At 47.4% G+C, this 57,671-nt stretch carries 48 protein-coding genes (2 of these 48 running past the window's edge); 8 read left to right on the top strand and 40 right to left on the bottom strand.

Annotated elements, in window-relative coordinates; all coding sequences use genetic code 11:
* The 8 genes from DXC51_RS10835 to DXC51_RS10800 form a co-directional block, all read right to left on the bottom strand.
* Positions 1 to 182, bottom strand: partial view of a DUF3502 domain-containing protein gene (locus DXC51_RS10835; protein ID WP_021635380.1) — the start only. It extends 1,477 nt beyond the left edge of the window; 182 of the gene's 1,659 nt are visible here — the first part of the coding sequence; its start codon is at positions 180 to 182; its stop codon lies off the left edge, out of view.
* Between the two features lie 76 nt (positions 183 to 258).
* Positions 259 to 1,179 (bottom strand): carbohydrate ABC transporter permease, encoded by a 921-nt coding sequence (locus DXC51_RS10830; RefSeq protein WP_044915847.1) that lies wholly within the window; start codon positions 1,177 to 1,179, stop codon positions 259 to 261.
* A gap of 18 nt (positions 1,180 to 1,197) precedes the next feature.
* A complete protein-coding gene (locus DXC51_RS10825; RefSeq protein ID WP_021635382.1) occupies positions 1,198 to 2,160 on the bottom strand; it encodes an ABC transporter permease in 963 nt (320 codons plus the stop codon).
* A 505-nt stretch (positions 2,161 to 2,665) separates the two neighbouring features.
* A complete protein-coding gene (locus DXC51_RS10820) occupies positions 2,666 to 3,820 on the bottom strand; it encodes a glycoside hydrolase family 88 protein (RefSeq protein ID WP_021635384.1) in 1,155 nt (384 codons plus the stop codon).
* Between the two features lie 74 nt (positions 3,821 to 3,894).
* Positions 3,895 to 5,988 carry a beta-galactosidase gene (locus DXC51_RS10815; protein WP_117544528.1) on the bottom strand — a complete coding sequence of 698 codons (2,094 nt, stop codon included), beginning with the start codon at positions 5,986 to 5,988 and terminating at the stop codon, positions 3,895 to 3,897.
* A 375-nt stretch (positions 5,989 to 6,363) separates the two neighbouring features.
* Positions 6,364 to 7,563, bottom strand: coding sequence for an MFS transporter (locus DXC51_RS10810; protein ID WP_181970081.1), 1,200 nt, complete (start codon positions 7,561 to 7,563; stop codon positions 6,364 to 6,366).
* A 155-nt stretch (positions 7,564 to 7,718) separates the two neighbouring features.
* Positions 7,719 to 9,524 carry an ABC transporter ATP-binding protein gene (locus DXC51_RS10805; protein ID WP_181970080.1) on the bottom strand — a complete coding sequence of 602 codons (1,806 nt, stop codon included), beginning with the start codon at positions 9,522 to 9,524 and terminating at the stop codon, positions 7,719 to 7,721.
* Positions 9,514 to 11,397: an ABC transporter ATP-binding protein gene (locus tag DXC51_RS10800; protein WP_117544525.1), complete on the bottom strand. Its 1,884-nt coding sequence runs from the start codon at positions 11,395 to 11,397 to the stop codon at positions 9,514 to 9,516. The genes DXC51_RS10805 and DXC51_RS10800 overlap by 11 nt, the downstream gene beginning before the upstream one ends.
* Before the next feature lie 171 nt (positions 11,398 to 11,568).
* Between DXC51_RS10800 and DXC51_RS10795 the strand changes: the two genes are divergently transcribed.
* The 4 genes from DXC51_RS10795 (at position 11,569) to DXC51_RS10780 (ending at position 14,316) form a co-directional block, all read left to right on the top strand.
* The gene (locus DXC51_RS10795; protein ID WP_117544524.1) at positions 11,569 to 12,327 is read left to right on the top strand and encodes a LytR/AlgR family response regulator transcription factor; all 759 of its coding nucleotides are present in this window, start codon (positions 11,569 to 11,571) and stop codon (positions 12,325 to 12,327) included.
* A gap of 41 nt (positions 12,328 to 12,368) precedes the next feature.
* On the top strand, positions 12,369 to 13,085 hold the full coding sequence (locus tag DXC51_RS10790; RefSeq protein ID WP_117544523.1) for a sensor histidine kinase: 717 nt from the start codon (positions 12,369 to 12,371) through the stop codon (positions 13,083 to 13,085).
* A gap of 88 nt (positions 13,086 to 13,173) precedes the next feature.
* The gene (locus DXC51_RS10785; protein WP_117544522.1) at positions 13,174 to 13,707 is read left to right on the top strand and encodes a GNAT family N-acetyltransferase; all 534 of its coding nucleotides are present in this window, start codon (positions 13,174 to 13,176) and stop codon (positions 13,705 to 13,707) included.
* Positions 13,708 to 14,316, top strand: coding sequence for a CPBP family intramembrane glutamic endopeptidase (locus DXC51_RS10780; RefSeq protein ID WP_117544521.1), 609 nt, complete (start codon positions 13,708 to 13,710; stop codon positions 14,314 to 14,316).
* A 74-nt stretch (positions 14,317 to 14,390) separates the two neighbouring features.
* Here the strand turns inward: DXC51_RS10780 and DXC51_RS10775 are convergent, their stop codons facing one another.
* From DXC51_RS10775 to DXC51_RS10675, 22 genes are all read right to left on the bottom strand, one after another.
* Entirely contained in the window at positions 14,391 to 15,338 is a 948-nt protein-coding gene (locus DXC51_RS10775; protein ID WP_243003177.1) for a hypothetical protein, read from the bottom strand.
* A gap of 109 nt (positions 15,339 to 15,447) precedes the next feature.
* Positions 15,448 to 16,305 carry a helix-turn-helix domain-containing protein gene (locus DXC51_RS10770; protein ID WP_117544520.1) on the bottom strand — a complete coding sequence of 286 codons (858 nt, stop codon included), beginning with the start codon at positions 16,303 to 16,305 and terminating at the stop codon, positions 15,448 to 15,450.
* Between the two features lie 35 nt (positions 16,306 to 16,340).
* Positions 16,341 to 16,766 (bottom strand): GNAT family N-acetyltransferase, encoded by a 426-nt coding sequence (locus DXC51_RS10765; protein WP_117544519.1) that lies wholly within the window; start codon positions 16,764 to 16,766, stop codon positions 16,341 to 16,343.
* Between the two features lie 221 nt (positions 16,767 to 16,987).
* On the bottom strand, positions 16,988 to 17,461 hold the full coding sequence (locus DXC51_RS10760) for a MerR family transcriptional regulator (protein WP_117544518.1): 474 nt from the start codon (positions 17,459 to 17,461) through the stop codon (positions 16,988 to 16,990).
* A gap of 14 nt (positions 17,462 to 17,475) precedes the next feature.
* Positions 17,476 to 18,444, bottom strand: coding sequence for an ABC transporter transmembrane domain-containing protein (locus DXC51_RS10755; protein WP_117544517.1), 969 nt, complete (start codon positions 18,442 to 18,444; stop codon positions 17,476 to 17,478).
* Positions 18,425 to 19,081, bottom strand: a complete 657-nt coding sequence (locus DXC51_RS10750) for an ATP-binding cassette domain-containing protein (protein ID WP_181970079.1) — start codon at positions 19,079 to 19,081, stop codon at positions 18,425 to 18,427. The genes DXC51_RS10755 and DXC51_RS10750 overlap by 20 nt, the downstream gene beginning before the upstream one ends.
* Positions 19,082 to 19,101: 20 nt before the next feature.
* On the bottom strand, positions 19,102 to 20,058 hold the full coding sequence (locus DXC51_RS10745; protein WP_117544515.1) for an ABC transporter transmembrane domain-containing protein: 957 nt from the start codon (positions 20,056 to 20,058) through the stop codon (positions 19,102 to 19,104).
* Positions 20,059 to 20,203: 145 nt separating this feature from the next.
* The gene (locus DXC51_RS10740; RefSeq protein ID WP_117544514.1) at positions 20,204 to 24,073 is read right to left on the bottom strand and encodes a LysM peptidoglycan-binding domain-containing protein; all 3,870 of its coding nucleotides are present in this window, start codon (positions 24,071 to 24,073) and stop codon (positions 20,204 to 20,206) included.
* Positions 24,074 to 24,102: 29 nt separating this feature from the next.
* On the bottom strand, positions 24,103 to 27,009 hold the full coding sequence (locus tag DXC51_RS10735; RefSeq protein WP_117544513.1) for a serine/threonine protein kinase: 2,907 nt from the start codon (positions 27,007 to 27,009) through the stop codon (positions 24,103 to 24,105).
* A 29-nt stretch (positions 27,010 to 27,038) separates the two neighbouring features.
* Positions 27,039 to 27,209, bottom strand: coding sequence for a hypothetical protein (locus DXC51_RS29505; protein WP_181970078.1), 171 nt, complete (start codon positions 27,207 to 27,209; stop codon positions 27,039 to 27,041).
* 60 nt (positions 27,210 to 27,269) lie between these two features.
* On the bottom strand, positions 27,270 to 28,046 hold the full coding sequence (locus tag DXC51_RS10730) for a PP2C family protein-serine/threonine phosphatase (protein ID WP_117544512.1): 777 nt from the start codon (positions 28,044 to 28,046) through the stop codon (positions 27,270 to 27,272).
* A gap of 48 nt (positions 28,047 to 28,094) precedes the next feature.
* Positions 28,095 to 29,501: a DUF6382 domain-containing protein gene (locus DXC51_RS10725; protein ID WP_117544511.1), complete on the bottom strand. Its 1,407-nt coding sequence runs from the start codon at positions 29,499 to 29,501 to the stop codon at positions 28,095 to 28,097.
* Between the two features lie 13 nt (positions 29,502 to 29,514).
* On the bottom strand, positions 29,515 to 30,810 hold the full coding sequence (locus tag DXC51_RS10720; RefSeq protein ID WP_117544510.1) for a WG repeat-containing protein: 1,296 nt from the start codon (positions 30,808 to 30,810) through the stop codon (positions 29,515 to 29,517).
* A gap of 53 nt (positions 30,811 to 30,863) precedes the next feature.
* Positions 30,864 to 31,505, bottom strand: a complete 642-nt coding sequence (locus DXC51_RS10715; RefSeq protein WP_117544509.1) for a prepilin peptidase — start codon at positions 31,503 to 31,505, stop codon at positions 30,864 to 30,866.
* Positions 31,499 to 32,170: a TadE/TadG family type IV pilus assembly protein gene (locus DXC51_RS10710; protein WP_117544508.1), complete on the bottom strand. Its 672-nt coding sequence runs from the start codon at positions 32,168 to 32,170 to the stop codon at positions 31,499 to 31,501. The genes DXC51_RS10715 and DXC51_RS10710 overlap by 7 nt, the downstream gene beginning before the upstream one ends.
* 2 nt (positions 32,171 to 32,172) lie before the next feature.
* Entirely contained in the window at positions 32,173 to 34,779 is a 2,607-nt protein-coding gene (locus tag DXC51_RS10705) for a DUF5702 domain-containing protein (protein WP_117544507.1), read from the bottom strand.
* 13 nt (positions 34,780 to 34,792) lie between these two features.
* The gene (locus tag DXC51_RS10700) at positions 34,793 to 35,485 is read right to left on the bottom strand and encodes a TadE/TadG family type IV pilus assembly protein (RefSeq protein WP_117544506.1); all 693 of its coding nucleotides are present in this window, start codon (positions 35,483 to 35,485) and stop codon (positions 34,793 to 34,795) included.
* A 64-nt stretch (positions 35,486 to 35,549) separates the two neighbouring features.
* A complete protein-coding gene (locus DXC51_RS10695; RefSeq protein ID WP_117544505.1) occupies positions 35,550 to 35,771 on the bottom strand; it encodes a Flp1 family type IVb pilin in 222 nt (73 codons plus the stop codon).
* Positions 35,772 to 35,797: 26 nt separating this feature from the next.
* Positions 35,798 to 36,664: a type II secretion system F family protein gene (locus tag DXC51_RS10690; RefSeq protein WP_147332358.1), complete on the bottom strand. Its 867-nt coding sequence runs from the start codon at positions 36,662 to 36,664 to the stop codon at positions 35,798 to 35,800.
* 13 nt (positions 36,665 to 36,677) lie between these two features.
* On the bottom strand, positions 36,678 to 37,484 hold the full coding sequence (locus DXC51_RS10685; RefSeq protein ID WP_117544503.1) for a type II secretion system F family protein: 807 nt from the start codon (positions 37,482 to 37,484) through the stop codon (positions 36,678 to 36,680).
* Positions 37,485 to 37,495: 11 nt separating this feature from the next.
* On the bottom strand, positions 37,496 to 38,722 hold the full coding sequence (locus DXC51_RS10680) for a TadA family conjugal transfer-associated ATPase (RefSeq protein WP_117544502.1): 1,227 nt from the start codon (positions 38,720 to 38,722) through the stop codon (positions 37,496 to 37,498).
* Positions 38,723 to 38,769: 47 nt separating this feature from the next.
* Positions 38,770 to 39,822 carry a P-loop NTPase family protein gene (locus tag DXC51_RS10675; protein WP_117544501.1) on the bottom strand — a complete coding sequence of 351 codons (1,053 nt, stop codon included), beginning with the start codon at positions 39,820 to 39,822 and terminating at the stop codon, positions 38,770 to 38,772.
* A 262-nt stretch (positions 39,823 to 40,084) separates the two neighbouring features.
* Between DXC51_RS10675 and DXC51_RS10670 the strand changes: the two genes are divergently transcribed.
* Entirely contained in the window at positions 40,085 to 40,441 is a 357-nt protein-coding gene (locus tag DXC51_RS10670; RefSeq protein ID WP_117544500.1) for a helix-turn-helix domain-containing protein, read from the top strand.
* Between the two features lie 141 nt (positions 40,442 to 40,582).
* Here the strand turns inward: DXC51_RS10670 and DXC51_RS10665 are convergent, their stop codons facing one another.
* The 6 genes from DXC51_RS10665 to DXC51_RS10635 form a co-directional block, all read right to left on the bottom strand.
* Positions 40,583 to 42,376 carry a S8 family peptidase gene (locus DXC51_RS10665; protein WP_117544499.1) on the bottom strand — a complete coding sequence of 598 codons (1,794 nt, stop codon included), beginning with the start codon at positions 42,374 to 42,376 and terminating at the stop codon, positions 40,583 to 40,585.
* 136 nt (positions 42,377 to 42,512) lie between these two features.
* Positions 42,513 to 43,154 (bottom strand): type I phosphoribosyltransferase, encoded by a 642-nt coding sequence (locus DXC51_RS10660; protein WP_021635404.1) that lies wholly within the window; start codon positions 43,152 to 43,154, stop codon positions 42,513 to 42,515.
* A gap of 393 nt (positions 43,155 to 43,547) precedes the next feature.
* Positions 43,548 to 45,473, bottom strand: coding sequence for a hypothetical protein (locus DXC51_RS10655; protein ID WP_117544498.1), 1,926 nt, complete (start codon positions 45,471 to 45,473; stop codon positions 43,548 to 43,550).
* 574 nt (positions 45,474 to 46,047) lie between these two features.
* Positions 46,048 to 46,890, bottom strand: coding sequence for a carbohydrate ABC transporter permease (locus DXC51_RS10645; RefSeq protein ID WP_117544599.1), 843 nt, complete (start codon positions 46,888 to 46,890; stop codon positions 46,048 to 46,050).
* Positions 46,891 to 46,949: 59 nt separating this feature from the next.
* Complete coding sequence (locus tag DXC51_RS10640; RefSeq protein WP_117544496.1) at positions 46,950 to 47,810, bottom strand: carbohydrate ABC transporter permease; 861 nt, start codon at positions 47,808 to 47,810, stop codon at positions 46,950 to 46,952.
* Positions 47,811 to 47,822: 12 nt separating this feature from the next.
* Positions 47,823 to 50,162 carry an extracellular solute-binding protein gene (locus tag DXC51_RS10635; protein WP_117544495.1) on the bottom strand — a complete coding sequence of 780 codons (2,340 nt, stop codon included), beginning with the start codon at positions 50,160 to 50,162 and terminating at the stop codon, positions 47,823 to 47,825.
* Between the two features lie 710 nt (positions 50,163 to 50,872).
* Here DXC51_RS10635 and DXC51_RS10630 point away from each other — a divergent pair.
* Positions 50,873 to 51,544, top strand: a complete 672-nt coding sequence (locus DXC51_RS10630; protein ID WP_021637427.1) for a response regulator transcription factor — start codon at positions 50,873 to 50,875, stop codon at positions 51,542 to 51,544.
* Positions 51,545 to 51,591: 47 nt separating this feature from the next.
* Positions 51,592 to 52,932: a sensor histidine kinase gene (locus DXC51_RS10625; protein ID WP_117544494.1), complete on the top strand. Its 1,341-nt coding sequence runs from the start codon at positions 51,592 to 51,594 to the stop codon at positions 52,930 to 52,932.
* A gap of 68 nt (positions 52,933 to 53,000) precedes the next feature.
* On the opposite strand, the gene DXC51_RS10620 is transcribed toward DXC51_RS10625, so the two are convergent.
* The 3 genes from DXC51_RS10620 to DXC51_RS10610 form a co-directional block, all read right to left on the bottom strand.
* Positions 53,001 to 54,371 (bottom strand): M18 family aminopeptidase, encoded by a 1,371-nt coding sequence (locus DXC51_RS10620; RefSeq protein WP_117544493.1) that lies wholly within the window; start codon positions 54,369 to 54,371, stop codon positions 53,001 to 53,003.
* A gap of 164 nt (positions 54,372 to 54,535) precedes the next feature.
* Positions 54,536 to 54,910, bottom strand: coding sequence for a hypothetical protein (locus DXC51_RS10615; RefSeq protein WP_117544492.1), 375 nt, complete (start codon positions 54,908 to 54,910; stop codon positions 54,536 to 54,538).
* A gap of 264 nt (positions 54,911 to 55,174) precedes the next feature.
* Positions 55,175 to 56,338 (bottom strand): PD-(D/E)XK nuclease family transposase, encoded by a 1,164-nt coding sequence (locus tag DXC51_RS10610; protein ID WP_117544491.1) that lies wholly within the window; start codon positions 56,336 to 56,338, stop codon positions 55,175 to 55,177.
* A gap of 310 nt (positions 56,339 to 56,648) precedes the next feature.
* Here DXC51_RS10610 and DXC51_RS29500 point away from each other — a divergent pair, with 310 nt between their 5' ends.
* The gene (locus tag DXC51_RS29500) at positions 56,649 to 56,822 is read left to right on the top strand and encodes a hypothetical protein (RefSeq protein WP_181970077.1); all 174 of its coding nucleotides are present in this window, start codon (positions 56,649 to 56,651) and stop codon (positions 56,820 to 56,822) included.
* Positions 56,823 to 57,034: 212 nt separating this feature from the next.
* Here DXC51_RS29500 and DXC51_RS10605 read toward each other — a convergent pair whose 3' ends face one another.
* Positions 57,035 to 57,671 carry the 3' end of an AAA family ATPase gene (locus tag DXC51_RS10605; RefSeq protein ID WP_117544490.1) on the bottom strand. 1,967 nt of this gene lie beyond the right edge of the window, so 637 of the gene's 2,604 nt are visible here — the last part of the coding sequence; its start codon lies off the right edge, out of view — the gene reads right to left on this strand; the stop codon is at positions 57,035 to 57,037.

Genomic DNA, 57,671 nt, shown 5'->3' with positions numbered 1-57,671 from the left:
TCCACCTCTGCATCTGCCGCTTCGCTTCCTCCTTCTGACGCTTCTGTAGAAGCTGCCGGAGTGGTTGTGCTGCCGCTGCTGCTTCCGGTTTCTGTGCTGCCGCTGCTTCCGCACGCTGCAAGAGACATTGTCATGACACCGGTTAACAGGAGTGCCATCATTTTTTTACTGAGTCTGCTCATGCTTACATCCTCCCTTAAAATTTAAATAATTTTTATATGTGAATTCCTTCTGTGTGGAATTGTCACCTTGGATAAATCAGCCCTTTACTGCACCTACGGTAATACCGCCGATAAAATACTTCTGAACGAACGGATACAGGAAAATAATAGGTCCGCAGGATACCATTGCAGTTGCCATTTTCAGTGTTTCGGACGGAAGATCCGTCAGGGTTACATAGGTTCCGGCCACAGAATTCTTCAGACTCTGTACTTTATTTACAACTTCGTAAAGATTGTACTGCAGTGGCTTATAGGTTACCTTGGAGCTTAAGAACAGTGAAGACTGATACCACTCGTTCCAGTAGCCCAATGCCAGGAACAGACCAATGGTTGCCAACGCCGGCTTCAACATAGGAAGAATCAGGGAAACGAAGATTCTCATATCGCCTGCGCCGTCTATCTTGCCGGATTCGGTGATTTCGTGAGGGATTGCCTTAACAAAGTTCTTCATCAGGATAATCAGCCAGGGTGACATCAGCAGAGGAAGAAATACTGCCAGATAGCTGTCCTTCAGATGATAAAACTGTGTCATTACCAGGTAATAGGGTGCAAGTCCCGCCTGGAAAAGGCTTGTAAAATAAATGTAGAAAGAAATAGCATTCCTGTAAGGGAAATCCTTTCTCTGCAGCGCATAGCCCGTCATGGCAATGATGCTTAAGCCAACGGCCGTACCGCATACCGTCATTAAAATTGTTACGATATAAGATCCGCCGATTGTTCCGGCTTTTAAAATAAGTTCATAAGCATAGGTGGTAAATTCCTTGGGAATTAACTGCACCCCTTCCACACGCACAATCGCTTCTGAGGTAAATGAAGTTCCCAGAATAATCAAAAAGGGAAAAACACAGGCAATTGCATAGATGGTAACTAATATGTATCCTAACGTACGAATAATCTTATCGGAAATATCCAATTTAATTTTCGTCCCGTTCATTGATTTCGTGTTCGTGTTTGACATTCTAATTCTCCTCCCGTATTAGAATAATGAATAATCCGGTTCAATTTTCTTAACCACAAAGTTACAAAGCATAACCAGTGCAAATCCTATGATCGACTGATAAAAACCAACTGCGGATGCGGTAGAGAAATTAAAGTCGGTAATTGTCGCACGATATACGTAAGTTTCAATAATGTCGGTGGTCGGATAAAGGATGGAGTTCTGTCCGATTATGTTGTAGAACAAACCGAAGTTGCCTCTTACAATGCCGCCCAGTGCAAACAGGAGAAGGATTACGATAGTAGGACGTAAACCAGGGATAATTATGTAGCGGATTTTCTGGAAGGCATTTGCTCCATCTACCCTGGCCGCCTCAATGATTTCAGCATCGATGCCCATGATTGCGGCGAAGTATACTACCGAGTTATATCCTGTGTTCTGCCACAGATTTACCAGTACAATGAGGAACGGCCAAACTTTAGGATTGGAGTAGGGTCCCCATTTCTCCATGCCCAGGCTGCTCAGTACAGAGTTCACAAAACCGTAGTCGTAGTTGAGCATGTTGTAAACGAGCAGACCTACAAGAACCTGAGAAATAAAGTAAGGCAGGAACATCATTGTCTGGGAAACCTTCTTAAACCATTTGCTCCTCATTTCATTCAACAGGATAGCAAGGAAAACTGCTACCAGGTTGCCCAGGATAATGAATGCCAGATTATAAAGAACCGTATTTCTGGTTAATTCAAATAATTTACCCGATGTCTGCAGGAACTTGAAATTGTCCAGTCCAACAAAAGGACTACCAAAAATACCTCCACGATAATTGTAATTAACAAAGGCAACATAGATACCCGGCAGCGGAATGTAGTTAAATGCCAGAAAGAATAAAATTGCCGGAAGACACATCAGAATTAAGACTCTGTAACGTATGATATTCTGCCATACAGTTCTCTTCTTTCCTACCGCCTTAACTGCGGCTGCATTTTTTTTAGATTTTTTCACTCTTTTTCCCTCCTGTTGCTCCTAAAATACTGCCCAAAAATCGGAGCCTATTATTTTGAAACCCATTTCATAACTAGATTATATGCAACTTTTTCCCGCGCGTCAACACTTTTCACACAAAAAAAAAAAAAAAAAGCACTATTTTTGTGCATTCAGTATAATTTTCTATTTTTATCATTGTTTTACGCAACCTATTTTTGTGTATTTTTTATTATCGTTTTTTATTTAAGTTTAATATTAATCTATATACAGTTCATATTTAGAAACCGCTTTCACCGATTTAGCTACAAATATAATTATTTATTACACCAGGTTATCAACGACATATTAAATGAAATCATTTGAATACAATACAAAAAACCGGCATTCCAAAATTTGAATTGCCGGTTTTTCTCTATCATTTTGAGTTCTTTCTATTTTTTTATGTAATGTTCTTTATACTTTTACAAACTACATTTTTTAAGTTTAGCATTTACAAACCTATGCTCTTATAAACCTATTTTCTTTACCAGTACTGCTCCCAGTCCTTCGCCAGCCTGGTCAGAGCCTCCATGTAGAAATAGTCTCCCCAGGAATTGCATTCATCCACGCCGCAGTGATTGCAGGTATTGTAGGGTGAATGATTGGAGTAGGTGCTGTGAAGCACCAGGCCGTTGGAGCTTTCATGATCCTTCACGGCATAATTGTCATATATCGACTTCATAATCTCAGATGCCTTCCGGCTGTAAAAAGCGGCATCCTCCTCAGGCAGGTATTTAGCCATTTCCAGCATACCGCAGGCTGCAATAACAGCTGCCGAGGAATCCCTGGGCTGATCGGAGCCGTCCGTAAATTCAAAATCCCAGTAAGGCACCAGATCCTCCGGCAGATGTGACAGGAAGTACTCCGTCACGGTGCGGAAGGCATCAATATATTTCTCTTCTTTGGTATAACGGTAACCCAGCGCCGTTCCGTATACGCCCCAGGCCTGTCCCCTCGCCCATGCGGAGCCGTCGCGGTAGCCCTGGCAGGTAGCGCCATGATCCGGTTCCCCGGTTTCCATATTGAAGAAGAAGGTATGCCAGGTAGAGCCATCCTCACGGATTACATTGGCAAGGGCGGTATGGATATGCTTCTCGGCAATGTCCCTGTATTTGCTGTCCCCTGTTTCCTCCGACGCCCAGTAAAGAAGGGGCAGGTTCAGCAGGCAGTCGATGATCAGACGGTAGTTTTCAGGCGCGTTCATGGCTCCCCAGGCCTGAATGAATTCCCCTTTTTCATGGAAACGGCTGATGAGCTGGTCTGCCGCCTTGACCGCCGCTTCTTTTCCCAGTTCATTTCCCGTCAGCTTCCAGGCCGCCACGCAGGAGGGTGTATAAAGGAAGCCCATGTCGTGATGATCCACACAAATCTTGTTATCAATGCGGTGAAGGAAGTCCTTCACCTGAACCTCCGCTGCCTCGCGGAATGCCTCATTCCCCGTATGCTCATAGGCAAGCCAGATTTCACCTGTCCAGAAGCCGTCAGTCCAGTCGTTATTTTCAACCGGTTCATAAAAATTGTCCACACTGTAGGCATTCTGGAATTTATCCGTAAACTCCGGCAGATATTTCAGGATCTGTGCTGCTGAAAAGTCCAGCGCCTGCTTAACCTCTTCTTTGCTTATTTCCTGATATTCCATATTCTGCTCCCTTCTGCGCTGAAAGCGCCCGTTAAAATACTGTTACATTTTTACGCCCGGAGCTGGCAGGCCCCTTAATAATGTATCGGTTCGATATCCTCAGGAACCCTGTCCCACGCAGCCTGTTCTCCGGCAGCCACCCGGTACATTCCTTCGTGGCATTCCCGCATGGCCTGTGTCATATCCGCATATTCCTGCATGCATACGTCTACCAGGCCGATCTGATAGTTTTCCCCGTCAAAACGGCCCAGGCAGCTCTGATCGTTGAGCTGGAAATAATGGGCTCCCAGGAAATACGGATTTGTCAGTCCCTGCTCCACATAATATCTGTAAGCGCAGCCTCTCTCCTTCTGTGTGGTAACACCGCGGATACCATGGGCTGTCAGCCCTTTATCCAGCGCCCCCTGATGGAATTCTCCCACCATAACCGGCTTATCCAGCCAGCCTGACACCTGCTCCACAGGCTCCAGCGGGGTAATCTGATAGCTGTTGATGGAAAACACGTCAAAATTCTCCGAACCGCATAGCAGGCTTTTATCCGTAATATATGCATAACGCATTCCCAGATTAAGATGGTTCTTGTCCACCTTGCGAAGCTCCCTTGCCGGAATCTCCACATATCTGGTTATCATCTCTTCAGAAAATGCCTGCAGATCCGCTGCCGCCCGTTCTGAGAGCGAAGCCGCCTTATAGATTCCCTTTTTCAGTTTCTCAAAGCTGTCCAGTTCCAGCCCCCATGCCTCATTAAAGGCGGAAACCTCCCCATAACGGCGCTCCAAACGTTCCACAAAAACATCCTTGCTCACTGTCTGCGCCGGATTGGCCAGCATTTCCTCCGCGATATTCAATCCGTAAACGAAAGCCCAGGCAGGCTCATTTCTCATAAAATATCCGATCAGATACGGATCCTGTGCAAAGGCCTCCAGCCCTTTCGCATATCTGACCGCCGATTCCTCATAGGCAGGTGAAAAGACATCCGGGAAATCCCGGAAAATAGCTTCCGGCGTATGCGGGAACCCCTCTTCGCAGAAAGCATCCATAGGGATTACATAAGGCATGCGTGCAAAACGGATAAACTCTCTGTTGGACCAGTTTCCAATGGTATTGACACCCCAGGAAAGCAGATAATGCTTTACAATCTTCATCCAGCTTTCCTTCCAGCCCTCACCGAAGGCCGCCTTCAGATTCTCCGTTCCGAAATTTAAGAAATCCTTTTTATCATGGGACATGGCAATCGTTCCAGGCCTGTATTCTGCGATTTCTTTGCAGCCCTTTGCAGCCTGTTCCCCAATGAAATCCCGCACCGGCCCCACCCGGGTTTCCACACCGGGATTAATACAGTCCAGTCCTGAAGAGAGGAAAGCATTTCCTTGCGGATCTACCAGCCAGAATCTGCCGTTTTCCCTTTCCGTATGGAACCATCCCGTCTTTTGGAAGGTCTTTCCCTTCCAGCCGCCGAATTCGTCCCAGTCCGGGAACGGGAAATGATCCCCACTGGTTTCCGCCTCCTCCAGCAATGCCCGAAGCCGCCTTGTACATTCCTCCCGGCCGGACAGCTTTCCCTCCCAGTCCTTCTGCGTCCACTGCCCCAGCTCGTCAATCAGCTGCTTCTTCTGCAGGCTGCAGTCAGGAAAGGCATCTGTGAAAAAGCATTTATCCGCAGCGAAATGGAAGGCCTCAAAGCCGGGCGCCGTCTGCAGCCGGATCTGTCCGATATCGCACAGCCTTACCGGCTTCCCGAAAATGCTCATCTTCAGGCGCCCCGGCGTACGCTCCGGAAATATCACCTGGCTGTCCAGTATCCGGAAATCAAAGGGCACCATCGTTTCCACCTGAGGAAGCAGCCCGAAAATAATGCGCATCTGAGGCTCCTGAGCCGGCGGTTGATGCCCTTCTTCCGCCGGATTCTCATAAAAAGAAAGCTGGAAGCACATGGAATGCTCTTCACATACCTCCGGCTTCAGGCAGAGATACGCAAAGTCCTCCAGCCGGACAGACCTGTCCTCCGCTCTGGAATACAACAGATAATCAAGCCCCTCCTCCGGACAGGTAAAACAGGCTCTTCCATCCTCCTGCCAGTTCATGCTTCCCCTGTACAGCCTGGACTGGTTCCATTCCAGTGTATGCCGGATTTCCCCTTCTCCGGCGTTCCTGCTGTCATAATTCATGATTTGACCCCCTTATCAGAGTTTAAAGTGAAATCGGTTTCACCCTCATTATAAAAGCAGGAAAACAGGATGTCAAATAGTAACTGTGAAGTTACTGTTCACTCAGTACTGTGCATTTACTGCACAGTACGTAAGAAAGTGATTCAAGAGTACATAAATCCCATCGCCGCAGGCGATTTTTAATGGATTTATGCAGTTACTGGTCACGGAGTGAACAGTAACACTGTGAAGAGAAGATACTAATCGAATAACAGCTGCAAAGCTAGTATTCAAAGATACTGAACCGCCAGGTTACAGGGCGGCCGCAGGCGGATCCGCGGCAGGAAGCCCGGCACCTGTGCCACTTTTTCCTTATTTCCTTATATCCTTATTTTCTTATTTCCGTTTCTGCAGTGCAGCACGCAGAGAGGGGAACAGTACCGGCGCTGCCGCCAGGAACGCCATAATTATGTAAGATGCGGTAAGTATATACATACACTGATCAATCGTATATATCTCCGCCACCCTTCCCAGCACATTGCTCCCCAGGGAATCCCCCAGGCTTCCGCATACGGAAAGCAGCGCCAGCTCAAGACCCTTTTGTTCCTTCCTGATATATCCGATTCTCTCCTTGGGCAGTCCTACGAAGGTACAGGAAATGGACACGCTGCATATCAGGAATACCAGCATGAAAATAAAAGGGGAAGGTGCTTTCACAAGAAAAAGGCCGCCCGCTGCCGTTATCAGCAGAAATATGACATTGAACCTCACCACGTTCACTTTATCCACTATCCGCCCTGCCAGCATATAGGTAGGGGCGCTGACAAGCTCGTCCATGGACATGAGAATCCCCACCTTGGCAGGAGAAAAGAGCAGCACATTGTAGCAGTACATCGGTATGATAAAGCTCCACATAGGCCCTGCCACAAAGGACTGGATGAATACCAGAAGGCAGAAAACCAGTATCCTTTTATTGATTGACTTGAATATCTGCCAGACAGGCAGTCGTTCTTTACTGACCGTTTCGCTGCCTTTCAGCCCCGCGGCGGCCCAGACAGAGGAGGCCATCAGCAAAAAACTGCATATATACAGCGCATATTCCCCTTCCCGGAACTGATAGAGCAGGCCGGAGATCATGCCGCCTACGCTGGCAAGCAGGGAGGATACGCTCTGTACGGCGCCGTATATCTTCCCATAGCCGCCTCCGTCAGCCATTTCCATCACATAGGAGCCGCTTACCGCCAGGAAAATCCCCCGGAAAATGCCCAGAGCCGCCATCAATATGGTAAAAGCCGCAAGCTCGTCCGCCCTTGCCAGAAGCGCGGATACCACTGCAAGGCCGGCAAGTGAGGAAAGAATGAATTTCTTCGTTCCCAGGATATCGGAAAGATGGCCGATGACAAGCTTGATTACCATCAGGCCTATGGCCACGGCGGACATAGCGCTTCCTATCCTGCCGTAGCTTTGCCCATGATCCGACATTCTCAGCGGAATCACCGTCATCACCACATTGTAGCCGAAAGAAATCAGCCCTGAAATAAGTGTAAACCCAATAAATTCCCTGTCTATCTTCCTGCCGGTCTTCTTCTCATGCATCCTGCCGCCTCCATCGAACATTTGTTCTATTACCATAATATAGCACATACGTTCTCATTATGCAAGGCTGAAATAAACTGTCCGTAAGCAGCATGAATTATCGGGAATGTATTTCCGATTTAAAAATTTTCCTGCAGCCGGCACGTATTTTCCGTTCAGCAGTACCGGCCGGCCTGCGCATTCCACATTTGTGCATACTTGCCGTTTCCGGCCAGCAGCTGGCTGTGAGTGCCCTGCTCCACAATCCTTCCGTCCTCCATCATATAAATGCAGTCGGCATCCCTGGTGGTGGACAGACGGTGGGAGATGAAAACTACCGTTTTATCCGCGGCGATTTCACGCAGCGCCTTATTTAACTGGTATTCCGCCATAGGGTCCAGGGCGCTGGAGGGTTCATCCATAATGATAAGATCATTTTTCCGGTATAAGGCCCTGGCAATCGCCACCTTCTGGCTCTCGCCGCCGGACAGGTTCACACCGTCCTTTTCAAATTCCGTAGTAAGCGGCGTCTCCGTCTGGTACTTTAATTTTCTGTCGGTGAGGGTAAAACGTGCGTCATATAACGATTTTTCCACCTCATAGGTTTCCTTTTTATCCATGGCACACAGGTCCATCACCACATTCTCCCGAAGCGATGCCGCATAGATTTTATAATCCTGAAAAACTGCGCCGATCTGTGATCGGTAACCGGCTAAATCAAGACTGCGGATATCCTCGTTGTTGCGAGTAATTTCGCCGCTGTCCGGATCGTACAGCCGCATAATCAGCTTGATCAATGTGGATTTTCCGGCTCCGTTGTATCCCACCAGCGCGATTTTCTGTCCCCTCCGGATCTCCATGTTAATGTCCTTAAGCACCTGCCCTCCTCCCTGGGAATAGGAAAAATCAACATGTGACAGCCGCAGGCTCTCCCAGGCATCCTTCACGGGAATACTGCCGCTTTTTATCTGCGGGCGGTACTCCAGAAACTTCCTTATTTTTTCTATAAATACACTGTTCAGTCTCATTTTGGGATACATTCCCGCCAGCTGGCTGCAGCAGCTGCTAAGGCTTCTGACCGCATAGAACAGAATGACCATTTCACTGACGGAGACACGCTTTTCCACAGTCATCTTCCACAGAAGCCATGCGGCATACACCCCATAAACCAGAAACTCTCCTGCGATAAAGTCCTTGAGGAAGCCCAAAAGCCAGAGCCGTCTGCCATATTTCATGCTGGTCTGACGGATATCCCTGCTGCATTCATAAAAATCCTTCAATAATAAATCCTTCACCCTTTCATGCAGCCGCAGTTCTTTTGCGTAATCCAGGAGGTAAAAAACTCTGTGGCTGTAGGCTCTTCTGCGCTCCGCCGGATTTATTTCCAGCCGCAGCCTGGCCTGCAGGGCATAATACAGTTTTCCTGACAACAACGTAATTGCCAGCCCGGCCCCGGCTATCAGAAGCCCTTCGCCGCTGTTGCCGCAGAGGAAAAGGAAGAATATCACAGCCCCCGTCATCCGCCGGAAAAAGGTATAGACATCCTCCAGGAACCGATCTACGCAGCGGTCTGCTTCCGTGGTTGATAAAATAAATTCGTTATAGAAAGCCGGGTTATCATAGCAGGCAAGATCCATCTGCCTGGCCTTTTCATAAATTTCTTCCCTGAGCTTCTGATACAGCAGCGGCTTCAGCTTTACGGAAGACCACTGATTATAAACCGCATCCGTCAGCTGATGGAAAATGAACAGAATAAATATAAGCAACGTTGATACCGCCAGCTTTGAAAAGGGCATCCCTTCCTCCACCGCCCGCAGGTTATAGCCAATCCACCAGGTATGCTCCAGAAAAATAAAGGCTTCCACTTTGATTGAGCCCAATACATGTATGAGGAAATGTCCCGGCGATGCTTTGAAGCAGAACCGGAAAAAATAAAGCTGCCTTTCAAGGGCTTCCTTCATGGTAATTTTTTTATCTTCCACCTTCTGCCGCCTCCTTTCCTCCACTGAGATGCTCTGTAAAAATACTCCCCCCAGCCCAATCCTCTTCTTCCCAGACCGCCTGGTAATTTCTGGCCTGCATACGGTACAGGGCGGCATATTCCCCGTTTCTGCGCATCAGCTCCAGATGGCTTCCCTCCTCCATCAGATGCCCGCCGCCAAGAAGCAGTATCTGATCCGCATTCTGAACGGAGGAAAGCCTGTGGGATATAAATACGAGCAGCTTATCCTGCTTTGCCCTGCTGATGCTTTGAAACAGCTCATATTCCGCAATCGGGTCAAGGGCGCTGGAGGGTTCGTCAAACACCATAACCGGGGAGTCCTGTACGAACGCTCTTGCTGCAATGATTTTCTGGGCCTGCCCGCCGGACAGCACGGCGCCGTCCTCCGTAAATTCCTTTGTCAGCACTGTATCTAGCCCACAGGTAAGCGCTTCTATTGTTTTGTCGGTTCCGGCCAGCTTAAGCGCCTGCCAAATCCTTTCCTCCGAAATTTTTTCCCCCATGCTGACGTTGTCTCTCACAGATCGCGCCAGGATTTTCCCATCCTGAAACGCGATGGCAAACAGGCGGCGGTAGGAACGCAGGTTGTATTCCCGGATATCCCGGCCATTGACCAGTATCCTGCCCTCCGTCGGGTCATACAGGCGTAAAAGCAGCTTGATCAGCGTAGTTTTCCCGGCGCCGTTATAGCCTGCAATGGCACAGGTTACCCCTGCCTGAATCGTAAAGCTCACCCGCTTGAGCACCGGTCCGCCGGTACGATAGGAAAAGCTCACATTCTGAAATTCAATCCGTTCCACCCTTTCCGGCGCGGGCACGCCGTCCGAATCCTCCGGCATTCCCGGCTCGTATTCCATGAAGGCGCGCAGATTGGCTATGTACATCCCCTGTTTAAAGCTGTCGGTGAGGGAATTGGAATAGCCGATCAGAATCCAGCTGACCGCCACCATAAGGCTGCTCAGTACGGAATATTCCGAAAGCTTCATGGTTCCCGCCACCATTGTCCGGTATGCGCCGTAAAAAATAACTCCCTCAAACATGATGGTAAAAGTAAAATACAGATAACCCCATCCATTTAAAATACTGCGCAGGGCATATTTATCAATAACCTTTGTCATTCCTTCCACAGACTCCCGGTGTTTTTTCTGCATGACATGAAAAATACCGGTAAGGCGGATTTCCTTCGCATAGTCGGACAGGTGGACCACCCGGTTGACATAATCTGCAATCCTTTTGAAAATAGCTGATTCCTCATACATCCGGTAGGAAATACGGTTCAACGCCGCCGCAAACACAAAATTCCCGATAACAGGGCCGAGCACGAATAAAATTGCCCATTTGTCCAAAGAAAACAGCATCACCCAGGACACCGCAACCGCAGCCGTCCCAAACACGATCTGCCAGATATTGTCCACCATCTGCAGTAGCCTTTTATCCGTATCCTCCATAGCCAGAAGATAACGGTTGTAAAATTCACTGTCCTCAAAACAGGCCAGCTCCATATTGCAGACCTTTTCATACAGCCTCCGGTACAGCCCCTGATAGACATCCACGTCAGCCAGCGGCTTCAGACGTTCCTCATACCAGTTTTCAAACAGGCTCAGGAAAAAGAACAGGCCTATCGTCCCTGCCAGGAATCCTAAAATCTCCGGGTAGCTTCTGTTTTCCTCCAGCATGGAAACAAGCTTTTTCAAAAAAAAGCCGCTGAAAAACAGCCAGGAAAAATAGCCTGAAAGACAGACCAGCCCGGAACACAGAACCCGGCCGGGACACAGCTCCATGGCAAGCTTGAGCATATAAAAATTGTTTTTTACCGCTGTTTTTATGTTGTATTTTTTATTTGGGATTTTCAACGGTACATCCTCCTTCGCCGCTTTGTTATATGGTAAGGCTATTATATCTGATTCTTTCCTGCTGCGGATGCAGTTTCCCCGAACAGGGGCACTTTGTCCTTAAACTGTCCTTGCCGGAAGCTGCGCAGATGACCTATAATAAACACAGGAAATCAGAAAGGAGCCATTTTCATGCTTCAGGTAGGACTTTGCGACGATGAACCGGTACTGCTGGATACGCTGGAGGAAAAGGTGCGCAGGTGTTTTTCGGAAAACTTAATTTTTGCTGAAATACAGGCATTTACCGGCGGCCAAAACCTTCTGTATGAAGCGGAGGACGGGAAAAGGTTCGATCTCCTCCTTCTGGATATTGAAATGCCCGGCATGGACGGCCTTGAGCTGGCCTCCCGCCTCAGGCAGCTGCTTCCGGACGCCCTCCTGATCTTCATTACCTCCCATGTGGAATTTGCGCTGGACGCCTATGAGCTGTCCACCTTCCGCTATATACCTAAAAATAATATGGATGGCCGCCTGGAGCACGCGCTTCTGGACGCGGCCGCCGCCATACAGCTTCAGCAGTCCCAGTCCTATATTATCAGCAATCAGAACAGGCTGGAACGCATCCCGCTGAAAAATCTTCTCTATATCCAACATGTGGAAAAGAATTCCCTGCTTGTCACGGATCTGCCAGCCCCGGAAAATACCGGGAAAAGCGGCGGCGCGGAGCACACGGAATTCAAGGTAAGGAAAACCCTCCAGGAAATCTACGAGGAATTAAATCCTGATGATTTCCTGTTTATCGACAGAGGCTTCATCGTCAATCTCTCCCATGTCATGAGCGTAAAGGCCGGCGGCTGCATCCTCAGGGACGGCACCAGGCTTCCGGTCAGCCAGGCGAGGATGCCCGTGCTGAAAGAGCATCTGCTCAGCTTCTGGAAACAGCACATTTAACGCACGAATCCACAGACACAGCATAAGGACGGCGGAAAAGAATGAAAATGAGAAAAACGGAACTGCTGAAGGAAGCGGAGGAAAAGAACCGGCTTCTGCACCGGCAATATGAAATACTTCAGAAAAATTATGCGGCGAACGCCCAGCTTTTTCACGACATGAACCATCATCTGCAGGTTATCTACCACCTGGCGGAAAGAGGGGAAAACGAAAAAATCCGGGCTTATATCGCCCATGCGGCGCGCCCGGTACAGGAGCTGTCCGGCTGCGTCTGGACCGGCGTGGATATTGTGGACGCTATTATTAACCAGAAAAAACAGCTGGCCGAGGAAAAAGGATATACAATGGATATCAACGCCCAGCTTCCTTATAATACAGGAATCGCTTCCGACGATTTCTGCACCATCCTCTCCAATCTGCTGGACAACTGTCTGGAAGCCATGGACCGGAAACGCAGACAGCGCGGGGAACAGCCTCCGGAGGGCGCAATTCAGCTCACCCTGAGGCGGATTAATCATTTTATCCTGATTCAGGCCAGCAATCCCTGTCCCGATATCCGGATAAAAAGAAAGGGCTTTTTTCCTACTTCCAAGAAAAATAAGCTTTTACATGGCTGGGGGCTGAAAAGTGTGGAGGCGGCTGTCCGAAAATACGAAGGGACTTTTCATTGCGAGGTATCAGAAGGAAGGTTTACGGCATCAGCCATGCTGTTTTTTCCGGAAACGAATGGAAAAGCTGAGAGCCTTATGAAAAAATAAGGTAACTGTTCAGCAGGTCAGGTTTTCCCTGCAAGCCGGGAAAGGCAGGGCTGCTGTTGTTTTATAGTTGAATTTGCGGAGGTGTCATATGGTAAACCCCCAATTTTTAATAGAAACAAAACGTCTTATCATCAGGGAAATGCAGCAATCCGATTATGATGCATTGTGCAGGATATTATGTGATGAAGAGGTGATGAGTGCTGCTTATGAAAGTGCATTCAGCCCGGAGGAAGCACAAAATTGGTTGAACAGACATTTAAAAAGATATGAAGATTATGGTTTTGGGCTTTGGGCTGTTGTATTAAAAGAAACAAATGCGATGATTGGGCAGTGCGGCCTGACACTACAGCCCTGGAAAGGCAAAGAACTTTTAGAAATAGGGTATTTGTTTCAGAAGGCGTACTGGCATAAAGGTTATGCAACGGAAGCGGCAATCGCGTGCAGGGAATATGCGTTCACAGTCCTTAATGCGGACAGCGTCTGCTCTATGATTCGGGACACACATATAGCTTCTCAAAATGTCGCTGTCCGGAATGGGATGAAAATTATTGATAAAACTACTAAGAATTTCAGGAATACAGAAATGGAATTTTTTCTGTATTCTGTAGATCGGGCAAAATGAATGAAGCTTTTATCCATGCTGTCCGAGGTTATTTTCCAGGTCATTATTTTTTCTCTCCTTCCCTTCCTCTGGTGGTTTTTCACGGCCCGCAGAAAGGAGAGCTTCTTTTCATGGATTGGGTTAAAGGCAGTCAAAGGAAGCTGGCCGAAGGTTATCGGCGGCATCCTCTTCTTTTTCCTTCTCTGCCTGGTTTCACAGCTTTGGTGGATCCCTCACCTGCTGCCTGCCGGGGCAACAGTACAAAGCTCCTACGCCGGAATGGGCTGGAGCGCATTTCCCTCTGCTTTTCTTTTCGGAATCATCCAGACCGGACTCTCCGAGGAAATTCTCTTCCGCGGCTTCCTCGCCAAAAGGCTTATCAGCCGCTTCGGCTTTGCCACGGGCAATCTGCTGCAGGGACTGGTATTCGGCCTCCTGCACGGAGCCATGTTTTTTCTGGTGACCACACCGCTGAAAGCGCTCATAATTACGCTGATTACTGGCTTCAGCGGCTGGCTTCTCGGATGGATGGCAGAAAAAGCAGCAGGCGGCTCCATCCTTCCCGGATGGATGGTTCACGGAGTCGGGAATCTGCTGCTCTCTATGGCAGAGGCATTCGGATTACTGTGACAGACAGGGCGGCAAAGTGATATATACATATCTCCCATGCATCACTTTGCCGCCCTGTACCGCCTGTTTATATGTTATCTGCCCTGTCCCGTTTCCAGGCGGCCGAAGTTTTTCAGCAGCACAAGCTTGTCCACTGCGGCGGCCGCCTTCCACCAGTTTTCACTGATGGCAAATTCCTTCGCATATTTTTCATTGTTATCAAACCAGGTCCATGTAATTCCCCAGACACCGTTCTCCGGCAGGGTCTGCTCCAGGTAGTCCAGCTCCTTTTCAACGATTTCTTTGTTATCCTCATAGCAGGCGCTCTGCGGCCCGATGATGTAGTTGGAGGGGCGGACACCGTAGTAAGCCCATTTGGAGACATCTGTTTCTATGGAATTTTTCACCAGGATTTTTATTTTTTCCCAAAAGGCATCGTAATCATAGTCTCCATACTTAAGCTCCTTCAGCGTTTCAACCATCCCCATAAATCCGGCGATGCCCATATCCCCGAAATTCTCACAGTCCTGAAAGCCGGTAAGCAGCTGATTTGTTATTTTTTCCGTCTTCCTGTACAGTTCGGATCCGGGATCCATATATTTCAGGATAAACGTCGCAATGTCGCAGGTGGGGCCGATGCTTTCCACAAGATTCCTCTCTTCATCATACTGCCACCAGGGCGCATGGGGGAAATTATCATTTGTGGGAATGCAGAAGCGCCAGCCGTAATCCATCAGATCCTTTTCGCTGTACAGATACCTGAAAATCCCCTGGCAGACGGGGTGTTCCATATCCGTAAAACCTATATTCCTCAATATACGGATCGCCATGGAGGTCTGATAAGGGTTGGAATCAGGGTTCCAGTTATCGGCATCCAGGGCATATCCAAAGCCGCCGTCCTCATTCTGGTACCAGGAAAGGGCGTCCGCCACGTCCCGGCGGCTCCCGTTTTCAAAAAAATAATTCCAGAGACTCAGCTCCACCTCCCTGGCGTTTCTGTGCATCCAGTACTTAATTTCCGTCAGTTTATTCAATGCTATCAAAGGGGTATCCTCCTGCTTTTTTCGGCTATTATACCATGGACATCGCGGCAGGTATTGTAAATTTACGACATGTCAGCCGGTATTGTAAATTTGCGGCATGGCGGCACCCTCATTTTCCCCCGGTGAACTGACTGCGCGCATACCGCCTGGCCTCCTCCGGCCGCATGGTGTGATATTTTTTAAATTCATGAAGAAGGTGGGACTGATCGGAAAAGCCGTAACGCCGGACAGCCTCCATCACATCAAAGGCCGGAGCGGTCAACAGTTCATTCCACAGGTTCTGGTAGCGCACCAGCGAGGCAAACTGTTTGGGAGAGATCCCCATATATTCCCGGAACACCCGTTCCAGCTGCCGATTGCTGATAAATACCTGATCCGCAAGTCCGGCAGTTTTCAGATTTCCTTTCTGCTTCAGGGTATGGTAAACCGCCGTCTCCAGATAGGTATTGTGCCGCTTTTCATTCAGCTGCTTAAGAAGGATTTTTTCCGCCGCCCTGGAACGCCCCTCCAGGGTTGGGATATCGAACAGAAGCGGTTCAACGGCCTTTTGGATCCCGGCATAATGCCGGCGGACGTCAAACACGTTATTCTTCACCTCCACCATGGAGTCCCCGGAAAAAAGGACCGCGCTCCAGGCGAAAAAACGGATGCCGAAGGTGGAGCGGATTTCCGGTCTACCGCTCTCCTTCGGCAGTCCTGCAGAATAAAAAGCTTCATTATTAATGCCAACGAATTTGCCGGATATATTATTGTTGGTGTGGCTTACCTGAAAAATAATATCCATGCAGGTGTCGGGAACAATCAGCCCTTCCTGTATTATCCCAGTGTCTGCCAGAGGACTGTCTGTTCCCCAGAAGCATTTTACGTAGGGTTGAAGCCCACCGCAGGGCGGAATTTCCCTGTAGCCTTCGCCACTTCTGTATGGCGCCGCTGTATGGGGCTGATACATTTGATAAAACCGGTTCATACAGACTCCTTCCGTAAAAGCCTTTCCGCAGCGGGTTATTCAGAAGCTGTGATTCCTTTTCTCATACCTGCGCCGCATCCATCGTTGGGAAGTCTTGTAAATCCCAGTTTTTCATAAAAAGGTTCTTTGCCCTTGCGGGCTGTCAGGCCAATGGAAGCCCAGGGAGCGGTCAGGCTGCCCTGCACATGGCTGATGAGCCTTTCCACAATGGCGCTGCCAATGCCTTTTCTCTGGTATTCGGGAAGCACGGCCACATCCTGGATATACCAGTACATGCTGCCGTCTCCTACGAGACGCCCCATGCCTATCAGCTTTTCCTCATGATAGGCTGATACTGTAAAAAGTCCGTTTTCCAGGGCTTTTTCCGCCTGCGCATATGGGACCTCCATGAAGCCCGCGTCAACGCGGAGACGGATGAATTCTTCCGGGGTCAGGGTGTTTTCTTTGAGTTCGATATTCATTTTGTATCGGAACCTCCTTTAAGATGAGTAGTGACAGCTTCTGTTACAGGGTTATCATACCTTATTTGACGGACTTTCGCAAATCCGGATTATGGCTGGCAGTTCTTCCGGGCATACCATATATCACGGCCGTTTATTGTAAAATTCCTTTTCCATCCGGCAGGCAGAATTCACCGCCTGTCACATGATGCCTGTGAATGTTGTTTTTCCCATTCCGGTCACTAAAGCCAGATTGCCTCACTTATAGCGCTCTGTGCGGCCGTATCCTCCACACAGACCATTTTCACCAGATACCAGGCGCGTTCCTCCTCCGTCATCTCAGACATTTCTGCGGTATCCCGGCTGCCGGACAGCCTTTGTATTATGCTGTCAAGCTCTGAAATTTTATTTTCCGCAGCACTGATGCTCTCCTTCCAGCGCATTTTTTTCTGCAGCAGGCATTCTGCCAGCCTCCTGCTATCCATCCCTTTCCCCTGCATAATTTCCCGGATCTCATTCAGAGAAAAACCAAGCCCCTTCAGTTCAATTAATGCATTCAGCTGCTGCACCTGATCCGCAGTGTAATAGCGATAGCCGGTCTGCTTATCTATCCTCGCAGGCCGAATGATCCCCTTTTTCTCATAAATGCGGACAGCCTTCACCGATACATTAAAAAATGCCGCGATTTCGCCGATTTTCATTAAATGCTCTTCCATCCGTCTCTCCTTTGTCAATTCTCCTTCGAGCTATTTCCCATATCTATGGTTTCATTCACCCGCCGTATTCCTGCCATTCCTTCCTTCATCGAAACAATGCAGGCAATCAGCATAAAAATTCCCTTCAAAAAGCCTCCCCGGTACTGCATGAGCGCGGTCAGCCCTCCGAAATCCAGCCGCCCGGCGGCAATCAGGCCGGAACCCACATACAATAACAGCAGGTATCCGCCAAGGCTGAAAAGGGGAACCATCGCATTTCCCAGCGCTTTTCTGAAATGTATTTTGAAATTATTCCTCATCAGCGCCCTGCTGCTCTTCTGAAAACGCCTCCCTAAAAAACCACAGGCATCATATAATTTGGCAGTATCCGCACAGACAATGAACAGATTCATATCCGATAAATTCTCCGCTGCCGCCTCCTGCGACCGTTTTCTGAGTGCTGCCGCCTTACGGGCGACAAGCATTTGATTCAGCCATACATGAGGCAATACGGACAGCACCACAAGAAGCGCCGCATTCCAGTTCACATACAGCAGAAGAAAAAAAGAAACCGTTATGCTTACCAAAGCGTTGGCGGCATGTGGAAACTGCATCGGCTTGTGCAGTCCCAGCCTGACATCACCGTTAATTCTGGTCTGCCACTCTCCATAGCTCAATGCTTCCATCTTTTCCATGGAAAGCTGAAGCATGCTATGAAACAGTTTTTCCCTGACCCTGGCCTCCGTCCGCACTGAAAAACCCGCATACCGGCTCCATACGGTTCCATTATAGAGAAACAGCAGACAGGCCGCAATCCCAAAACGAATACAGGCATCGGACAGCATTGCCATATCGCTGCAGGAAACCGCCCGGAACGCACGTTCAAAAAATATCGCCTGCACCAGCATATATACCGTATCAAAGGGGCTTCTTAAAATAACAAGCACTGCAAATACCCCCGTGCCTCCGACAGCCGCAAGCAATTTACGCATTTGTCTGATCATAAAGCCTGCCTCCCTCCAGCCTCCATATTTTAGAACAGGCCTTTAAAACCTCCGGCCTGTGGGCTACATGAACCACGGTTTTTCCTCTCGTGATTTCCTCCAGATTAGAAAGCAGATCCCCGGATGTATCCCCGTCCAATGCCGAGGTTGCCTCATCCAGCAGAAAAACCGGGACGTCCCTGGCAATGGCTCTTGCGATGGCAATCCGCTGGGCCTGTCCCCCTGATACGCCCAGGCCCCGTTCACCCACAAAAGTATCCAGGCCCTCCGGCATAGTCTTAAGCCATTCCGTAAGCCTGGCCGCTTCACAGGCGGAACGTATTTTATCCTCGCTCATTTCATGCCCGCAGGAAATATTTTCACGGACCGTTGCCGGAAACAGGCCGGGATTCTGCATAACAACGGATACCCTGGTTCGGATTTGATCCGCCTCAGTTTCCCCCTCCACCATAAGCTTTCCCTGCTGCACCCGGTAAAGGCCTGAAATCAGTTTAAGCAGCGTACTCTTACCACAGCCGCTCGTACCAACGATGCCGATATGTTCTCCTTTTTGTACTGAAAAATTTATCTCCCTGAGCACCTGGCTGCCATGGTATCCAAAGGATACGTTTTCCAACCGGATTGCTGCAGCTTCCATATCGCTTTCCCCCTGTATTTTCATAAATTATTGAAGATGTCCGGATCCATAGATATATGAGGCTCCAGCCGTTCCATATGCGCTTTAAATTTCCGGAAGGCTGCGATATGCCCCGGCATGTTCATCATAATACCAGTTACATTTCCCGATAAATTCAGGAACAAATACAGTGTTCCTGTTGTTATAACCTGTTTTTGTGTAAGATATCCGCCCAATAGAAGAAGTAAAAGGACAGGGATGCTGGATAAAAGGGCGGACAGAGACATCAATTCCGCTGCTGTTTTTTCCCGTTTTTCCGCCGCCTGCCCCCATATCCTGTTTTCCTCACGGAACCTCTCCCACAGAAGCCCGGCGGCATCATAGATGCGTATTATAGGAAAAAGAGTTAAAATAATATCCACATATCCGTCCATTTTCTTTCTCGCCTCCTGCTCCTGCTGCGTAAGGCGGCCTATTATTTTGCTGGAATAAAATACATAGGCCACAATGCCTGCCACAGGCAGGTAGGCTCCGGCCGTCAATAGGGGACAGACGGACAAAAGAAGGATTAAGGTACCGGCAAACCTGACCGCATCTCCTGCCAGCTTTACCATATTTTCAGTCATGTAATCCGATACTTCCCCGATTTCATTCTGAAATCCGGATACCTCCTCTCCTGCATTTATCTGTTCCAGCTCCGGCAGGCTCATTTCCGCCAGTCTGCCGGCAAATCCCATGCGTAAATCATGTGTCATCACCTCACAGGAGAGGCCGGAAATGCTTTCGGACAATAAAGAAAATATGCTGATAGCTGCTATCAGCATAAGCGCCCTTACCACCATATTCCCCGGGATTACCTGCCCTTTGCTCACTGAATCGATGATATGGCGAAGCTGGATATTCCAGAGCAGGGTCCACAGTACGGACAGGATGTTCAGGAGGACGGCTGTTGATATGAGGTATTTTCTTTTATGGAGCAGGGTTTTTAACAGATGCATTTGTTTTTCTCCCGGGTGTTTATAGGACTGAGTATAGGGGGTGCCCCGGGGGCAGAGTCAATATTATTTGGTGTGGATATGGAAAAGGGGCACAGGAAAATGGGTCTCTTCCTGTGCCCGGTTTCCTAATAGTTATTCAACAGCTTTACACATCTGGGATGACGATTACCTGCCCCTCGTAAATAAACTTGGAATTTGGAATTGAGTCATTCGCCATAAAAATTTTTCTCCAATGCCAGCCATGACCATAAAACTGCTGTGCAATCTTCCACAGACTGTCGCCTGATTTCACAGTATAATATGTCAGATTCGGATCCTGTTCTTGCATAGGGTTACTGATTGCCGTCAAATGTATAACAAGCACCTGCCCCGCATAAATTTTATCAGGATTACTGATTACGCCTGAATTATCCTGATAAATCTTCTCCCAATATGCTCCGGAACCATAATACTTTTCGGCAATCTTCCATAAAGTATCGCCTTCCTGTACTGTGTAGGATATGCTTTCCATAGTGCTGTCAACTGCTGAAGAATCGCTGCCTGTATTACCGGCATCACCTTCACCAGTTACAGTACCGCTGCCGGCAATTCCATTATTCACCTGATTGTTGGTACTATTACCAGAACTTCCGCTTCCGCTGTCGGAGCTGCTGCCTCCATTTCCATTATTATTGTTTCCACCTTCATTTCCTCCCTGATCGGGATTATTTCCGCCTTCAACCTGATAGTTCTGTGCAGCGCGTTTTAAGGTATCCGTATCCTGCGTCCTGAATTCGATACCCAGGGTATGTGTTCCTGATTTATTGGATGCTTTCAAAGTCTGGCTTCTGATTGTAATCCTGGTGCTGCCCGATTCGGCAGTATAATCAACATCTTTTACCAACTTCACACCATCAAGATACACATCTACGAATTCTGCATAAATGCCCTGCGAAACAAGTGTCTGATCGGACGTGGAATCCGGTGTTACATTCTGAATTCTTTCCGTCAGATCATATCCTGTATCTGTCGCAGATTCTACATTGGGATCCGTGTTTTCTAATACCGTTAATGTATATGTCATCGTGCTGGAAGCAAAATTATTATACCCATTTTCCATCATTACAGTAAATGTAAATTCTCCAGTCTCACGAGGCACGCCATATATCTCGCCATTTGCTTTTATTTCCATACCAGCCGGCAGCTTACCGCTTACAAGCCTGTAACTTACAGTATTCCAGCTATATTTATTGCTGTTTTGTATCATGGTTCCATATGGAACATATTTGACTGCCTGAGGAATTTCTTTTGTAATGATGGAAGGATCTCCTACAGAACCAGTCAGGGTAAGTATCATTAATGTTTTATTCCCAGATTTAATTGTTAATACGCCATCCGCTGTGCCTGTTATACCGTCCTTAGCCTTAATACGGATTTTGGCCAGATTCGGCAATTCTCCATGAGAAGCCGTTGTTTTAAGTGTGGTACAGCCTGATAAGTCATAATCTCCGCTCAGTGTCCAATATTTGTCTAATTCTACGGAATCAGATACTAAATCAACTGATAATGCAGAAATAGCTTCCGTCCCCATATTGGCCAGCAAAATATCATGAACGTTATTATGATATCCATCCAAAAGTATTTCGCGGGTAGAATATATAATTCCATTCTCAGTTTTCGTATCCGAATCTTCGTCTGCCAAACTATTCATATAAAGCCAGCCGGCTCCATCTGTTGTTTTCACAACTTGTACCCAATAATTTTTTGAATTGGTGCCATCCTCGGCAGCTGCCGTATACTGGACAGGCCCATTTGAGAAATCATGTACGCTCTTACCGCTGATTTCTGGAGAACTACTCCCTGGTGTATATAAATGTATCCCTTTATCTGTATAAAAAATCGGTGCCAGCTCGGATAAATCCACATTCTTTCCGACCAGAATTGTCAGATAGTTATATTCAGCATAAGAATCTTCCCTGGCATCAACCTGATAAGATTTAACATATTCTCCATTCTTATCATAAAATCCATCAAAACTAACGAGTGTCCCACTGCTTGGACCGACATTTTCTTTTATTCCCTCTTTTGCTTTTATGAGACAGGGATAAACCTTTTGTTTACTATCATTATCATTTCCTATAAAAACAGTAAAGTAAACCCCTTCGCTGTAGTCTTCGAGATACCCTCCGGTATTGTAGCTGCCATTAAACAAAGCCTCTTTAATATCCTCCGCACCAGCAGCTGAAGCCTCGGCTATTGATGAATACTTTCCTGCATAGGCTGCGGTTACAGCAGAAGAACTTTCTGCTCCCCCTTCATAATACTGTAATGTCAGATAATATTTCTGATTTGCAGCATATCCGCTCCTCAAAGTAGTTGTTATTTCATAGCAGCCATTCTTAAAACTGCCTGTAGAAGTTTCATTAACCCAATTGCTGCCGCTTTCAGATCTTTCATACATACTGTTGCTAAAATAATCGCCGCTTGCTGAAAAACGCATATACACCGGCAGGCAGCCTGTGACATTTCCGCTGCCGTCATATGTAACTATGGTAAACCACTGATTCTTATAACGCGTCACCGTATAACCGGCGTCCGCCTTAGACATATCCTGGTTCCATACTTCATCTGTAATATCCGTCCCGGACGCAGCTTCCGCAGCGCTCGTAAACTTTCCCTCGTAAACTTTAGCATACGAGAAATTTACGTCTGCAAAAACAGAAGAATTAATATTAAGCCCTAAATATGCCTTCTGTTCACTTCCCATCTCTTCAGAAGGAACTGAAACATACAATTTTCTGCCATCCTCTTCATCATAATCATCATAATCATTTCTGGTTACTCTGATATTGGTACGTTTTCCGTCCGCATCCTGAATATATACTGTGGGTGTAAGCCAGGATCTGGACTCCTTAACCTTTACATTTACAAAATACCTCTTATTACCTGCCGCCAACTGATCGGCATCACCGACTATCATTTCCCACATATTTGAGGAAGAATAGTAGGTATGGTAACTTAAATCAAGAAAATCTCCCGATGAACTCACTGTATAGTCATCATCATAATTATAAGTCCATACTATCTTATCGCTATCCTTAAGCGCTTTATCTCCTGCAAAAATCGAATCTACAGACACCATTGTCAATTCCGCAGGCGTATATGCAGACAAATCAACATTCAGCCACTCTTCTTCCAAAGGCAGCAGGGAAGCCGGCATTGCCCCGTCCCCGTCCACAAATTCTTTTCTCTCAGGGTACACTACGATTGTACGATCCGATACCTTAAGGCTCATCTGCGTTATTGCCGTATTATCAAAATAGGCTGATACATAAAAGGTATGGCCTCCTATCTCCACGCTGTCCTCCGGAGACATGAACCATTGATTTGTTGTCTCGCCATTATAAGTAAACTGCACCTCATACGGGAAAAATGGATTATCCTCAGGAATATTGATTGTATAACTTCCATCCTCTTCAAAACAGGCATTTCCCAATTTATAATCCAAAAAGTCTTTTCTGCCTACCACACTGTATACACAATTCCCAGTATTAAATAAAACTTCTTCAGAAGGTTCTGTTACCAGCTCTTCTTCCGTTGTTTCTTCTTCGGTGGTTTCTTCCGTTGTCTCTTCTGTCGTTTCTTCCGTAAGCTCTTCGGTATTGTCTTCTGATGTCACTTCTGTTGTTTCTTCTGTTGAAGTTTCATGTCCCGTTTCGCTTTCTGTGGAATTATTTTCTGCAGAGTTGCTTTCTGTAGAAGTACTTTCAGAAGAGCCACTTTCTATGGCACTATTTTCCTCCTTACTTTCTGCGGAGTCCTCTTCCGAGGCTCCTTCTCCATTTCCTGTTCCCTCCTCTACAGAAGCAGTTTCCTGCGTGGATACTTCCTCTTTTTCAGGAACAACCTCTTCCTCCAATGATTCCTCCTGCACAACAGTCTCCAAACCTGTTTGTCCGGTTGCAGTGACCGGCATGGACGGAACCATAAGCAGTACCGCCATGAGTACTGCCAGCGCTCGTTTGTTGAATTTCATGTCAGCAAACTCTCCTTTCCCTTCTTTTTCTATTTCAATGTCTCTCCAAGAGCTAACAGCTCTCCGAGGGAATATAAGCGGCACTGCCGCAAATTCCCGGATTCATAATCGAATACAAGCATCCCTTCCTTTACATCACAAAGTCCGGGCAGATATGCCAGTACCTCAAAATTATCATTCAGCAAAAGTCCGTACCTTTCCCCTGCTGCACTGATATATTCCGTAATTATATAATTTTCCACCTGCGTTACGTACGTAAGATACGCATCTTCCTCCAGGACAGCCACCAATCTGCCGGATTCCAAATCATATACTTCAGGCGCCCCGTGAAGGGACGATGCAATTCTATATTGCTGTGTATAAAACTCCTCGTATAAATCTTTTGACGGTGCTTCCCCTGCCTCCTCTGATATCAGGAAACCGTCCGCTGCACTATAACAGCGTTTTGCTCCATCATACCAAGTGACTTCCAGCCATGAACCATCCGTATTTTTTATAAACTGCTGATCATAAATCTGTTCTTTATCAGGTAGTTCAGCTTCTGCTAAAAGTTCCCCATCCATATTATAGATACGAAATCCCTGATAACTGAAAAGCATTGCGGTCTGCCCATTCTGACTGATACGGGCCTCATCATGAGGATAACGGGCATCATAGGAAAGCAGCTGCGCCGCACTGTGATTTTCCAGTTTCAAAAGACGCAGCGCAGGCTCATTTCTGTTGCCCACAACTGCATAATTTCCAGCCAGGACAACAAAATCACAGTTTTCATTACAAGACTCTGTTGACATTAAATTCGCCCCGCTGTCATAAAAAGAAAAGCAATTATCCTCTGTGGCTGCAAGTACATAACCGTTATCCACAGAAAAAGCGGTAATATTTACGTTTTCTGTATATGCCATTTCTGTTTCTTCCAAAGTCTGTGCATCAAACCTGACCAGCAGATTTCCATCGGAAAGATATATTCCCTGTTCGTCTGCGTGAAGCAATAAATTATTACGTGAACTGTATCCGTTCATATAAACGGATTCTGCAATGTCAACCAGACCGAATATGGATTCGCCGCTTTTATCCGCGGCAAAGGCAAAATATTGTCCGCAAAAACCTCCTTCAAAATGGATATAATCGGATTCTTCATAAATAATCAAATCCTCCTCAGGATTTTCCAGGTTAAAAAGCGTTAGTCCTCCATCTGAAAAGCTGGCTGCAAGCATACTGCCATCCTCATTCAACGAAAAAACGACGCCTCCCGGATCCGCAAATATATCATTCGCCGCCGCCGGCAAATACCGTCCCTTAAAATCTTTTTCACCTATTATGCATCCGTCCGATACACGATATAAAACCGCACAATCCCTATCTGTGTTCACGGCAGCCGCTATAGCACGATTACCGGAAACCGCCAGCGTTGCAGCCACCTCACCGGTCCATCGTACAGACAGCGTTTCCAAATCAAAGGCCGTCACACCATCCACACCAGCGTAAAGGATTTCATTTTCATTTAGAAAAAGCACATCGGCCAACGCTGATTTCTGTATCGGCAGCGTTACTAACCTTTTTTGATTATCCAAATCAAAAAGTGCTACTTCATAAGCATATACTGCGGCCAAACAGGAACCTTGGGGAGAGATTTCAATTTTCAGCGGTGCGGAAGGTAAATCAATGGTCTTAAGGGCTTTGAATCCATCTGACAAATCATAAACTCCCAAGGCCTCTGTCAGCGCCCTTTGCGCCTGGGATGTAACAGGAGCTTCAAATATACTCCTTCCAGAAGGAATTGCCTGCAAAGCTTTATTTACTGCATCCGTTACATTTCCCACAGCCAGGGAATCTGCGGAATATTCAGCCAGCGTCAGTGCAGCCTGCCGCTGTTCCATCTGTTTCAGACCAGTGAAGCAGCATATGCCTCCAATCAGGAATACCATTGTCAACAAAACCGCTGAAACAGCCATTCGTCTTCTATGCCGGATTACCCTCCTGTCACTTCTGTGAAGCTGTAAAAAGGCATTGATCATCTCTTCAGCCGACTGAAAACGCATATCCGGGGCAGGTTCCATTGCCTTCCGTATTATTGCGGCTACCTCCGGGCTGCAGACATCCGCTCCCAGGGGTGTTACATCCTTAGCATTTTGTGCCGGACGGTGTCCCGACAGCAGATGGTATAGTGTGGCGCCAAGACTGTAAATATCGGATCGCACATCAAGCATTACCGCATATCCGCCATTTTTACTGCTCACGCCGGAGGAACTGAAATGCCCGGCAGCGCATTCTGTCTCCGGTACTTTCTTTCCCAGTGTCTGCGTAGTTTCCGCAGCCTTTATTGTCTCCGTCATGCTGACCTGCGGAGTTTTCCGGTTTGATATCCGGACTGCCGGATTTCGGCTTTGATTATTTTCATCGGCTCCATAATGCTCCGGCGAAGCATAACCTCTGCTGAAACCAGCCTTTACCGCGCCGTTTTCCCCTAATGCAAGGGCGATATTATAATCTATGAGGCAGATATCACCATCCGGCCGAAGCATAATATTGGCCGGCTTAATATCCCCATGAAGAATGCCATAGGGCGGCCGGCTGTGAAGATAACTCAATGCTTCCAAAAGCTGGCAGGCCCACTTTATTATCTGCGGCTGAGAAGGAAGCAGTCCTCTGCCCAGAAGCTTATCAAAGCTTTCCCCTTCAATAAAATCCATGACGGTGTATACGACACCATCTTCCTGCACAAAATCATAAACCTGCGGGATATACCTGTGGCTTAAGCCCTTGAGCATATCCACTTCACGACGCAGTACTTCAGGCCTGGTGTCCAACGTACGCCTGTCCGCTTTAAGCACCACCTGTTTTTCCAAACGCAAGTGACGTCCCAGGTAGACAATTCCGCCTCCCCCCGAACCAATTTGCCTTTGTATTTCATATATGCCTGCAATTATCTGAGACATATCTTATCCCCCTCGTTCCTGCGTAAATACTATCGCTGTGGTTTTCCGTACTCCTGCTCAAGCTTTCTTTTCAGTTTCCGTCCGGTAACTGTAAATATTACTGCGCATATCACCATAGCTGCGGCTGCAGCCGCCATTATTGCAAGTCCTCCATAGAATAAAAAATTACTGACGGATAATCCAAAAATAACTGTATTCATTACATTTTTCCCTCGTTTCCCCGTCATTTCCTATAATTCATATGTATCCGGTTGTAGAATTTATATATTTTCTCTGTACTGTATTACTGCTGCCGAAATATTATCCTGTTCACCACGGTCTTTTAAATATCCGATCATACTTTCAATCGATTTTCCCAATTGTTCTGAATTGTCATATTTTTTTTCAAAAAAAAGCTCCAAAAGTTCCCGTTCGGCCGCATGGTGATAAAAACCGTCTGAACATAACAGAAAACTGAAATTTCCTGCAGCAAGGCCGCAATAGGTTAAAATATCCACCTTTTTATCCGCACCCACGCTCTGCAGTATCACATTTTGCCGCCCATCGCGTTGCGCATCTTCTTTGGACAGAATTCCCATTTTTACTTCCCGTGCAACCAACGTCTGATCTTCTGTCAACCGATTTACCTTCCCATCAAGCAGATATATTCTGGAATCTCCTACGTGAACAATAAAGTAACTCCTCCCAGCCAAAAGCAAAGCGCTGACAGTTGTTGCACAGCGAATTCCACGGCTAAGACCGTATTCATACAACACCTTATTCTGAAGTTCTACTGTTTTCCGAAGCCGTTCCAGTACGATTTTGTCCGCCTCCTCATTTCCGTCAATCTGAGGATATTCATAAAGGAACCATCGTTCCAGCCGTTCTCTCATACAACTGCTGGCATATTCTCCCTGGGCAAGCCCTCCCACCCCGTCACATACAATCGCCATATAACAGTCTATTCCATGAATTTGCCGGGTTTTTATTGACACCGCATCCTGATTGACTTTTCTGCTCGTTCCGATATCCGTTCCACAACAGGCAATAAAATTCATACCTGGCTCCTTAATCAGACATTATTGTTTCTTCCATGATTACAGCAATCAGATTTCATGGTATTCAAACACTTCATTTGCCAGGGTAATCGTATCCCCTGCCTTAAGCTGTACCAGTTCTTCCCCGACCACCATCCTGCCGTTAACATACGTATGGTTTTTGGAATTATTATCTTTGATAAAGAAATCCTGTCCTCTGCGGATAATTTCAGCATGGCTTCTTCCTATCTGCAGGTTGTCTCCAATATAAAAATCCACATATGCGCTTTCTCTCCCAATTTTGGTAATATTCTGTTCCAGATACATCTTCTGTCCGTTTGCACGGCGAAGAATATAAGAAATATGCTGACCCGGATTCTCCCCGCAGCCTTCCACTACTGTTACCTCATCATCAGGCTGTGAGATTATTGTTTTTCCAAAATCAAGCTTTTTTTCTTCATTCAACGGATAGGCAGGAATATTCATCAACGGAGCTTCCATAGGAAACGCTCCCTTACGCACCGCAGGAGCGGATTCAGTTTTAGCCTTTTTCTTAAATCCGGAAAAACCTTTTTTCCCACCCTGTATTTCGGAAGAAACTGGAATTTCTGCTGCGTCAGCTACCGGGGGAGTTGTTATTTCCGGACCCATTCCAGGGATTGCAAAACCCGGAGATATCATTTTCGCATCCTGCTTTTTCTTTTTTGGTTTTGCCTTTTCCTTTTCTTTCTTTTCACCGCCAAATAATCCAAAGGATTTTTTCCCCTTTTCTTTAGGTTTTTCTTCTTTAGTTTTTTCTTCTTCCGCTTTAATTGGCTGCTGCATAACCGGCATGTATTGAACCGGCTCCGGTTCCCAAACAGGCTCCGGTTTTTCATCGGTCTTCTGATGTATAACAGGACTGTCCGTTTGTGGAATCTTTATCTTTCCTCTGTCACCCTCCGCATCTCTGATAGCCGTCAAAAGCTGTTCCAGCCCGGTAATCTTTCCGCTGTTTATATCATTAGATATTCTCAGTATGCATACTGCGTTTTCCGGCGCTTCATATTGAATCGTTCCCAGCAGGTTCCTTAAAAATCCGAATACATCAATATTTCCGGTATTCTTTACCGGCAGGTATACCAATCGGGTTTTTCCGGTTCCAATCTCCGTATACATATAGGAAGGTTCCAGGACAATCCCATTCATATAAAGCATATACTCTTCCAATTCCAGTGCTGTTCTCGCAATACTCTCCAAAATATTAAGAATTTTAGGCAATGACAAAGGACGGCGGATATACGATTCCAAAGTTTCATATGACGTTATGGCATAGCGTATTTTCTTTTTCCGATTCTCCTGTAGGTATGAAAAAGGAAGTATTCCTTCAATCTCGTTATGCTCCAGCATTTTCATGGAAAATTCGTCAAATTCTTCAATATCCGCCATATAGGTCAAAAAAGTATTTGTCCCGATTGCCTCAAAGGTAAATTCCATTTTGGACTTCCTCCTATTTGTATATCCCCAGTTTTATCAGTTCCCAGGCCTCTCCCCGTTTTACCGGTGCGCTTCCGTCTTCATTAAAGCCAAGGGCTTCCTCAAATGCAAAATCGATCAGTATTTCTCCATCTTCTCCTGTATATCCCCAAAGCCCGTTCTTTTTAACAGGCGCATAGCCTCTCTGGAAAGAATCCGCATCTTCAAATACCGGTGAGATTATCTCTTGTCCCTGCCTGTCAACGAATCCCCACCGGCCGTTCTGGCAGACTGCCCCCGGCCCTTCCTCATAAAAACATCTGGCATTTTCATAAACCTCTTCACAGACTATTTCCAGTTCCGTATTAATCAGCTTGTAGCCGTTCCCTTCATTCACCCATAACAGCCCGTAACGGCTACAGAAGTTATTGCTGTCACGCTTTACATCCGAATAAATATAATCCGTCAGGAATTCTCCTTTTGTATTTATCAACGCCCACTTATCATTGCTTTTGACAGCAGCAATTTTATTGGAGAAATTGGTTGCATCATCCCAGACAAAATCTGTCTTCTCTTCCAGATTTTTATCCAGATAACCATATTTTCCATTTTTGCGGGCAACGATTCTGCTGCCTGACAGAATTCCAAGTTCTTCATAAAAATCTTCCGGCTGTGCGATTTTATAACCTTTTTCTGAAATCATATAAACCTGATTTCCCACTTTTACCGGGAACCCATCTGTCACTTTTAGAGGGACCTGTATTTCGTCATAAGCCGCCTCAAGTATAATTTCTCCTGCCGAATCAACAATCCCTTTTTTCCCTTCATATTCATAAACGGCATATTCACCAAGAAATGCATTCAAATGTTGGAAGGAATGATATAATGCGTAATAATTTTTCCGGATCTGTGTGTAATATTGTTCCACTACAGCATCCTCCGGATATTTCTCCTTCAAACCTGCTATGTATTCTATGGCGTCGTCTTCCCGTTTTTTTTCAGAATAGTAATCATAAATATTCTTTACTGCTTCCTGTCTTGGGCCATACTGTGAAACAATGCTTTTTAACTGGGTTATGTAAGAATCCATATCACCCAAAGCCCGGTAATCATATGCGATTTTCAGCAGCAGCTCTGATGTATCCTTCCTGTACTGCATAGCGGATTGGTATTCCGCAATGGCATCCAGATATAATTCCCGTTCTTCAAAGCTTTCCGCATTTTTCATATATTCCTGATATTTGTTTTCGCTGCTCAATAAGCTTCCCACTGTTGTATACCAGCACAGACCAAGTAAAACAGCCATAAGCAGAATCATATTCTTCTTCATTATTTTCTCCCCGCATTAACAAAAGCTATTCCAGAATTCCACCTGCCGATTAACTACAGGCCCAAAATCAGAGCGGTAAAAAGTCCTGCCGTAATAAACGGAGCAAACGCAACTGTATCCTTCACATCCATCTTTTTTCTCCATACATTCCACACGCCCCATAACGCGGCAAAAATTAATGAAAGGAAAAGAATAATATAGTTCAAAGAAAATCCCAGATAGAATCCCATAACTGTCAGAAGCTTCACATCACCAAGCCCAATCTTTTTCCGGGATAAAAACCAGGCCGCCATCATCAAAAGAAAACTTCCGGCCGCTCCGCCTAAGGCATGAGCCAAAAAATCGGTCCACAGCAGCGGGTAGGAAATAATCTCCCCTGCCAAAATAAACAAACGCAGTATTACCAGTATCACCAGAAAACGATTGGGAATTCTTCTGTCCTTCCTGTCAGTCAACGACAATACCGGCAAAGCACAGAAAAGGACATCATAACGTACTTTTTTCCACAGCGAATATCCATAATATTCAAACAGGAACGCCGCCGCGATATAGATAACTGCTCCGGCTATCCACAAGAAGGTATTTTTCTTTTCTGCAGTTATGCCTTCCCGCTTCAGAACCCAGAAAGAAATCACTGCCATTACAATGGCGGTCAATACCGCTGCAAATGCAGAAATCAGATATTTTTCTACCATATCGCCGTTTTTGCCCTCACTTTAAAAATTCTCTCCTGCTTTCCCAGGATGCCGAAGTTATAGGTTATCTTATAGGTCATTACAATATCCAGCTCTCTGCTTGTGTCAAACCATTTTGTTCCTTGAAAGGAAATGCTTCCAAGCCCACCCTGAATTCCCAGCTTTTTCAGATATGCATCCGGATCCTCCGATGTAATATAACTCAGCTGTTTCTTCAGACTGCCTCTGCACACCTGCCCCACAGCGTATTCCTTCGCCATGGATCCAGCCTGATTTTTTGCAACTGCGATTAATCCCTGTACAATATCATCGCTGTTGGAAAAATAGTCTTCCAGATTGCTATAGGCAACATTGGCGGACTGAATCACATTTCCTTTTCCGGAAAGTGCATTTCCAAAATCAACTACGGAATTAAGCATCTCTTCTGTTTTTCCCTTAAATTGCTGACTTTTCTGCCCGGTCTGGATGCTTTGGCCCACAATGCCTGTTTTTGTCAGTATGTAGCTGTTCTGCGCCAGTTCCTTTGTCGTTTCATCCAGTGTATACTGCAGAATCATCTGAGCCCTGGCAACCTGAACCAAATCCATAAATGCCAGATAAGCGATCAGAAACATAGACAGAAAAATTGCCGCTTCCAGCGTAATGCTTCCTTTTTCTTTTTTCATACTTAATACCCCTGGATTCCCTTATAATGTATGATGAAAGTATTGCCGTCCACAGGCGTTCCGTTCTGTTCCCCGACCTTCTGTAAAAAAAATGTATCCGTTCTGACATCAGCCGAAAGCTTCACCATGGTAAATCTGGTCCTTAGAGTATTTTCCGCATTTTTCTTTCCATTGGTCTGATTCAGTTCAATGCAGTCGGCGGTTCTGGCCAGGATGCCTGCTTGTGTTGATGAAATTGTCAGCTGCGCACAGATTATAATCCACAGATAATCTTCATACTTTACAGCCGTCATCCCATGTTCCTTATCACCGCTGCCTCCCTTTTTTATAATCCAGGTTTCCCAATTATTATCATTTTTTCGTAAATCGACCGCTTCACCCTTAACCAGCTGATTCAAATCCTCTGTAGTTTCTATAATGGAAACCACTGCCAGAAGTGCCGCCTTAATCGCCGCCCTGCCCAATACCCCTACCGGGAAAAAGTTGGCAATCTTTGTAGCATCACCAATCAATGTTCCGTTTGTAAATGCAAAAATGGTATTGCATACAAACTGAATAGCGAATATCATGGCTTTTGTTTTCGTAACATTATCTCTGGCATCCGGATCTCCCCAGATTACATATTCCACTTCCGCCCGGTATATCTCATGACTTTTCAGACTGTCATTGCTTAAAGACAATGGATTCTCTATGGTATTCCCTTTTCCGTCCTGGTTAACTGTATAATAGGAAAGCATTCCCATGACATATTCCGTCATATATACTGACTCTGCCCCTTGGTGAATTGCATCAGCCAGCCCACTCAGAGCATTCAGTGTGGAATCATCTGTATTCATGGCCTTCGTAGCACTGCCGCTTATATTTTTTCTCGCATTCTTATCAGACATACCGCCTTTAATATTTGCAGAAGAAGGATCCTGGGAATCCAGCTTAGCATTCAGCCAATTAGTCGGCAGGTCTCCTTTGCTGATTTCCTGAAGGTTTACATCGTCAATATCCATTGTAGTAAAGAGGGTTACATACTCTTTCAGCTTTTCTGCAAGATTATCATCCCATTCTTTTGCTTTTTCCTTACTCTTCTTTTTATCCGAACTGTCATCAGGCTTGCAAAGTTCTTCCCGCAGATATTTGACAAATTCTGTTGTCTCAATGTCCTTTTTATTTATTGCCGTTGAAAACTGATATGGTCCCTTCCAGTCGTTTATTGCTATTGCCTGATTCGTGAGCTCCTTCTGCGTATTGACAGCAGCTGCGGCCTGCGCTGCCAGGGGATCTATCACCATCTTCGGATCCATATCTTCTGCAACTACCTGTTTTCCCGCAAATTCCATCCCCTCAAGCGTTTCTTTGACTTCACCATAATACTGCTTGTTATTTTCAATTATTTGCATAAATTCGTCTGTGTTGTCTTTTGCAAAAAAAGGGGCATATTTTTTTGACTGCTCAGACATCTCCTGTTTGGTATCAGAACTATCCAGAGCAGAAATTGATTCCTGCCAATCACCATAAAGGTCACTGCATTCTTCCAGCTTTTGCTTCATCTCAGCCATTTTTATTTCGATATTCTGTGCAGTACTATAACCTGACAATGCATAGTTATAAATTCTTTTTATTTGTATACTGGTTGCAGAGCATAATTCCTTATATTCATCATTGATTATCTCCAACTGGTTTCCCCACATTTCCAGGTTAGATTCATAATCGGATAATTCTTTTTGAATTTCCCTATATTCGTCTGAATCTGTATCCAGCCCATCCAGAAGAGAATAGGGAGCATCCATACCACAGTCTATTTTCTCCATAAGAAGAAGCTTTTCGAATCCCTGAATACCTCCTTCACAGTGTCCCGCCACATCGTTATATTCTTCTAAAAGGCTGCGCAGATCACCAGTTTTTGCCTCAACACAAGTAACCAGCCTTTCATATCCAATTGCCAGCAGACACATTCTAAGATAGTTATCTTTCGTTTTCTGTATTTGCTGGCTTATTTGTGAGGAAGAGGGGATATTTTTGTAAACATCTGTATGCTGTTCCACCAATTCCAGAAGTTCATCGAAATCCTCCTGCAATTCAGCCAGCTCTGATTCAAATGTTATCTGATCTTCAACAGCATTCTTTTCTTTATCAATTCCTTTAAACTGATCAAGTTTGCCCAAAATCGCCCGGTTTACAAAGGTTACCGGCGCCCTGTATTTCATGTATTCCAGAATTTCCTGTTTCATTACTTCGGTCTGATAAATCTGAGTTCCCTCCACTCCGGATGCCTGAAAAGAACCTTCCAAAAGTTCCAGATTAATGAGAGCTTTTTTAAAATCCCGTGGTGTCAGGCCATTGGCTGTCAGGGTGGCTTCAAAATAATCTTGCAGATTACTGCTAAGCTCCTCCGGTGTTTTAGACATGGCAATCAGGCCATAGGCATCATTTAAACTGCCGTCATAGCCTGCAAGTGCCCCGTTCATTGCCAGATCTCCCGCGCCTGATATCATATTTTTGCTTCCGTAAATTCTGGCACCGTCTACTACCACTCCGGCAAACAGCAGGGTAGGTATGAGTATCAGCGACAGGAATATGGAAATCGCGCCATCATGTTTTCTGCAAAATTTCAACATGTCTTTTTATCCCTTAAAACAGAATATCCCTGATTTTCCCAAGGCTTTCTGTTATTTTTCCAAGTTGTTCATCAAGCCCCAGTTTTTTGCTGATGAAAACAAGGGCATCTGCGGCCAAATCGGTATTTCTCATAAAGCCTGCCGGATTTGCCGCTCTGCGGTAGGCACCCTGCTTTATGGAAATGGTGTCGGGGAAATCAAAAAAACGCAGCACTCCCGGAGTCCTTACCTCATACTTTACTTCCGCAACCACACTGGCCCCCCAGAAATCACGATTAATTTCCACCTTTGTCTGAAACAGTCTGCCTGCCGCAAGAACGGATACGGTATTCAGAACCTTTTCTCCAAAGCTCTCCACCTCCCGGCTGTCGATCCAGGTACATCCGAAAATTTCCCGGTATAATACTGCAAAATCACTATGATATGCCTTGTAGTATTCTGCAATCTCATTTCCTTCCGGGAAATAGTACCAGTCTATATTTTTACCGTCCAACATTGTTCCGTTTCCAGCCATGCTTGCATAGCCCGGACTGGATGCCAGCAGGCTGCCTTCCGATGCTACTCGCTGTACCTGATAAAGCATGGCTGTTTCCTGAAGTTTAAACAGTCCCAAATAAAGCATCGCCATCACGGCAAGCAGGGCCATCGGGAAAATGATGGCTGCTTCTACCATGATGGAACCGCTTTCGCTATTTTGTTTTTTCATTCCCATTCCTCTATTAAATTTCTTTATTGGGAAATACTCCCGGCAGTACCACTGCCAGATACATTTAAAAACCGTTATCAATAAAATCAGTAAGACTTCCAAATACCTTTTCAATTGCTCCCTCTAATTGTTCTTTAAAAACTCCAGCAATAGCAATTAATATTACAATAATAATAATAATTGCCACAAAATTCGTATCCCCTCTCTCTTCTTCCATCATCTGCGATAAAAACCGTCTCGCCCTCAGCTGCATTCCAATCAGTTTACCGTCTAAAAAATCCCTCATATTCTTTTCCACCTTTCTTTTTGTTATTATAAACCCCCTAAAATGGGAGCCATAATCATGACTAATATACCAAGGAAAATCATCACTATAGGCGCTAGAAGCTTGGAATTGGCCTGCTCACTCTTCTGCTTCACCAGATTTTTTTTTATTTCCCACATTTCATCGGACATATCCTTTAAAAAGTAACTTAAATCACCGCTTCCCTTTGCCAGACTCTGTGTAACCAGAGAAGAAAATTTCCGCATCTCTTTCAGTCCGCATCTTTCGGCAAAGTTCCGGTAGGCATCCGGTTCGGAAATACCATTCTGCATCTCTGCTGTCGCGGCTGACATTTCCTGATAAAGAATCCCGCTGCCATCCTTTGCGATCCTGTTCCATGCATTGCGAAGCATCATGCCGGAGTTAACCAAAAGCGTCAGTTTAGATAGGACCTGGGGAAACTCCGCCAATAATTCTTCTCTTCTGGCCGTCAGCTTGTCCTTAAACATTTCATCCAGATACCACACTAACAGACCCGCCAGAACGATTCCGAACACAAGAGCCATAGGACTGTTTCCCAACACTGCAAAGACAAATATCAGTGGTACCACCGTTACCACATAGGTAACCTCTCCTCCAACCTGAACATAATAATAATATTCAGCATATCTACGCCCATACACCTCAGACATTTCCTTCACTTTTTTTCTGGCATAGTCCGATTTAGTATCAAAATGCACCCAATCCAGTAATTGAAAGCCTATGTAAAAAAGCTCATACATCGGATATCCGCTTTCCTTCAGCGTTTTCGTTATGGATTCAAACTTTCCTTCATATCTGGCCGCCATCCATATCCACAGCAGAACAAGGATTGTTGCCGGAACCAGCATTGTTAATTGAAATGTACTGCTCACGTTTTCCTCCCCGTTATACCTTTATCGTTGTAATTTTCTTTCCCAGGACATACGCCGCTGCAAACATGCCCAATGCCACAATCTTAATCAGAATATTCAACGGAGAATTTCCGGTAACCGTCATCTCACTTCCCAGGCCTTCCATGCTCACAATAATGATTAGAGGCATAATCATCATAATATTCAATTCATTCTTATTACCTGAAAGCAGCGTTCCTATTTCCATTTCAATCTCTATTTTGTCATTGATAATATCCCTGGTAGCTGAAATAATATCTTTAATATTACCGCCCTGCTTCACGCTCACTTCAAACACATCTGCAAAACTCTTGATGTCGTTAAGCTCACTTCGGTCTGCAAAATCAGCCAGCATAGTTTCTATATTGATATTGCTGTTAATTCCCATTAATATAATCTTCAATTCCTGAACAATGTCCGCATTTTCTCCGTAAATCTGTATCATGTCCCCATAGGCATCTGAAAAAGCGCCATTGGTATTTTTCCCTGATGAATAAGATGAGGTCAGGGCTTCCAGCATATCCCTGAACTGCATCAGCAGCGTATTTTTTCTTTTCTCACAAAGATGGAGCGCATAATATTTCTGAATTAGAATTCCCACTGCAATTCCTGCCGCCAGCCCCAACAGCATGCTCTTAAAAAAAAGATAAACTACCACAAATGTGCCTGCCATTCCCAATAAAAAAGCGGTGACTTTCTCTTTGCCGTTCATCGTATAGATATGGTAATCGTCTCCCTGCCCTGTTAAGCCTTTTTTAGGTTCATAAACTTCCCTGACCCTTTTTTCTTTCTTTTTTTTCATATCCACCCCCGTTAAATCGTACCTTTGTATCCCATCAGCCTGAGCTTATAGTCATTCCTGAAAGGATTTTCCGTCCGCAGCAGACTTCCGCTGACTTTTTCCAGGGAGCTTTTTTCATCCTCCACAAATTTATAAAGAGGATTCAATAAAATCTCTCCGCCTTCATAGCCCAGCACTTCAGAAATCTCCATGGTTCTCCTGCTTTTATCCCTCAGTCTGGATAAGTGCACCAGAATATCCAACGCGGATGCAATCTGCTGCCTGACTGCCGCCAGAGGGAGCCCTTCCGCTCCCTGTAAAACCATTGTTTCCAATCTGCTCAACATATCTTTGTTAGAATTTGCATGGCCGGTTGAAAGAGATCCATCATGCCCTGTATTCATGGCTTGCAACATATCCAACGCTTCCGCCCCTCTCACTTCGCCCACAACAATTCTCTCCGGTCTCATTCTTAACGCGGATTTAATCAAATCCTGTATTGTAATTCTTCCCACACCGGCTGTATTTGCATTTCTGGTTTCCAGGCTCACCAGGTTTTCAATTCCAGCTATCTGAAGCTCTGCCGAGTCCTCAATCGTAATAATTCTTTCATCCTTCGGAATAAAATTCGTCACAGCGTTAAGGAATGTGGTCTTGCCGCTGCCGGTACCGCCGCAAATGAAGATATTGTATTTTGCCCTGACCAAAAGCTCCAGGAAATCAGCCACCTCCTGAGTTATGGAGCCATATTCCAACAGTTTTTCGATTGTCATCGGATTTTTGGAAAATTTTCTGATTGTCACAATCGGCCCTTTTAAAGAAATAGGCGGCATCACTACGTTTACGCGGGAGCCGTCCGGCAGACGTGTATCTACAATAGGATTTGCTTCACTGACTTCCCTCCCCGCCATTCCTACAATTTTTCTAATGATATCAACCAGTTTTTCTTCACTTTCAAATTTTTCATCCAGTTTCCTTAACCGGCCAGATTTTTCAATAAAAATCTCTTTCGGACCATTTATCATTACTTCCGTGATATCATCATCTTTTAAAATACTGTCCAAAAGCCCAAAGCCACGGATAGAACTGTATACCTGATCCACAAGCTCCGCTTTTTCGCCAATTGTCAGCTGCTCATCAGCCAATAGCCGTTCTGTTTCACTGACAATCCATCTGTCAAGTTCTTCATCCGACATTCCTGCAAAATCCGCATTCGTCAATACGGAGGAGCGAATTTTTTCTACCCATTCCTTTTTCATTTCCGCTATTCCTTTTAATTTACTCCACACATTTCACTTTCTGCCCTTTACAGGAATCCTTTTGTAAAAGCATTCGAATTAGCCATTTTCTTCATGATGGTTTTCTCATCCATCCCCTCATAACGTGGGCATCCTCCTCCTATCTCCAACCCACAGTTTTCAATCGGAATCCCTGTCTTACTACTATATTTGTTATAAAAAATTTTCATTTTCGGAAAGATTCTCAACTGATATTTCTTTTCAAGAGCAGTTATAAACTCCTGAAATTTTCCATACTTTTCGGCAGAAGCTGCTGTCCCGTCTGCTACAAGCCATATATCATCCGCTTCCTTTAATCCTTCAAGCATCCAAACCGAAGGAAAAATATCCGTATCCAGCACAATTTCATCGAACAGTCCGCTGCTTTTTACTTCTTCCAAAAGCCGAAGAAACTCTTCTCCAGTGAAATCCATAAGATTAATCGGATTGGCTGATGGCGCATAAAAGTAAATTCCCTCCGGGCTTTTCTTCACAGAACTCTCCAACTTCAAAGGAAGACTTCCTCTCCTGCTTTTTAATGTATACAAAATATCATCCAAAGTGAATTTTCCATCTGCTTTCAGAACCATTTCACAATCACCGAACATTTCAAGGTTAAGATATAAAATTCTTTTCTCTGCTGCCAGCCTTACACCATATGCTTTTGCTACTGTTGATGCGCCAGCGCCGCCATTTACTGAGAGAAACATATGTATTCCTGTTTCGCCCTCTCCTTTTTCCTTAAAATTATGTAAATTCTTATCTGTTCCTGATGCATATATATTTAAAATGGTTTTATAAATCAATTCCCCTTTTTGGTACTTAAAAACACTTAACTGTTCTTTTTTTGCATCAGCTTCATCCGTTAAATATACTATTATGGCATTACTCTTAAACGCGCTGTTATTTCCGTCATCTAAAAGAATAATATCTGCTTTATAACGATCCAGATATTCCTCCAAAGCTTCTTCTTCATCAAAAACATTCAATTCGACCGTATCACTGTAATGAATATTGAGATAATTAACCAAATGCTCTACATACTGCATATCCTCTGAAAAGACAACTAATTTGATTTTCATAATCTCCTCCGACACAGACCGCTGTTTATACTAAATTTCATGCTTTTTTATTATATTAGTACGCATAACGAGTATTGTCAATTCAAATCGAGTATTTTTTTATTATAATTCAGTTAGGCAATATATTCCTGATTAAAATACGTTAAAAACTCATATACTCATTTTCGCGTATGGCATATTATAAATTCGATTCGCGTATTATTAAAGACTACAGAATTTATGTAAGTTAAAATAAAGCCAATTCATTAATAGAGGTACAAGGATGACCTTCGGAGAACGTTTAAAACAGTTAATGGATGATAGGAATATTACCCAGCGACAGATATCAAAAGAACTCAATATTGCTGTTACAACATTAAACGGTTATGCCAACGACTACAGGGAGCCTGATTTTTTAACTCTTTCTTTGCTTGCTAATTACTTTAATGTCTCAGCTGATTATTTGCTTGGGATATCCACAGTTCCTATAATGTCGGATATTGCAGGCAATCATGATGTACAGCGTCTTCTTTACTTTTATCAGTGCCTGAGTCCTGAAATGAAATCACTGTTAATTGAACAGGCTAAGCTTCTTTTAAAATTTGATTCTCCACAGGATACATTGATAGAAGAAAAATAAATTAAAACAATAAAATAAAAAATATCCTATATTGCCAGACAATGATAGTTATTTATTGCCCCTGACAATATCGGATATTTTTTATTTTACTGTTTATGGATTGAATACACTAAGCCAGGAACAAATCTCTTCTTTTGCCTTTTACCCCGGCAGACTATCCTCCAAACACAAAGCCCCATAACCGGTTCTTTCATTCGGATATCTCGTCTCCCCCCGCACGCTCCTGGCCCCCCGCCGCAGATGCGCTTTCAGCTTCTCCCCAAACATATACGGATCATTCCCCCTCACAATCCCCCATTCCATCATCAGCGCCGCCGCCCCGGTGACAAGCGGTGCGGAAAAAGAGGTGCCTGTATACGCCTCATAACCGCCCCCGGCCCGGGCGGCCACGATATTCACGCCGGGCGCGGCAAGATCCGGCTTGGTGTTGGGAAACCCCGGCAGCTCCTCTTCTCCCCGAACCCCTCTGCCTGAAAAATCCGCATAAGCATCGTAGGCTCCATAAATAGCGCCCACCGTAATCAGCTTCCCGGCCGTGGACGGGACCGTAAGCGTCAACTCCGGCGTCGGGGCAAAAAAACGGGTATCCGCCGAACGTACCGCCTGCCCGGGCAGATACAGCTGGTATTCCCCTGTTATCAGAAGGACCGGCTCCAGCTGAAATACCCAGATACCAGCGTTAATGTAAGTTTCCACAGGGATAAAATCAAAATATATCTCCTGATTTACTGAATAAGGCGACGGCTCCCCCACATAAATGAGTATCCGCGTCTGATCGATAACAAGCTCCGTCCGCCCCGGCCTGGTCATCGGGACCTCCTCCCTCTGCCCGGAAGGGGCCTGCAGAATCACCCGAAAGCTGTCCGCGAAGTTTTTCCACAGCTGGACATTGGTCGTGCTCTCATAATTTCCCACAGCCAGCTCCACGCTCTGCCTGCCGGCAGGCTGCCCTGGCCCGCCTTCAGAAAGCCTCCCGGAAACATGGCCGGCAGAAGCACCCTCATTGCCGCTCCCCGCACAAATCACATTTTTCCAAATCTCAGAAGCATTATCCATAAAACGCTCCAGAAGGGAACTGCCGTCATGCGCGCCGTAGCTGTTCCCGAAGCTTAAATTTACGGCCATAGGCATACCCAAAGCCTGCGCCTTGCCCAGCGCATAGGTCATTGCCCGCATCAACTGGGTCGTGCGCGGATAAGCACCGCTACCAGCCTGCCCCAGCTTTACAATAAGCAGAGCCGCACCGGGCGCCGCACCCGTATACCGGGCATTGGGATTACTGCCCGCAGCAATGGCGGCCACCGCAGTCCCATGCCCGGAAATATCCATACTCGGCACTCTGCGGAAGGTTTCCTCCCCGCCAGCCTCCAGCGCTTCCGTAATCTGCGCCTGCGTAAACTCCACCCCGACGGAAAACCCTTCCGGCGGGAAAAATCCCCTTTCCGGATCCGGCGCCAGTGTCTGATCCCACAGATAAAGAATCCGGCTGCCTGCACTGTCCCTGAAATCCGGCAACGAATAATCAATTCCCGTGTCAAACACAGCCACAATGCAGCCGCTTCCCGTCAGCCCCCCTCTGCCCGTCTGTCCGTCCGTAAAACTCCCACTGCCTGTAGGGAAACAGGATTGCTGTTTAGCATCATAAACGCTGTATAAAAGCTCCTTCGGTTTTTCCACATATTCGATCCCTTCCGCTGCCACAAGCACCGGAATCAGGCTTTCAGGTATGGTGACTATGGCATAACCGGCCAGCAGAATTTCCACCTTGATATATTCATTTTCCAGCCTGCCGATATCCCCATGGAATTTAACGATCAGCTCCCAGGTCCTGTCTGAAACATCAAAGCCCACGTTAAGGGTCCTGGAGAGTTCCCGCTCCTCCTGCGTGGAATCCAGGCTCAGATTCAGAATATTTTCCAGCTTCTGTGAATTCATCCCATTTCCCCCTTCCGGCAAAAAGCAAAATGCATTACAGGATTAAAAGAGCCGGCGGAAGCAACGTTCCGCCGGCACAACTCTTACTCTTAATCTATGAACTTTCGGAAAAAATGTGTAACCGCCCAGCCAACTTCTACAACTTGGAATAGCCATACCCATTCACCATGGCGTCAAGCTTCTGTTTTGCCTTGCAATACGGACAATTATGTACCTCATATGCCTGATACCCGGGAATGTCGCTGGTATCAAACATGGACTCCACCCTCATGCCATTAATAGACTTAATAGCGCTGAATACCGCACAGATCCCCTGTACCTGTCCGCCATAGTACTCAATACACTCAAGGCTCCTGCGCATCGTCATGCCAGTGGTTGCAGTAGCCAGCAGCAGCAGAACGTTTTTCCCCTGGATCTCCCCAACCAGGTTATCCCGGAAAATCATCTGGTTATTCACATTAAACTCCGGCGTTACCACATAAACCGTGTTGTGCATATTCATGGAAGGAAAACTCCCTTTTTCCAGCTCCTCCGCCATATATGCCCCGATTACTTCACAGCCGTCCAGGCAGACTATGGTATCCACCACCGTCTCTATGGGCAGTCTCTGCACAAAGGCCTTACCTACTGCCGCAGCCTCACTGCGCCTTGTTTTCAGCCCCGTCATATCCACATAGTAATTGATATGGGAGTGACTCGTTGCAAAATGGCCCGGTATTGCCCTGAGAATAATATTGCTTCCGGCCTTTGAATAGAACTTCATCACCTTATTTTCCATACCTTCTCCTTCCCTGCGCCGTACGCACCTCTACCAGATTTACAATTTGAAGTATAACCCCCCTGCTGCCGCGGCAATCCACTCTTCCTGTATAACCGGTTCTCCTGCCCATCCGCATCTACTGCATACCCGGTTCTCCTGCCCATCCGCATCTACTGCATACCCGGTTCTCCTGCATCCCTGTTTCTCCACCATACCGGAAAAATGCACCTGTCAGGGAATCACTTTTACTTCGAATCATACTTTTATTATAAGTGTTTTGGAATATTTTTACAAGTTTTTATAGCGCCAGCGCACTTTTATAGGCATTTCAAACAATTTTCTTTCCGACAATTCAGCACTTTTTTCACAGTTATCCATACCTGCGGCCATCCTCACAAATTTCCCCAACCATCATTCCTTCATTCTCACCGGATCTCCTTCTGCAAAATCCCTGTCCGCCGCATTGATAACCTTAGTGTTACCATCCAGTGCCCCTGACTGCAGCGCAGCATACCTGTTATTCTTATCCAGAACCTCTACCATAAGCTTCTCCGCCGTCAGCTCTTTTCCAAGAATCCCGCTCCGTTCCCCCAGCACATACACAAAATTACGCTGGTTTTCATCCGTATGAAGCGCATCGATGGAAATACAGCAGTTATACAGCTCAGACTGTACGGACAACCGGAAACTGCCGCTCTGCCCTATCGTACCCACGCCCTCCGGCAGGTTCATCAACGCCCGGAAGCTGCCGGGACTGGACTCCTCCTCCGTCAGATAATCCACTGTTACCTCCGTTTCCACGCTGCCCAGGCTGACACTTGCACTACTTCCCTGATTCACATATTTCTTATCCTCTTTATCCAGAATCACCTCAAACTGCAACGGTTTTTCAGTATCAGCAAACACTACCGCCGCACCTGCCGGAGTATTCTCTCCTGCCGCCACTCCCACACGCGTCACAATCCCGGCCTGTTCAGCACTGATCAGCCCCTCTGCCTTCACCAGCTCCTGAAGCTTTGCCAATTCTTCTCTCGCAGCCTCCAAATCCAGCCGGTAAATCCCTAACGAACTGTCCGAAAGCTCCGGACGCATACTGTCCTCCAGCCCCCGATCCGCTTCCAGCTTCGCCTTTTCCAAAGCATCCTCCGCATCCTCCACAGCCCGTTGGGCCGCCATGATTTTATCCTCCAGACTCTTCCTAGTACTTCTCCAGCTCTCCCACTTCGCATCCTCAGACGTAAAGTCAGGCTGCCCGGGCGCATTCCCCTGAAGCGCCCCCACCTCTTCAGAAATATCCTCCTGCGCATACCCCGCCTGCGCCAATTCCTTTTTTACCTGTGAAAGCTCCGCCTCCTTCTCCGCCAGCTCCGCCTTCAAGGCCTCCACCTCATCCTTATCCACTCCGCCCGAGCCTTCGCTGCCACTTCCTCCATCACCCGAGCCCCCATCCTGACCCGACTCACCTTCCTGTGTCCCCCCAGCCATGCCATTCCCGCTGACCGAACCGGAACCGCCATCCTGCGCCCTCTCTATAACCGTACCTTCCGCCATTCCCCCATCCGATATGTTCCCCTCACTCTTATCTCCTCCGCTCTTTGCGCCATCCGGGCCCGAACCGCTCCCCTGCGCATCCGCAATCTTTTTCTTCAGCTCATCCACCTCAGCCTGCAGACTCTCCGCCCGCCTCTGCAGCTCCCGCACCCGGCCGGAAGCCGATTGCACCTCCTGCGTTCCCTGAGAAAGCCTTGCCTTCCACTCCTGATAAGCCTCCTCCTGCCGCTTACGCTCCTCCTCCGAAGTCAACTTCAAATTCTTATCCAGATGCTCCTGCAGCTGCGCCCGCGCAGCCGCCTCATCCTCCAAAGCCCTGTCAAGCGCCTTCTGCGCCTGCTCCACAACCCGGACCGCATCCTCCCCGGCCCTGCTCATCTCCATATTCTTTTCTGCCCCTGCCAGCTCCAGATTCCCCTCAAGCGTTGCCACCTGAAGCTCCAGCTTCGCAATACTCCGCTCCTGAGCCCGCACCCTCCCCATCAGATACTCCCCATCCAACGAAAAAAGCGCCGTTCCCTCCTCTATCCGCTCCCCCGGAACCACAAACACCTCACTCACCCGAAGCCCCTCCGCCACATTCACAGCCAGCTCCCCGCTCCCCTTCACATTCCCCGCCTTCTCCACCACATGCTCAACCGCCATCTGCCCCGGATTCTCCACAGAAACCCGCGGCAGCCCATTCGCATAAATCCCCCTCGAAACCAACGTCAAAACCAACATCCCCACCAAAAACCCCCCAAACCACTTCAAAATCCTCTTCCTGCTCTCAATCAATCCACCCATCCCACATCTCTCCTATCAATATTCCGTAACTACTCCACCCAAACTCCCAACCCCACCACTCCCAAAATCCACCTATCCCCCAATCCCCTCCTACCCTCACTTTATCCATTTCCAACTCTAATCCTTGCCCTTGTCCTTGCCCTTGTCCTTGCCCTTGTCCTTGCCCTTGTCCTTGCCCTTGTCCTTGCCCCTCCCTACGCCCCACACTCCCCCAGGCTCTGCGGCTTTCCGCAGTCTTTCCCGGATTGCCCCTCGTCCCGTCCTCCTGTCCGGAGGGGGTTGCGGGGGATTTTGACTGGAAGTTATGAAAAAATGGAGACATTTCTTACTTCCCGGATTTTCATGCCGCGGTCTGCCCAAATGGTGCTGTCCGACGACGGAAACGGCCAAGTCGCCGGCGACGCAGGCCGCTTCCGGAGGAGTTCCACCATTTAGACCGCGACATGAAAACCCGGGAAGTTAGAAATGCCCCATTTTTGAATACGCACAGACAAAACCCCCGCAACCCCTCCGGACAGGAGGACGGGACGAGGGACAATCCCAGGAAAGACTGCGGAAAGCCGCAGAGCCGCCCCTACTCCTTCAAAGCGGAGGCTACGATGCCCTGCTCGAGATAATCCTGCCCCAGCAAAAAGACAAACACCGAAGGCACCAGCGTCACCACCGAAGCCGCGAATGCGAACCCGGCCCTGTTCTGGCTGATTTCCGGCAGATACAGGGACAACGGCCAAAGCGACTTATCCTTAAGAAAAGCCAGCGGCTGTTCAATCATGTTCCAGTACTCCAGAAATCCCAGCACCATGGCGGACAAAATCCCGCCCGATGCCAGCGGGAGCCCGATCTGCCAGAACAGCCGCCACTCCCCCGCCCCGTCAATTCTTCCAGCCTCCAGCAGCCCCGACGGAATTGTGCAGAACCCCCTGTAAATCAAAAACACCGGAAACGTGGAAAAAACCGCCGGTAAAATAACCGCCCAATGCGTATTCATCACTCCCACCCTGTCCAGCACCAGATACTGGGAAAGCATGGTCACCTGGAAAGGCAGCAGCATAAGCACAATATATATGGTAAAAAAAAGCTTTTTTCCCCGGAACCTGTATACGGCAAAGCCCCAGGCCGCAGGCACACCTACCAGAAGCTGACCCGCCAGGATAATCGTCACCAGCCTGGCCGAGTTCCAGAACACCGTAAAAAACTGCGGCGTATACAAAAGAAGGCTGCGGTAATGCTCCAGCGTTGGATAAAATGGCAGCGCCCTCCAGCTGATGTAACCCTCTCCGCCCTGAAACAGCGGCCGCAGATAAACGGACAGCTCCTGGCTGCTCATTATGGAACCGGACAGCAACAGAAACACCGGCGCGCACATCAGCAGTACCGGTCCTGTCAGGAGCAGGCAGAAAAAACCCCGCCGCGCCATGCCTGTCAGCTTCCTCAGCCTTCCGCGCAGCCGCCCTTCCCGCCGTTTTCTCCGTTCCTTCACTGCTCATCACCCCCGTCCCAAAGCCTCTGCAGCAGCAGAATGACGATTAACAAAACGCCTCCCACACATACGGCGGCGGCAGCCATCTTATCAAGATCCAGGTTGGTAAACCAGTTGTTGAACAAATGCTGCAGCATGTACATACTCTCATGAGGATAGGCCCCCGCCACAAGATAGCTTTCCCTGAAAACCTTGAAGGAATTTAAAAAGGAAAGCACCGTTATGGTATACATGCTCCCTTTCAGCTGCGGCAGCATGACTGACCAAAATACCCGGAAGCTTCCCGCGCCGTCCACCCTGGCTGCCTCAATGAAATCCCCCGGAATTGCCAGGATCCCGGCCAGCCACAATATCACCGTATAGCCCAGGTTTTTCCACACATAACTGAAAACCAGAACCCAGAAAGCATCCTCCGTCCACATAAAATCCACATGTGTTTCCAGCAACCGGTTCAGAAAGCCGTCAGCGGAAAAGGTCATTTTCCAGACAAGCACGATGGTAGCCGACGGCATTGCCATGGGAAGCAGGAAAAAAGATTTGAACAGCTGCACCTGTTTTAACTGCGAAAGCATAAGCGCCGCCGCCAATCCCAGAATAAGCAGAAGAGGCAGACAAATACATGTAAACCGCAGAGTATTATATACCGCCAGCCGGAAAGGTCCATTTTCAAATACGGTCCGGTAGTTCTCCAGTCCCGTAAATTCTCCTGTAACCGCCGTTGTAAAGGAACGCCGGAACACATCGATAAACGGAACCAGCACAAATACCGCCACCCCCAGAAAGCTGGGAAGCAGAAAGGCCAGGAAGGCCCTTCTGCTTCTGTGCTGCTTTTGTTGTGTACGAGGTTTTCCTTTCACACTGCACACTCCTTATTCTGCCAGATAAATGGCCGATTTCTGCTGTATCTCCCTCACGGCCGCTTCCACAGTCATGGAGCCGTTCAAAGCAGAAACACCATACTGCACCACAATGTCCTCAAGAAATGTGTTTCCCTCCAGGGAATGATCCGCCTGCCCTACAAGCTCCTTCAGCCTCTCCACCGAAGCCCTGGACGGACCGCCATAGGAGAAATGGATTTCCCTGCCTCCGACCTTCCAGCTGCTTCCCATGGAAATCTGATCGTCCATATCACCCAATATACCAAAGGCTTCTGTGTTTACCGGTAACCCGACTCCTGAATTCGTTTTCTGGATTTCCGTACTGAGCATCATTTTTACAAAGCTCTTCGCAAGCTCCGTCTGGCTGCTTCCTGCGGCTATGGCCAGCTTGTTTGCCGGGATAAAACCGGTTCCATCCATGCCCGGCCATAAATCAAATACATAGCCATTATCTTCCGAAACCTTGCTGACGGCGCCCATATCAGACAGCATCCCTTCTGCATTTCCGGCCATAATCCCAACCATATCCCCTGCAGTCAGGGTGGCTATCGAACCAATCGTCCAGGCGTTCTTATTATCGCCCCAGACCTCCAGCTCCTCCTTGCCGATTCCTTCCATGTCCGCCTGGTATATCCGGGCCGCCTGGGTCAGAAGCTCTGTCAGTGCCTGCGTATTCAGTTTCCTGTCCTCCAGCAGACTGCTGCTGTTCACGAGCAGCAACTGCTTCAGCTCCTGTGTTGCATTAAAAGCTCCCGTAATACTGCTTTCAGGCCTTTCTGTACGCAGCTTTTCCACCAGCTGCGCATAAGTGGACAAATCCTTCACCGACTCCACATCCTCCTTTTTACCGCATATCATAGGAAGCTTAAACGCAGCGGGAATGATGAAGGTTCCGTTTTCCTCTTTATAAGCGGATGCGATATTTTCAAATACCTTTTTTTCTCCGGTCAGTTCGTCCAGGATATCTGACAAATCCGCCAGCATTCCCTTCCGCACATAAATATCCGCATCCATATCATCCAGCAGAAGCACATCCGGCCCGTTCCCGCTCATCAGTTCCACATTGAGGTTCTTCAACGCATCCTGAGGCGTTATGGCGCTGCCGCTGTCATCTCCATACAGATAGGCATAATCATAAATATATTCGTAATTGATATATACATCCGGGTTTTCCTTCTGGAATATGGATATCGCCTGCCTGATTGTATAATTTTCCACCAGGCTGTATACCTTCAGCTGCTTTTCAGGAACCGTGGGTTCATCCGGGTCATAGGTAAAACGTACCATCTCCTCCCCGGTAGTCAAAAGAAGGAATTCCCCGCTTTCCAGCCGGAGCATGCCGCACAGTCCAAGCGCAGGATCTCCAAGGCTGCTGAAGCTTCCGTCAATGAGCTGCTCCATGGCATTGCCGTTTTCCACATGACGGTACAGCCCTCCGCTGTATGCCACATAGATGGCCCCGTCTTCTCCGGGAAAAAGGATGCCGCCGTAGCTGTCGGAGCTGTTATTAAGCTTTGCTCCCATTTTTTCCCTGCAAAACTCATCCAGCACCGCATCCTTTTCCAGGGTGATTCCCTGTGCCATATCATAGGACGTAACACCGCTGTTGCCCAGGCACAGCATCCTGTCGTCCACAAAAATTACCATTTCAGGCTGTTCCGGCAGCGTAAAAAGCTGCTCCAGTTCTCCTTTTTCCCAGTCTGCCATAAAAACCCGGCCCCTTATACTGAGCGCGATGCTTTCCGATTCCGATTTGGCGAACACCTTGCCCACATAATCGCCGTCCTCCATGTTTGCCGGGACTTCAGACATATTCCCATCCACGCTGATTCGGATAACTGATGAATCTGCCTTCAGCGAAGCCCCTTCGCCTTCAAACATCAGATAGCTCAGCAATATACTCCCGTCAGGCGCAATGGAAGCGCCGGACACATAACCATCCTCGGAAATATTTTTTTTAAGCTCCTCATTATGTTCCGCCGGTATCCAGCTTTTTCCCTCATCCGATGACAGATGAAGTCCTGACTTTGCGTCAAAGTACGCCAGCCTTCCGTCAGTCAGCATAGTCATGGTACGTCCTTCTACCGATGCCCCTTCCGGCAGCGGCGCCGTACTTTCCATATATCGGCCCATGGCCGCCACACTGCCGCTCTCCGCCTGCGTATCCCTGCCGTTTTCCTCCGATGCCGCCCCGGACTCCTCCGAAGTCGTTCCCCCTGAGCCCGTTTTCTTTGTCCCGCATCCGGTCATACTCAGCAGCACAGTCATAGTGTACACAATACAAATCAACAGTGCCGGAATTCTTTTTCTTATTTTTTTATGTTTCAGCATATAAACCTCTTTCTGCCGTCCTCCGGAATCAACCCATGCTTATCCTGTCTTTTATTATCGCTGCGCGTTGGGCCGGATGCCCGCCTGTGCTGCATCTTCGTTCATTTCCCGGCAAATGCGCAGGTCAATCAGATCCTTTTTCACAGCTTCCTTCCCAGATCGGCAAATCTTTTTTATTTCCGCGGGCAATGAGCCAGGCATCCATGCTTTCACGGATATTTGGCGACTGCCGCGAAAGTCAAATGCCCCGCTGCCCGGCAGCGCTGCAAACCAGATGCTTCGTTGCTTGCAGCGGGGTGTCTGACAATTGTCAGTTCAACACTGCATATCTCCTGCAGTCTGGTTTCATCATACCAGAAATTCCTCTAAGCTTTCTCTAAAACCGCAGCTGTTCTGACAACATAACTGCTAATTAGAATTCACTCCGCGGAACAATAACAGACTTTGCAATGCACACAAAAAAGCAGCTTCTGCTTATTTTGGCGCTGCGCCTTTTCTTCCAATGCTGCGCCCCTTCTTCCAATATTCGTTAGAGATTGTTTAGATACTTCTATGATATACTAATTATAAATACCAATGCTTTTACTGCGCATGCCCATACGGATACGCGGCGGCAGCCGGGCCATTGCGCGATAATTCCAAATAACCGGATGCCCTTAACTATTCCGTTATCCGAACGGCTGCCATGAATATTCCCTGAGGGAGAGGCTATGAAAATTTTACTTGTGGAAGACGACAGAGAACTTAACAGGACGCTTCTTTTCCAGCTGGAAAAGGAGGGTTTTTTAGTGGATTCCTGCTTTGACGGGGAAGAAGCCTGTTACTATATGCAGGAGGGTCTTTATGACCTGATTCTGCTGGATCGCATGCTGCCGAAAATGGACGGCATCGCTGTCCTGGAAAAAATACGGCGGGAAGGAAATACCGTTCCCGTCATCCTGCTGACTGCGCTGGGGACGCTGACGGATAAAATTACCGGCTTAGACTGCGGCGCTGATGACTATCTGGTAAAGCCTTTTGCCTTTGAAGAGCTGGCGGCACGAATCCGCAGCATCGGCAGACGGCCCAGGCGGATGGAGGAGGGGCGGAAGCTTTCCTTTGATGACATCAGCTATTCTCCGGAGGAATTAAGGCTGGACGGCCCCGACGGATCCTGCTCCCTCTCGCGGAGGGAAGCCGCGCTCCTGGAGGCCTTTCTGAGAAACAGCGGCCAGTCGCTTTCCCGTCAGCTTCTTCTCTGCCGGGTCTGGGGGCCTGATACGGATGTGGAAGAGGGAAATCTTGACAATTATATTTATTTTCTCCGCAGACGCCTGAAAAGCGTGGGCAGCCGCATACAGCTGAAAACCGTGCGTGGGATAGGCTACCGCATGGAGGCCTGAGATACATAAAATGCTTTGCGGCAGCCGCCGCAGAAACAGAGGTTAATATGTTCCGACAAGTACACCGGCGCCTTACGCTGCTTTGCGCAGGAATCACCATCCTGGTCCTTATTTTTATGGCCTGCAGCTATCTGTATATCTCCGAAAAAAACCTGAAGGAAAACAGCTTTGCTTCTTTCCGCAACGATATGAACACTCTGCTCTCCAACCTGGAAAATCAGACGGTCATCACACATGAATGGCTTTCCAAGTTAGAGGGCGGGGGAAAATACATAATCAGCATCCATGATAACGACAAGGATTTTCTCTGGGGACAGCAGGATGGCGGCGGCAGCAGAAAGGCGGCCCTGGAGGCCGGCTGGGCCTATTACCAGGAAAATGCCGAAACGTTTCCCATGCCCCTTGCCTTTACCATCACCCATCAGGAGTTCCGCTTTTCCTCAGCCGGGCAGGGACAGGATGATTATTTCGGCTGTATCGCCTTATCCTCCAGGAATACGGGGAAGCTGACGATACTGATTCTGGAATCCCTGGCCCCACTACAGGAACAAATAAAGGCGCAGCGGCATACTTTTTTTATGCTGGTGGCTTTTTCCTCCCTGGTCCTGATTCTTTTTGCCTACTTTTTTACAGGAAGATTGCTGATTCCGCTGCAAAAAAGCAGAGACAGCCAGATCCAGTTTGTGGCGGCAGCTTCCCATGAGCTGCGCACGCCCCTTTCCGTGATCCTTTCCGCCGCCTCTGCCTGCCAGAAAGCTTCGCCTGCCGAACAGGAATCCTTTTTCCATACTATAGAAAACGAGGGCGCGGCCATGTCACGCCTCATTTCCGATCTGCTCATGCTGGCCGGCGCCGACAGCCATTCCTTCCCCCTGCGCCCTGAGGAATGCGAGCCTGACACACTGCTTCTGAATACCTTTGAAGCCTTTGAGCCACTGGCCCATGAAAAAGGCTTCCGCCTGTCCGTCCGGCTTCCGGAGGAAAAAACAGCACCCATCCGGTGCGATTCGGAACGCATCCGGCAGGTGCTCTCTATTTTTCTTCATAATGCTTTCAGCTTCTGTCCCAAAGGGAGCAGTATTACGCTTTCCATGAAGCAGCAGGAAAAGCTTACCTCCTTTTGTGTCATGGACAACGGCCCCGGAATCCCAGACGAAGAAAAACCTCATCTGTTCGACCGTTTTTACCGTTCCGACACCTCCCGCCAAAGCGCGGGGCATTTCGGACTGGGGCTTTCCATCGCCAAAGAAATCATGGATGCCCACCACGGCGGCATTTTCGTTTCCGACACGCCGGGCGGCGGCACCACCTTTACAATTACAGTCAAATCCCCCGCCGCAGGTAACGGGGCCTCAAACCTGAAACGCCATGGACGGCGGGGGAGCTGACTCCCGGGGCAATCGCCAGGTAACGCACAGGCGCGTTGGACTGGCTCATCGCCCGCGAAAATAAATTTTTACAGGAAAAGGCCCTGGCACAGCCTTACCAGATACTCCGTATCCTTCACGCCCGCTGTTTCCAGCGCGGAATGCATGGCGAGCTGGGCAAGTCCGATATCCGCCGCCGGAATTGATACGTGCGCGGAGGAGATGTTGCCCAGCGTCGAGCCTCCCGCCACATCGGCCCTGTTTGCAAAATTCTGGCAGGGCACGCCCTGTTCCTTGCAGATATTTCTCACCACCGCCGCAGAATAGGCGTCTGTGGTATATTTCTGGCTGCCCTGGAACTTCAGGACAATACCGCCGTTTAAGTAGGGACGGTTGGTAGGATCCGATTTTTCCGGATGGTTGGGATGTACGCCATGGGCATTGTCCGCGGAAAGCAGGAAGCTGCCGGCAAGAAGATCCCTTCTGGCGGAACCGCTCAGTTCCAGTGCGTCACAGATACACTGGATAACATCTGAAAGGAAGGTGGAATCCGCCCCCTGCTTGGTTCTGCTCCCGATTTCTTCATTGTCAAAAAGGGCATAGACAGCTCCGTATTCCCCCTGCGCCTCTTTTTTTGCTCCCTTTTCCGACTTTTTCCCGTTATCTGCTGCAAGAAATCCTGCGAGCGTTCCATAGGCACACTGCAGATCATCCAGTCTGGGAGACACAATAAATTCACCGTCCACTCCCATTCTTCTTCCTTTTTCCCTTGTATACAGATACAGATCAGATGCCAGGATGTCTTCCTCTGAAACGCCCAGCGATTCTGCGCAAAGCGCCTTAAGGCTCTTCTTTTTCAGCTTTCCCTTATTCTCTTCTTCGTTTTCAGAAGACGCCTCCGGATTTACGCCGCCGTACAGGGGAAGCAGATCCACCTGGGGATTATAGGCAAAGCCCTTGTTGATTTCCCGGTTGAAATGGATTGCCACATTGGGAATGATGCAGAGATCTCTGTCAATATTCACAAGCTTCGTAACCGGCCTGCCGTTTTCCATAAGAATCGCCCTGCCTGCCACAGATAGAGGACGGTCCAGCCAGGTGGACATGATCATGCCGCCGTAGCCTTCCGTATTCAGCTTTACATAATGGCCTTCCACATCCATTTCCGGCGTTTCCTTCACCTTAAAGCAGGGCGAATCGCTGTGGGACGCTGCGATTCGCAGGCCTTTCATTTTACCTGCGGGAATGCGGAAGGCGATCAGCGCGGAATCATTCCGCGTGGCATAATATCTTCCTCCCGCCCTGATACCGGCCGCCGTTTCACAGACAATTTTCTTATAACCGGCTTCCTCCAGCATCCTGGCCGCATTTTGTACCGCATGGAAGGCGGTGGGGCTGTTGTCGATAAAACGGAACAGGCCTTCCGTAATTTCTTCTGTAGTGAAGCTTGAGTTTTCCATTTTTTAATCCTCGCTTTCTTACATTTAAAGCATACAAATATTTTTCGTATCTGTCCGGCCGGGCAGCGCATTTACTATTTTTCCGTAATAATCCAGACTTTACCGAACGGTTACATTTTACCAAATCTATGGCTCAATGGCCAGAGCCAAATCCTCCTGAACCCTCACTCCCTGTATTTTTCCGCCTGCAGCCGGAACATATATGCATATCTGCCGCCCGCAGCAGTCAGTTCCTCGTGTGTTCCGCATTCAACCAGCTTTCCGCTGTCAAACATATAAATACGATCTGCATGTCTCGTTGTTGAAAGGCGATGGGAACGAAATGGTCTGCCCTCATTTATTCCATTCAGTGCAAAGCGCAGCATAAATGTATCCGAAACGAATTCAACACATGCTTCCACAGCCGTAATCACCACAGAGGAACTTAAAAACCATGGTGATGCCTTATGAATCAGCTTCAGAAAAAACAAATTGTTATCAATGATCTTTCTCAGGGAAAACTTCCCTGTTTCCATTTTGTGTACTTTATTCTTCTGCATACTATCCCATCCCCCAAAAGGATTTTATCATAGTTCCTGAGCGGATTGTATTTATATTTTTATAGTTGATAACTGTTTCTATTATCTTTTTTAATAACTAAAAGAAATAGCATCCCTACCCGCGCCGATAGCATATAACGCAGAGTCTGGATGCTATTCTTTACATTTTTTCAAAAAGGAAAATCAAGACCTATATCTCACTGCACATTTATAGTATGAAATATTCAGCAGCAAACATACGGTTCCATCAAACACTATGAAGGCTTATTTTATGGAATCAGAACCATTTTTTCTTTCCAGTTCTTCTATTCGTTTTAAAGCCTTCTCAAGTGCGGCAGCCTGAGCAGTAATCATCTCCAGCAGTTTGTTATTTTCTTCATCATGCCTTTTCTGCTCTTCCTCGTGTTTTTTCTGTTCTTCCTCGTGTCTTTTCTGTTCCTCTTCGTATCTCTTTATCTCTTCCTCATGTTTCTTCTTCTCTTCCTCGTGCCTCTTCTTCTCTTCTTCCAACGCAGCGGACTGTGCATCTATTGTTGCCTGCATCTCGTCAATCATATACTGCACTGTGTTCCGATCCATCTCTCTTAGTTCTTCTGAAAACATTCCCATCACCTTCTCCATATTCCGGCAGACTTCATATACGTCCCCATACATCTGTCTGAACATCGGATATTTATTTATCAGCTCGATTATCCGTTCCGGATCCTGCGTGCTGTAGAACATCAGCCACGCCTCCAGTTCGTTTTCTATGCTTTTATTTTCCATGTTTTTTTGGAATATGTCAAGCGTAATAAAGATAAAATTCTGTAACAGATCCAACTCAAGCCCTGTATCAAAGCTCCAGTCAGATTTATGCAGATATTCCTTTTCCATAGAATGAAATTCCACAGGGCTTTTCTCAAAAAGCACTATGACATATACGTTTTTGATGTCTTTATAACTGAACTTCCCCTTTTCCCTGTTCCTCTTATCCCGTGCCCTTTTATACTGCCTCAGCAGCAGATCCGCAGCATAGCAGGCGCTGCGTTCTCCCGGAAAGGCATAGCCCAGCTTCTGAATCTCCACATCCGCCAGGCTTCCGTCCTCGAATTCCACCAGGATATCCGTGACTAATAAGGTATTTTCGTCCGCAATCCTGCCTCCTTCATTGGGAAGCACCTGACGGATCACTACCTTTTTCCCCAGCAGCAGCGACAGAAAATGGTTCAGCCTGCCGGGCGTATATTCCGGACTCATGATTTCCTTGAAAAAGGAATCATAAAGGATCTTTACACCCTTCATACCCGTACAAAAATCCAGGAACTCTTCCTGCCGTTCAGGCATCCAGCTCCGGAACAGCGCCTGCAGCCCGCTACTTTCACCGATTTCTTTCAACACCTCCTTTCTTTCCCTGATAAGCGGAAAATAATTCCTGAGCCTGTTTTCCATAAATATTCCTCCTGTATTAAGTTTTTGCCATTTACGGATTATTGCTTCGAAAAGGAAGCGCCGAAATGAAAGAACGGCCGGACGGCCGGATACTACAGCAGCATAGATACTGCCGTATGACGGAATAATAATAACATACTAATTCAATAATATCAACATCAAACTCAGTCGGATACAGAACTTTTTCACGAAGAAATATAGTTTCAGGCCAATTCAAACATAACGAATCCTCACTTTACACCAGCTTTTTTCCTGTAATACCCGTAAGGCATTTTCACCTTCTGCCTGCCAAAGGTGATGTCCGGAGCCAATGGCCTGTGCGGCCGGGCTGTCTGTTACCGGCGGTGTGGGGGCCTGTCCTGGCGTATGGGACCTTGGGGCAGAGGGCGGCGGGGAGGGGGAATTCACCGATACTTACGAAGTTTTGGAGCTGTTTCTTAAAGTAACCGAAGGAAGCTTTACCCGCAATACGGCAGCTGTCTGAGGAGCCTGCGACGAGTTCCTGCTGTATCAGGGTTGTAAAAGCTTCCTTCGGTTACTTTTAGAAACAGCCCAAAACTGAATAGTATCGATGAATCCCCCTCCCCGCCGCCCTCTGCCCCAAGGCCCCATACACCAGGACAGGCCCCCCGCACCGCCGGTAACAGACAGCCCCGGCCGCACAGGCCATTGGCTCCGGACATCACCGTCTCCCCCTCAGGAATGAATCCGGCTGCCGGTGTTTTTCTTTTCTATGAAAATCTGGCTGCTTATTCTTTCCTGCAGTTCAGGCACATGGGAAATAATCCCTATCATCCTGTCGCTCTCCACCAGTCCCATCAGCGCGCTGCAGGCCTGATCCAGGGACTCGGAGTCCAGCGCGCCGAAGCCCTCGTCGATGAACAGGGCTTCCACCCGGATTCCCCCGCTCTCCGCCTGGATGACATCGCTCATGCCCAGCGCCAGGGAAAGGGAGGCCTTGAAGCTTTCCCCGCCGGAAAGGGTTTTCACAGAACGGTATTTGCCGGTGTAATAATCCATAACCCGGATTTCCAGGCTGTCCTTGCTTCGTCCGTCGCCCGCCTCCTCCACTCTGGACAGCTCGTACCTGCCTCCCGTCATCCGGCGCAGCCGCAGGTTGGCGGCTTCCAGAATATCCTCAAAATAGCCGGAAAGCACATACTGCTCAAATACCAGCTTGCGGGCATTGTTCCCTGAAGCCATATTGTCCAGATCGCGGATGATGCCATAGGCCTTTTCCCGCTTCTCCATATCGTCCTTTTTCGCCTTCAGGAGCCGCAGGGTACGGGCGGCGTCTGAGGCGGCAATACTGCAGTCCGTGCGCAGACGCTCT

Source organism: Eisenbergiella massiliensis, from assembly GCF_003435485.1.
Note: the sequence above shows the minus strand (reverse complement) of the source record. Positions and strands in the feature narration are given on the sequence as shown.

Bases quoted from the DNA above. Each gene is read 5' to 3' on its own strand.
- DXC51_RS10830 (WP_044915847.1), bottom strand. From the start codon at position 1,179: ATGTCAAACACGAACACGAAATCAATGAACGGGACGAAAATTAAATTG.
- DXC51_RS10820 (WP_021635384.1), bottom strand. From the start codon at position 3,820: ATGGAATATCAGGAAATAAGCAAAGAAGAGGTTAAGCAGGCGCTGGAC.
- DXC51_RS10815 (WP_117544528.1), bottom strand. From the start codon at position 5,988: ATGAATTATGACAGCAGGAACGCCGGAGAAGGGGAAATCCGGCATACA.
- DXC51_RS10810 (WP_181970081.1), bottom strand. From the start codon at position 7,563: ATGCATGAGAAGAAGACCGGCAGGAAGATAGACAGGGAATTTATTGGG.
- DXC51_RS10795 (WP_117544524.1), top strand. From the start codon at position 11,569: ATGCTTCAGGTAGGACTTTGCGACGATGAACCGGTACTGCTGGATACG.
- DXC51_RS10790 (WP_117544523.1), top strand. From the start codon at position 12,369: ATGAAAATGAGAAAAACGGAACTGCTGAAGGAAGCGGAGGAAAAGAAC.
- DXC51_RS10785 (WP_117544522.1), top strand. From the start codon at position 13,174: ATGGTAAACCCCCAATTTTTAATAGAAACAAAACGTCTTATCATCAGG.
- DXC51_RS10780 (WP_117544521.1), top strand. From the start codon at position 13,708: ATGAAGCTTTTATCCATGCTGTCCGAGGTTATTTTCCAGGTCATTATT.
- DXC51_RS10770 (WP_117544520.1), bottom strand. From the start codon at position 16,305: ATGAACCGGTTTTATCAAATGTATCAGCCCCATACAGCGGCGCCATAC.
- DXC51_RS10765 (WP_117544519.1), bottom strand. From the start codon at position 16,766: ATGAATATCGAACTCAAAGAAAACACCCTGACCCCGGAAGAATTCATC.
- DXC51_RS10760 (WP_117544518.1), bottom strand. From the start codon at position 17,461: ATGGAAGAGCATTTAATGAAAATCGGCGAAATCGCGGCATTTTTTAAT.
- DXC51_RS10755 (WP_117544517.1), bottom strand. From the start codon at position 18,444: ATGATCAGACAAATGCGTAAATTGCTTGCGGCTGTCGGAGGCACGGGG.
- DXC51_RS10750 (WP_181970079.1), bottom strand. From the start codon at position 19,081: ATGGAAGCTGCAGCAATCCGGTTGGAAAACGTATCCTTTGGATACCAT.
- DXC51_RS10745 (WP_117544515.1), bottom strand. From the start codon at position 20,058: ATGCATCTGTTAAAAACCCTGCTCCATAAAAGAAAATACCTCATATCA.
- DXC51_RS10740 (WP_117544514.1), bottom strand. From the start codon at position 24,073: ATGAAATTCAACAAACGAGCGCTGGCAGTACTCATGGCGGTACTGCTT.
- DXC51_RS10735 (WP_117544513.1), bottom strand. From the start codon at position 27,009: ATGTCTCAGATAATTGCAGGCATATATGAAATACAAAGGCAAATTGGT.
- DXC51_RS29505 (WP_181970078.1), bottom strand. From the start codon at position 27,209: ATGAATACAGTTATTTTTGGATTATCCGTCAGTAATTTTTTATTCTAT.
- DXC51_RS10730 (WP_117544512.1), bottom strand. From the start codon at position 28,046: ATGAATTTTATTGCCTGTTGTGGAACGGATATCGGAACGAGCAGAAAA.
- DXC51_RS10725 (WP_117544511.1), bottom strand. From the start codon at position 29,501: ATGGAATTTACCTTTGAGGCAATCGGGACAAATACTTTTTTGACCTAT.
- DXC51_RS10720 (WP_117544510.1), bottom strand. From the start codon at position 30,810: ATGAAGAAGAATATGATTCTGCTTATGGCTGTTTTACTTGGTCTGTGC.
- DXC51_RS10715 (WP_117544509.1), bottom strand. From the start codon at position 31,505: ATGGTAGAAAAATATCTGATTTCTGCATTTGCAGCGGTATTGACCGCC.
- DXC51_RS10710 (WP_117544508.1), bottom strand. From the start codon at position 32,170: ATGAAAAAAGAAAAAGGAAGCATTACGCTGGAAGCGGCAATTTTTCTG.
- DXC51_RS10705 (WP_117544507.1), bottom strand. From the start codon at position 34,779: ATGTTGAAATTTTGCAGAAAACATGATGGCGCGATTTCCATATTCCTG.
- DXC51_RS10700 (WP_117544506.1), bottom strand. From the start codon at position 35,485: ATGAAAAAACAAAATAGCGAAAGCGGTTCCATCATGGTAGAAGCAGCC.
- DXC51_RS10695 (WP_117544505.1), bottom strand. From the start codon at position 35,771: ATGAGGGATTTTTTAGACGGTAAACTGATTGGAATGCAGCTGAGGGCG.
- DXC51_RS10685 (WP_117544503.1), bottom strand. From the start codon at position 37,484: ATGAAAAAAAAGAAAGAAAAAAGGGTCAGGGAAGTTTATGAACCTAAA.
- DXC51_RS10680 (WP_117544502.1), bottom strand. From the start codon at position 38,722: ATGAAAAAGGAATGGGTAGAAAAAATTCGCTCCTCCGTATTGACGAAT.
- DXC51_RS10675 (WP_117544501.1), bottom strand. From the start codon at position 39,822: ATGAAAATCAAATTAGTTGTCTTTTCAGAGGATATGCAGTATGTAGAG.
- DXC51_RS10670 (WP_117544500.1), top strand. From the start codon at position 40,085: ATGACCTTCGGAGAACGTTTAAAACAGTTAATGGATGATAGGAATATT.
- DXC51_RS10665 (WP_117544499.1), bottom strand. From the start codon at position 42,376: ATGAATTCACAGAAGCTGGAAAATATTCTGAATCTGAGCCTGGATTCC.
- DXC51_RS10660 (WP_021635404.1), bottom strand. From the start codon at position 43,154: ATGGAAAATAAGGTGATGAAGTTCTATTCAAAGGCCGGAAGCAATATT.
- DXC51_RS10655 (WP_117544498.1), bottom strand. From the start codon at position 45,473: ATGGGTGGATTGATTGAGAGCAGGAAGAGGATTTTGAAGTGGTTTGGG.
- DXC51_RS10645 (WP_117544599.1), bottom strand. From the start codon at position 46,890: ATGGCGCGGCGGGGTTTTTTCTGCCTGCTCCTGACAGGACCGGTACTG.
- DXC51_RS10635 (WP_117544495.1), bottom strand. From the start codon at position 50,162: ATGCTGAAACATAAAAAAATAAGAAAAAGAATTCCGGCACTGTTGATT.
- DXC51_RS10630 (WP_021637427.1), top strand. From the start codon at position 50,873: ATGAAAATTTTACTTGTGGAAGACGACAGAGAACTTAACAGGACGCTT.
- DXC51_RS10625 (WP_117544494.1), top strand. From the start codon at position 51,592: ATGTTCCGACAAGTACACCGGCGCCTTACGCTGCTTTGCGCAGGAATC.
- DXC51_RS10620 (WP_117544493.1), bottom strand. From the start codon at position 54,371: ATGGAAAACTCAAGCTTCACTACAGAAGAAATTACGGAAGGCCTGTTC.
- DXC51_RS10615 (WP_117544492.1), bottom strand. From the start codon at position 54,910: ATGCAGAAGAATAAAGTACACAAAATGGAAACAGGGAAGTTTTCCCTG.
- DXC51_RS10610 (WP_117544491.1), bottom strand. From the start codon at position 56,338: ATGGAAAACAGGCTCAGGAATTATTTTCCGCTTATCAGGGAAAGAAAG.
- DXC51_RS29500 (WP_181970077.1), top strand. From the start codon at position 56,649: ATGGCCTGTGCGGCCGGGCTGTCTGTTACCGGCGGTGTGGGGGCCTGT.